Below are 57,372 nucleotides of genomic sequence, written 5' to 3' on the forward strand. Positions count from 1 at the left end.
TATGCAGCTTTTGTAGCTGCATTGGATCAAGCGAAGAAAGAGGGCAAGAGCGTGTATGTTCCGGCCGGGAGCTTTCACTTAAGCCGGATTCTCACACTGGATGGTGTTAGCTTGAAGGGTGCAGGGCCTCAGGTGACTACGTTGATATCAACCAATCCCGAGAACGGGTCCATTGATATGAAAGGCGTCGGGGTTCAGCTAAGAGATCTCAAGCATACGTACAGTACCGTCGTTCCTCGCGGTAATGGTGCCAATGAGAAGAACAGCATTACAGTTCGCGGTGCATCTCAATTTCTAATTGACAATGTTTATGTATACAAAGCAAGCACTGCCGGGATTCTCGTGCAGGGGCAGGCGAAGCAGGGTGTCATCTCGAACAGCAGAGTAGAAGCAACAAATGCGGATGGCATTCATGTCACCGATGGCAGCAGCTATATTACAGTGTCGGGGAATACCGTGAAAGGTGTAGGAGATGATACGATCGCTGTCGTCAGCTATCTGCAGGATGGAGCAGCGGTTCATCATGTGACCATCAAGGACAATGATACAGGATATGGCTCGAAGGCGCGCGGAATTGCAGTTGTCGGTGGATTCCATGTAGATATTCAAGGCAATAGTGTCAAGGATACGAACATGGCAGGCATCTATATTGCCGTGGAGGGCAGCTACAATACGGCTAACGTAAACCATATCCATATTGATAATAACGTGGTGGACCATACAGGAATCAGTGCACCGCAGAAGCATCCCAATGCGTTGGTATATGCTTCCCAAGGCAGCATCGACAACGTTACCTTCAGTAACAATATGTTCCGGAATGCCGCCCATCGGGGCCTTGGCGTATGGGGCGACGGAAACATCAAGAACATTTACTTTACCAACAATACGCTCATCAACAGCGTAGGTGCCAATACAACATTCAGCAATGGAATCATCCATCTGATGCAAAATATCGGGTTTTAAACCAGGCTGCCAAGGCCGATGTAAAGCTTCTCTTGAAAAATAAAACAGAAAATGTCGGGATCAGGTAGCGCTGATGCCGGCATTTTTTATTTTTCAAGAAAACGTCGTAACGTTATTAACCGAGAGTACTCATTGTGAAACAGAAAATGACGATAATTGTCGAATTGATTTAAATTCGTTTACAGTGCTCCAGAGTCAGGTAAAAGTATAGGGACTAAAGTCATCATCGACAAAGGAGGCGCTGCATGCGTATTAGTAAACCCCAAAGAAGACTCTGGCTCACGGGCCTGGGGGTCGTTGTGCTGATCTCGGTGATTCTGGTGAGCGTCAGGATATTGGGCAGCCACACCCTGTCCATTGAGGACTGTGGTGCGGTCGCGGATGACGGCCAAGATGATGTCGAGGCGATTCAGGCATGTATTGATCAGGCTCAAGACCAAAGAAAGCCGCTGCTCATCCCCGAAGGACAGTATGAAATGAGCAGGAGCATCACGTTAACCGGAATGATCATGAAGGGAGAAGGAGCCGGGTCGATCCTGGTTTCCACAAATCCTGCTCAAGGCTCAATCATCCTGAGGGGCGAGGGCGTCGAGCTGCGTGATCTGACACACCGCTACGCATCGGTCGTGGCGCGGGGGGATGGTGCGAATGAGAAGAACAGTATTACGGTGACGCAAGCGGAGAAGTTCGGGATCCATCAGGTTACGGTACATAAAGCGAGTACAGCTGGAATTTTGGTGACAGGAGGGTCCCGGAATGGTCAAGTTATGAACAATGTGATCCAGGATACCGGGGCAGATGGAATTCACATTACAGGCGAGAGCAGCAACATTACCGTGGAAGGCAACAAGGTCTCCGGAACAGGCGATGATGCCATTGCTGTCGTTAGCTACAAAGAGGACAAGGAGGCCGTACGCGACATTCAGATCCGCAAGAACAATGTCGGTTACGGCTCCAGTGCCCGGGGAATTTCTGTTGTCGGCGGTAAGCAGGTGCTCATTGATTCCAACACAGTACAGGATACAAGTATGGCTGGAATCTATCTCGCTTCGGAGAAAAACTGGAACACAGCAGATACGCTTGATATTACAGTGACTCACAATGAAATTCACCACACGGGCACTCGAGCAGGAAGTGGACACCCCAATCTGTTGATTTATGCTTCACATGGGAAGGTGGACCGGATCAGGGTAGAGGACAATATCTTGAGAGGTGCGGAGCATGACGGCATCGGAATCTGGGGCGAGGGGGAGATCGGAGAGATTCAATTCAGCCGTAATCAGGTGGAGGGCTCCCGGCTTTCTCCAACAAAATTCATGAAAGGAACGGTATCCAGCGATCATAACCTGGGCTTTTAAAAAAAAAAATGCGTGCTGATGACCTTCCTCTGCTGAAAAAGAGGGGGGTCTTTTTATTTGTATTTGCTTGTCTGCTTGCTTATAAAAAACCTTCTATATATATCGTGCTCAATAAATAGCCATATTGTTAATTTAAAGCGCTTACATCAATTTTCCATATCCTTCACCACATCCACTTAATAGTTCTTAAGTTGTTAAATATTTGAATGTTTCAGGGACTTAAGAGGGGGTTAAACCTAAAACTATCGCAGGATAATAAGAGGTAAAAAGTCCTTACAAATTCTAGAAATATAGGATTAGAGGTATACGCTCCGGCATCCTCATGTACGACCGCTCCCGGTCGTAGATGTGACCATACATAGATGCATTTTGAGAACAGCAACACCAAATTCAGATGACGGAGGGAAAGCGATGGAGTTAAAGGAGTATTTCAGGGTGATCACCCGGAAATGGTGGATTCCTGTGATTACCGTATTCTGCTGTCTGGCGCTGGTGTATGTGTACACCACGTTTTATGACAAGCCTGTGTATGAGGCTTCAGCAGATCTGATTGTGAACCAGCCTGCAGGTGCCGATGCAGGGGAGTCGCTGGTAAATCCGAATTCGATCAACACCAACCTGATGCTGATCAATACGTACAGGCAGATCATGACCTCAGAAGCGATTACGAAATACGTATCACAGCAGCATCCGGAGCTGGGATTAAGTCCTCAGGAGCTCAGCAGCAAGGTCACCATCAATACGATGAAGGATACCCAGGTCATTAATCTTTCGGCCAGGGATGCATCGTACGAACGTGCGGCTGTCATCGTCAACGCGGTATCGCAGGTGTTCATTGAGCGAGTGTCCACCATCATGAACGTGGATAATGTCAGCATTTTAAACGAAGCGAATCTTAACGCTTCTCCAGACCCGGTAAATAACCGGGCAGTCATTCTTTATCTGTTCGCAGCGATGCTGGGACTTGTGCTTGGTTACGGCATTCTATTCCTGATCAGCTATCTGGACGACTCCATTACTTCCGAGCAGGAAATTGAGCAGGTGCTGGGATTGACCGTGCTGGCTAAGACACGGAAAGCCAAAAAGCGCGATTGGGTGCAGCAGAACAAGCAGGATGCCAAGCCGGCAGCCTCCCCAGCCGCCGCCAAAACCATGAACAAAGCGAACGCAAGGCATCTATAACCAGAGCGGAGGGAATGGAGCGTTGGAAGCCAGAAGAAGCATTCTGATCTATCGAGATCATCTGTTGCCCCCTTCAGAAACGTTCATTCGGGCACAGGCTGAAGGTCTTGTAACCTATCGTCCCTACTACATGGGCTCCCGGCTGGTCCAAGGGATTGAGATTGAGGAGGAGGCGCGTTTTGTTGTCAATCGCGGCGGCGCTCTCGGGCGGTTCAAAGAAATCGGCTTCAAGCTGACTGGCTTGAACTGGGGGCTTGCCAGAGAGCTAAGGAAGCTGCAGCCGCAGCTCATTCATGCCCATTTCGGAACGGATGCCGCACTTGCACTGCCGCTGGCCGACCAATTGAGGGTTCCGCTGATTTCAACCTTCCACGGGTATGATGCCACAATGAGGGATGAGTACGCCAAGAAATCTTACTATACCCATCGAAATTATCTGAAAAAAAGATCCCGCCTTCAGCAGGAAGGAGCTCTGTTTATCGCCGTTTCTGACTTTATCAGGCGCAAGCTGATGGATCAGGGGTATCCTGCCCACAAAATTGTAAAGCATTACACCGGCATTGATCCTGCCCGTTTCTGTCCCGATCCGGCTATCCAGAGAAAGCCCATTGTGCTCTTCGTAGGGAGACTGGTAGAGGTAAAGGGCTGTGCCTACCTGCTTCAGGCGATGAAGACCGTGCAGGAGCAGCTGCCGCATGTGCAGCTGGTAGTGATCGGGGATGGCCCGCTGCGCTCAGAGCTGGAGCAGACTGCGAAGCAATCGCTTAGAGATTATCAATTTCTCGGCTTGCAAAGCCCGGCTGAAATCAAGCGCTGGATGAATCAAGCGCAGGTGTTCTGTGCCCCGAGTGTGTCTGTAGAGAGCGGTGCAGAAGAGGGGCTGGGTACCGTCTTTCTGGAAGCAAGCGCAATGGGGCTGCCTGTAGCCAGCTTTGCAACAGGAGGCATTCCTGAAGCGGTGAAGCATGGTGAAACAGGACTGCTGGCGCCAGAGAAAGATATCAAAGCGCTGAGTGAGAACATTCTTTCGATGCTGACCAATGAACTGCAGCGCAAGCGGTTCAGTGAGCAGGGACGTCAATGGGTCAGCGAGCAATTTGATTTATTGCGGCAGAACCGAAAGCTGGAGGAAATTTATCAGTCTGTGTTTCTGTAATTGTCCGCTCTATCATGCTATGAAACGATCAAATATGGGAGGCGAACATCTATGGCCACAGCTGCCGTGGAGCAGGGCCTGATTACAAGCGTGAATCCGAATTCTTCGCTGTCTGAGGCTTACAAAATGCTCCGAACCAACATTCGATACTCTTCCGCGGAGAAAGCCTATAAGGTGCTGCTGATCACCTCCGCTGTAAGCGGAGAAGGGAAGACGACAACGGCGGCCAATCTGGCCGTGACCTATGCCCAGGAAGGACATAAGGTGCTGCTGCTGGAGGGAGATCTGAGGCAGCCTTCGCTGCAGCAGTTCTTTCGGAAGCCACTGGGTCGTCAAGGGCTGACCGATCTGCTGACCGGGCACCACCCCCTGAGCGAATGTATCTCAGAATCCGAGATTCCTGATCTGGATGTGCTTCCCTCAGGAACTGCTACGCCCAAGCCCTCTGAGCTCTTGGGATCGGAACGATTGAAGAGAATCCTCAGTGAGCTGTCGCAGACCTATGACCTGATCATCATGGACTCTCCGCCGTCGATTGCCTATGCCGATGCCCAGATTCTCGCAACCTTATCGGATGGGGTCGTCCTTGTCATTGGAGACGGGATGGCTTCCAAAGCCCAGGTGAAACGGGTCAAGCACAGCATGGAGCATGTGCATGCAGAAATTATCGGAGCTGTATTCAACCAAACCTGACATTTCAAGACACAAGATCGGAGGCTATGACGCAATGAACATGATCAACAATGAAGCCAAGTCGATGGAGTACACCCGCACAGCGTCTTCTAAGCTGGCCTGGGATAAAGGCATTCTGTTTCACTTCACCAAACGAAGCATGGATCTGATCCTCGCGCTTGTAGGCTTGATAGTGCTTCTGCCTGTATTCATCCTGCTGGCCATTATTATCAAGGCGAAGGAGCCTTCCGGCCCTGTTTTTTTCAAGCAGCCCCGTGTCAGTAAGGATTTCAAGCTGTTTCATATTTACAAATTTCGTTCCATGGTGACCGATGCAGAAGTCAAATTAAAGCAAAACCCGGCGCTGTATGAGAAGTATCTTGCCAACAATTACAAGCTGGAGCCTGAAGAAGATCCGCGGATCACGAAGCTGGGACGGTTCTTGCGAAAGAGCAGTCTGGACGAGCTGCCGCAGCTGATCAATGTAATCAAAGGCGAGATGAGTCTTGTCGGACCGCGCCCGGTCGTCGCGAACGAGCTGGTTGAATACAAGGAGAAGAAAGCGGATCTTCTCTCTGTCAAGCCCGGGATTACCGGTTACTGGCAGGTGAGCGGACGCAGCAGTGTCGGTTATCCGGAGCGGGTTCATCTGGAGCTGTATTACGTCTATAACAAATCAATTCTGCTGGACATCAAGATTTTATTTGCAACCGTATGGAATGTGCTGCTGAAAAAGGGAGCTTACTGAGGTGCAGATAAAACAAGGGAAAGGAGACACAGCATGAAGGTTGCAATTGTACATGATTGGCTGACCACTTATGCAGGCTCGGAAAAGGTGCTGGAGCAGATGCTGGAGCTTTTTCCGGAAGCAGATCTCTTCAGTACCGTTGATTTCCTGAGCGGCTCAGAGCGGCAGTTTCTGCGGGGCAAGGAAGTGCATACCTCTTTTATTCAGAAGCTGCCGCTTGCCAAAAAGAAATATCGGCAATATCTTCCGCTTATGCCCATGGCTGTTGAGCAGTTTGACTTATCTCCGTACGACCTGATTCTGTCGAGCTCTCACGCGGTGTCGAAGGGGGTCATCACCGGGCCGAATCAGCTTCATATCTCTTACGTGCATTCACCAATCCGCTATGCCTGGGACCTGCAGCACCAATACCTGAAGGAATCCGGACTTCAAAAGGGCCTGAAGGGAATGGCTGCAAAATGGATGCTTAGCAAAATAAGAATGTGGGATTACCGCACCTCCAATGGAGTGGATTATTTCATCGCGAACTCCGGATTCATCTCCAGCCGGATCTGGAAGGTCTATCGCCGTGAATCCCAGGTGATCTATCCGCCGGCTAACGTCTCAGCCTTCGCCTATCAGGAAGAGAAGGACGATTTCTATCTGACCGCCTCGCGAATGGTTCCATATAAGAAGATGGATCTCATCGTGGAAGCATTCTCGAAGATGCCGGATAAACAGCTGGTCGTGATCGGAGACGGACCGGAGATGGAAAAGGTTCGGCAGCGGGCTGGCAGCAACGTTCAGATCTTGGGCTACCAGGAGGATGAGGTGCTCATTGAGCGGATGCAGCGGGCGAAGGCGTTTGTGTTCGCTGCCGAAGAGGATTTCGGTATTACGGTCGTGGAGGCCCAGGCTTGCGGAACCCCAGTCATTGCTTATGGAAAAGGCGGCTCTCTGGAAACGATCCAGGGGCTGGATTCGCCGAATCCAACCGGCGTGTTCTTCGAGGAGCAAAGTGTTGGCTCTATCATTGCAGGCGTACAGCGGTTTGAAGCAGAAGGCCGCAGAATCTCACCGGAGCAATGCCGGAGAAACGCAATGTCCTTCACTCCGGATGCCTTCAAGCGGAATTTGAAGGATTTCATTGACGCCAAGCTGGCTGTAAAGAGTGCGTCCCGCTTGCGGAGCACAGACCTTGAAATACCTCAAGTACTATAAAGAAAAGGAGAAGATCAGATGAACTTGACGTTTATTGGAACGGGTTATGTAGGGCTGGTATCCGGCGTGTGCTTCTCCGAGATTGGCAATCAGGTGACCTGTGTGGACAGTAATCAGGACAAAATAAAGCAGCTGAACCGGGGGCATGTCCCGATCTATGAGCCGGGACTGAAGGAGTTAATCCAGAAGAATCAATCCCGGGGCCGACTGAAATTTACAAGCCGGCTGTCAGAGGCGGTGCAGGAAGCAGACATCATATTTATCTGCGTAGGAACCCCGCCCCTTGCAAGCGGTGAGGCTGACCTGACCTATATCAAGCAGGCGGCTCAGGACATTGCACTGGAGATGAATGGCTATAAAATCATTGTCACCAAGAGCACCGTTCCAGTCGGCACGAATGATTTGATCTCATCCATCATGCAGCAGCTGTCCCAGCATCCCTTCGATGTCGTATCTACACCGGAATTTCTGCGGGAAGGGACGGCCGTGCAGGACACTCTTCATCCTGATCGGGTCATTATCGGGACGGAGGACGAGCGCGTCGCCGCGAAGATGGCGGAGCTGCACCGGCCCTTGAGCAGCAATATTATGATCACGGATATCCGCAGTGCAGAGATGATCAAGTATGCGTCCAATGCTTTTTTGGCCACGAAAATCTCATTCATTAATGAAATTGCGAACATCTGTGAAAAGGTGGGGGCCGATGTGACCGAGGTCGCGGCAGGCATGGGACAGGACCGGCGGATTGGCTCTTCCTTCCTGCAAGCCGGCATCGGCTATGGCGGCTCTTGCTTCCCTAAGGACACAGATGCATTGATTCAAATTGCCGGAAACGTAGACTATGAGTTCAAGCTGTTGAAATCAGTCGTTGAGGTCAATAAGGATCAGCGCTTCAATGTCATTGCGAAGCTCAAGCACTGCCTTGGTGATTTGAAGGACAAGCAGATCGGAATCTGGGGGCTGGCTTTTAAGCCGAATACGGACGATGTGCGAGAGACGCCAGCCATGGAGATTATGGAGGAGCTGCTGCAGGAAGGCGCCATCGTGAAAGCCTATGATCCCATCGCGGCAGACAATTTCCGCAAAAGCTTCCGTCATGAGGATCTAGTAAAATGGAGCCCTGATGCGAAGGCGGCTGCTGCCGAATGTGATGCCCTGTGTCTCCTGACCGATTGGGCGGAGTTTCAGGATCAGGATCTGAAGGAGCTGCAGCAGCTCATGAAGCAGCCTATCCTGATTGACGGCCGGAATGTCTATTCCCGCGAGCAGGTCAGCCAGACAGACTTTCAATACTATTCGATCGGCCGGCCAGACATCGGAGGATTATATCCTTACAAGGAAGAGAGCATGATGCTCAGCTAATCTAGCCGCTGTGCACCAAGGGAGCGATGTCATGAAAGCAAGAAGCTTATCCATCTGGTGGATGAACCCGACGTACTTGTTCCTGCTGCTGATAAGCATCGTCGTGGCAGGAGCCTACCTGATTCCAGGAGACAGCTATATTACCTTTTATCGGGTAGACAAATATATCCATGATGGCAACCTAGAGTTCCTGATTCTGCCGGCAGTCTGCTTTATCGCGGGAAGCGTAATTGCTTCCCTGACTGCTGGAGCAAGAAGGCCTGCGCGGGAGCAAGTGTTCTCGAGCATGCTGAAGCATCAGGAAGGATACATAAAGGCCTGGATCAAGCTGTTATTCGCCTTGACCCTGTTCGGATACGCAGCCTGGTTCCTGATTATGCTGCAGAACGGCTTCACGCTGTCCCTTTTTCTCAATGTAGTGAAGGGTGAGCCGGGCGCAATTTATGATATTACCGAGAACTTCAAGAGCATCACCGGCGTGACCTCTTTTACGAATTTCGGAATTCCGTTTGTCATCCTGGCCGTGTATTACCAGGTCTCGAACGGCAAGAGAACTTTTAACGGAATGCTGGCCATTGTTGTGCTGCTGACGCTGGTCCGGGCCATCTTCTTCTCCGAGCGTCTTGCGCTCATGGAGATTCTGCTTCCGGCGATTATCATTATGCTGGCGGTAAAGCAGAAACAAGGCAAAAAGCTGCGGCTGGTGCATTACTATCCCTTGATCGGTCTGGCTGCACTGATCGGATTTTTTGGAATTAGCGAGTATTTCAGATCCTGGCTCAGCTTCTATGTGAATGTGTATCCCTCCTTCTGGGAGTTCATTGTCACTCGCTTCTTCGGCTATTACGTAACGGCGCTGAACACAGGGACACTGTATCTGGAGCAGCTTGGATTCCAATCCGTTCCCTTTCCGTATTTCACGCTGGAGTGGATCTGGAAATTTCCCGGAATGAGCGGAGATGCCTACTTCTCTGCATTTGGCATTAATCCTGAGGCGGGAATCAATACCACGCTGGAGAGCTGGGGCAACCCCGAATTTAACAATCCGTCCGGCTTGATGCTTCCTTATCAGGATTACAGTCTGGGCGAGGCGCTGCTGTTCTGGGGTCTGATCGGCTATGTCAGCGGCATGCTGTATGCAGGATTTAAACATGGAGGGACCCTGGGCATGGTCCTGTATCCGATCTGGATGGTCGGAATCCTGGAAATTCCACGATATTTGTATTTCAGCAGCGGCCGGTTTTTCCCATGTTGGATTGTCCTTCTGACGTTTACATTCATGCTTCACTATAATGCCAAAAAGCTGGTCAGCTGGCAGCCAGCCGGAAGGAGAGCATAGCCTGTGACTCAAACCATCTACATCAACGGCCGTTTTCTAACTCACCCCGTGACGGGAGTTCAGCGTTACGGACTGGAGCTCATTCAAGCCCTGGATGATCTGTCCTCTCGCAAGGCAAAAGGCTTTGAGAATTATGAGTTTATTGTTTTGACTCCTAAAGTGGAGCTGCCGGCATTAAACCTGTCCGTCATTCGGATCAAGCAGGTGGGGGCGCTCAAAGGGCATCTGTGGGAGCAGCTGGAGCTGCCCGTGCATGCCTTCCGTCATCTGCTGCTTAATCCGTGCAACACCGCACCTTTGTTCAAAAGAAAGCAGGCGGTCACCTTGCATGACGCTGCTGTGTATGCCGTACCGGACACGTATTCCCGCTTGTTCCGTCTTTGGTACAAGATCATGTTTCCGGCTTTAGGGCTTCTGTCCCAGCAGATCTTAACCTGTTCCACCTTCTCCAAGGATCAGCTGATTCGCTATTGCGGGATCCCTTCGAGCAAGATGAGGGTCATTCCGCACGGCCGGGAGCATGTGCTGCGAGCCGCTGCTGATCACGAGGTACTGAAGAAGCATGGGCTGGACAAGCCCTTTGTGCTAGCTGTCAGCAGCATGAGCCCAAACAAAAATTTCGGCTCTATTGTCAAAGCCATTCAGCATTTGAATGTGGAGAATGTGGATTTCGTCATCGCCGGCGGGAGTAACCCGAAGCTGTTTCAGGAGCAAGGAGAGCTGCCCGACAGCGTGAAATACCTCGGCTATGTCGAAGAGGAGGAGCTCAGGGCGCTTTATGAGCATGCCGCCTGCTTCGTATTTCCTTCCTTCTACGAAGGCTTTGGCTTTCCGCCACTGGAAGCCATGACCTGCGGCTGTCCGGTCATCGCATCACACACGGCCTCGATTCCGGAAGTGTGCGGAGAGGCTGCGATTTACTGTGATCCTTATGACTGGAGGGATATAGCGAGCAAGATTCAAAGGGTGCTGGAGGATCCCGATTTGCAGGATCAGATGAGAGCCAGAGGGTTCGAGCAGTCCAGCAAGTTCTCTTGGGAACGCTGTGCCACAGAAACGTTCGCGGCCATCACGGCCGATCCCCGGACCCATGAAATCCCTATCAACAATGCCAGCCGAAGTGAAACCGGATAGGAAAGGAGGAGTGTCACGTGAATATCATGTTCGCTAGTCATACTTATATGGGCGGAGACTTCGTGGTTGGCTCCCATCATCTCGCCCGGGAAATGAACAAATTAGGACATCGCGTCATGCATGTCAGCACACCGCTCAGTCCCTTCCATGCCCTGAAATGGAACAATCGTGATATACAGAACCGCTTCAGGCTGTGGAGAGGACGTGCCCGGAGCTTGGAGGAAGGGCCTGTGAACGCGGTGCCGATGTCCTTGCTTCCTTGGGAGATCGCAGGTCCTTTTTACAAAAAAACAAAACGGAACTGGATGCTTCCCTCCCTGCGCGGCTTGATGAAGCAGCACGGGATGGAAAATATTGATCTGCTGCTTATGGATCAGCCGCGATTCGTCGGGCTGGACCAGCTGCTGCAGCCGAAAAGAACGGTATACCGGCCAACGGATATTTACAGCAAAATGACTGGCGATCCCGTTGTGGCCCAAGCAGAGGCGGAGCTGTTAGGCCGCGTATCTGCGCTGGTATCCACTTCCGCGCCAGTCCATCACGAGCTGATTGCCTATAATCCCCAGCTTCCTTCCATGATTCTGGAGAATGGCGTGGAGTATGAGCATTTCTCCACCCCGGCGGACGAACCGGAGGAGCTGAAGTCTATTGCGGGTCCACGCGCGATTTATGTGGGAGCGATTGATGAACGATTGGATGTGGAAGGTCTTGCAAGACTGGCACAGAATAAGCCGCACATCAGCTTCGTCATTGTCGGCCCCTGTCCGGAAGCAGCGGCCCGTACATTTCAAGGATTAACTAATGTGCATCTCCTCGGGGCCAAGCCTTACTCGCGAATCCCGGCCTTCCTGCAGCACTCAGATGTGGCGCTGCTGCCGCTCAGTCACCATCCGGCGAACGCCGGCCGAAGTCCGATGAAGCTGTACGAGTATATGGCAGCAGGTCTCCCGGCAGTCGTGACGAAGACGCCAGAGCTGTCGCGCAGAGATGAACAGCATCTGTATTTCTATCATGACTTGGATGATATGGCTGCCCAGCTTGAGAGGGCGTTAAGTGAGAGAAGCTCCAGGGAAGAGGTTCAGCGACGTGCGGCTTCTCAGGCCTGGCATTCCAAAGCAGCGCAGCTGCTTGCTTTTATCGACAACCTATAACAGTAACGAGGAGTAGTGACTTGCATGTCTTTAAAGGCTAAAGGGATTCATGCCATGAAATGGTCCAGCCTCGGTACGGTGGTGTCGATTATCGTGCAGCTGCTGCAGCTGATCATGGTGTCCCATTTGCTCTCGCCGAAGGATTATGGACTCATGGGAATGATTATGGTGATTGTCGCTGCCGCCGTAAATTTAACGGACATGGGCATCTCCAATGCCATTATTCACCGGCAGGATGTCACCCGGAATCATCTGTCCAGCCTGTATCTTTTGAATCTGGGCATGAGTGCTCTTATTTCCTTGCTCATCTGGTTATCTGCCCCTTATGTGGCTGCCTTCTACGAGGAACCGGCGCTCATCAATCCGATAAGGTGGATGTCGCTGCTCTGCCTCATTCCGGCCTTTGGCCAGCAGTTTGAGGTGCTGTGCCGCAAGGAGCTGGAGTTTGACAACATTTCAAAAATTCAGATCGCGGCTTACGTAGGCGGGTTTATCATTGCCCTGGCCGGTGCCTATTTCGGATTTGGCGTATATGCGCTGGTCGGCTCCTATTTAGGCAATGCATTGATTAAATCGGTTGGACTTCTGTTACTGGGCTGGCGCCGATGGACGCCAAGACTGCATTTTGCGAGAAAAGATTTGAAGGGCTATCTCCGGTTTGGTGTCTATCAAATGTTCTCCAATCTGCTGCAGTCCCTGATCTACAATCTGGATTATATGATCATCGGACGGATGTTCGGAGCCCAGACCCTGGGATATTACAGCTTTGCGTTTCAACTATGCAATATGCCCATTCAGAAGCTGTCGCCGCTAATTAACACCGTCAGCCTGCCGATCTTTGCCAAGATGCAGATGCAGCAGGAGCTGCTTCGAAACGGATATGTGAAGGTCATGAGCTATGTCAGCTACTTGAATGCGCCGATCTATATGGGGATTCTGGTCACCGCTCCCGCTCTCGTTCCTTTCGTGTTCGGAGAGCAATGGATTCCAAGTGTCCTTATTATTCAGATTCTGTCGGCGACACTCCTGGTACGCACATTGACGCTGCCGGTGCAGCCGCTCCTTCAGTCTAAGGGCCGCACCGATGTCTATTTTCAGTTCACCCTGATCAGCATGGTCATTCAGGCACCGGGCCTGTTCATCGGAGCGTATCTGGGCGGTGTAATTGGCGTGGCTGTCGCTTATTTACTCGTTCAAACCGCCCTGGTCGTGGTGCAGTACCTGTTCGCTGTCAAGCGAATGCTGGGACCGTGCGGAGCCGACTATGTCAAAAGCATGCTGCCCGGATTAAGCTTTGGAGCCGTTATGGTGGCCGGGGTACTGCTGCTCAACCGACTAGCAGATTGGCTTTTTGCAAGTGAGGTTCATTTCATCATCCAGGTGGCTTGTGGAGTGCTCTTCTACGGTGCCTCCATTCTCCTATTTAATCCCGGCCTGATCGCCAGTGCGCGGCAAATCATTCATCGCAAGAGTATTCCATAACCCCAGAGGAGGGCTTTTCAATGACAAAGGTAACGAAAGCAATCATTCCCGCTGCAGGACTAGGAACCCGTTTTTTACCGGCCACCAAAGCAATGCCCAAGGAAATGCTGCCGATCGTGGACAAGCCAACGATTCAGTATATCGTCGAGGAAGCCATCTCTTCAGGGATTGAGGATATTATTATCGTGACAGGACGGAGTAAGCGGGCGATTGAGGATCATTTTGACAAAAATATCGAGCTGGAGGCTGATCTGGAGGAGAAGAACAAGGATGAGCTTCTGGAAATTGTCCGCAGCGTCTCCAATCTGGTAGAAATCCATTGTGTTCGTCAGAAAGAGCCGCTCGGTCTGGGACATGCCATCTGGTGTGCGCGTAAATTTATTAACTACGAGCCCTTTGCTGTACTGCTAGGGGATATGATTATCGACCATGAGGTGCCTTGCCTGAAGCAGATGATCGATGTCTATGACCAGCACGAGTCCAGCATCGTCGCGGTAGAGAGTGTGCCCTGGAAGGATGTGAGCAGCTATGGCGTCATTGAAGGGGAAGCTGTGAATGGTAAAATGCAGCGGATCACAAACCTGGTCGAAAAACCAAAGGTGAACCCTCCCTCCAACCTGGCCATGATCGGCAGATATATTCTCCATCCGGAAATTATGGATCTCCTGGAGCATCAGGAGGCCGGTGTAGGCGGCGAAATTCAGCTGACAGACGCATTGAAGGCGCTGGCGCAGCAGCAGGAGATGTATAGCTTCTGTTACGAAGGCAAGCTGTATGATGTTGGCAGCAAGCTCGGATATTTGAAGGCCAATATTGACTTCGCGCTGAAGCGGGACGGAATCGGACTGCCGCTCAAAAATTACTTGCTGGAAACCATTGTTGAATCAGAGCAGTCCAAGGTAGAGGCGCAGAGCAGTCTGAAGATCGTATGATGGATCATACTTACACGATGGAGGGATGGAAATGAAATTAGTATTGCTGTCCGGAGGCTCCGGTAAACGGCTGTGGCCATTGTCGAACGATGCCAGATCCAAGCAATTCCTGAAGGTGCTGGAGAATGAAGACCTGGAAATGGAGTCCATGGTCCAGCGAGTCTGGGGACAAATCAAGGCGGCCGGCCTGGATCAATCGACGCTGATTGCTACCAGCAGCAAGCAGGTGGAAATTTTGCAGAATCAGCTTGGTCCGGTGCCCATTATCGCTGAGCCGGAACGCCGAGATACGTTTCCGGCGATTGCCCTGGCAGCCTCTTATCTGTATTCCTTGAAAGGGGTATCGCTGGACGAAACGGTATGCATATTGCCGGTGGACCCTTATGTGGAGGACCATTTTTTCGAGAAAATCAAAGAGCTGGAACAGGTGCTGGAGAATACTGATGCCGGGATTGCCCTCATGGGCGTGACTCCGACCTATCCGTCCTCGAAATACGGCTATATTATTCCTGAGAAGACCTCCACGGCCAATGGTGTCATGCGCGCAGCAGGCTTTACAGAGAAGCCGACAGAGGAGAGAGCGGAGGAGCTGATGGCGGAGCAGGCGCTCTGGAATTGCGGCGTGTTTGCTTTCAAGCTCGGCTATATGATTGACAAGCTGTTTCAATCCAAGATTCCGGTTCAATATGAGGAGCTGAATAAGAAATACAGCCAGCTGCCGAAGATCAGCTTCGATTATGAGGTGGTGGAGAAAGAGAAGCATATTGCTGTGCTGCCTTATGAAGGCTGCTGGAAGGATCTTGGCACCTGGAACACGCTGACGGAAAATATGGGCGTCCAGCAGATCGGAGAAGGAAGAATCAGTGAGGACTGCGACAACACGCATCTAATCAATGAGCTGGATATTCCGGTGACTGTTATTGGCCTCTCCAATGCTGTGGTTGCGGTAAGCCCGGACGGCATTCTAGTGTCTGACAAAAGCGCAAGCCCGCGCGTCAAGGATATGGTAGCGCCGGATCAGCAGCCGATGTATGAAGAGCGAAGCTGGGGCTGGTACCGGGTGCTGGATTATACGAAATATGAGCAGGAGGAGGAGGTCCTCACCCGGCGCATTTGTCTCTGGGAAGGGAAGTGCCTGAGCTATCAGAAGCACTGCCAGCGGAGCACCACACTGAACATTGTTAGCGGAGAAGGTGTGCTGGTCTTCAATGATGAGGTGTTTGACATCAAGAGCGGCGATGTCTTTACGATCCCTTCTCACGTCTATTATGGAATTAAGGCGGATAGTGATGTGGAGTTTATCGAGGTCCAGAAGGGCTCCGTGCTGCAGGAGGATGATATTATCGAGATGTATAGCACCTGGGAGGAAGTTGAAGCGCACTGCTCTGCCAGGAAGATTCCCTCATGAAGCGCTGGAAGAAGCTGATTCTCATAATCAGTGCAATTATATTGATAGGAGGCTGTGTATACAGCCTCTATTTATATCAAGCTGTAAAGGGCACCATGAGTGCGATCTATGAGCCGCTGGATTTGGAAACGCCGGTAACCTCCAGTCCCTCTGTAATGGAATCGGTGACGACAGTGCCGCCATCCCAGCCTTCCATGCCTGCTGCGCAGAACAACAGGACTGCTGCAGAGGTGCAGCCTGCTGCTGAAGCCGCCGGATCTGTCCGGCAGGGCCCGCCAGAGCTCAGCAAGAGAGACCCCTTTACGCTGGCCATTCTCGGCGTGGATGAGCGGGAGAATGATGTGGGACGATCAGATGTGATCGTGGTGCTGGCCGTGAATCCGGATAAGCACTCCGTGAAGATGATTCATATTCCCAGGGATACTCGTACCGAGATCGTGGGCCGTGGCACCGTGGATAAAATCAATCATGCCTACGCCTTTGGCGGTGTCTCTATGTCAATCCGAAGCATTGAGCAGTTTCTGGATGTTCCTATGGATTACTATGTGAAAGTGAATATGGAGGGCTTTGCACAAATCATTGATCTTCTGGGCGGCATTGTGGTGGACAATCCCTTTGCCTTCTCCATAGATGGTGTGGATTATCCGGCAGGCACGCTGTCTTTAAACGGTGAGGAGGCGCTGCTATTCTCAAGAATGCGTTACGGTGATCCCCGCGGTGATCTCGGTCGGAATGCCAGACAGCAACAGGTTCTCGCCGCCATTATGGATCAGGCCAAGCGGCTGTCGAGCGTGACTAAAGTGACAGACATTTTGGAAGAAGTGAAGGTCAGCACCAAAACGAATGTAACCCTGGAGGATATAAAGTGGTTGTTTACTGAATACAGGCCTGATCTCGACACCATTGAGAGGGACGAAATCCAGGGGGATGGAGCCATCATAAACAATATCTACTATTATATAGTGAGTCCGGGAGAACGACAGCGAATAACGACTTCAATTTTGCAGCAGCTGGAATCTTCAAGCTGAAGTCTTGGCATGAGAGGAAGGAGAAGCATATGGCCGTAAATTTATTTTTTGTCCCCCATCAGGATGATGAAGCCCTGACGTTTGGTGCGGGCATCCGCAATCATCTGGATCAGCATGATGAATGTCACGTCATTTTATATACAGATGGAGCGTCCTCCGGCGTTAGAAGGCAGCTGAACGGGGAAGAGAAGAGCTCGCTGCTCAAGAAAAAGCTTGACCCCCATAACGAAGGCTATGCGATACTCGATGAAGCTGCCTTTTCCGTCTGCCGAAATGTCGAATTTGAGCGCTCCTGCAAAGCGCTGGGTCTTCCGCTGGAGTGGATTCACTATTCCTCCTATCTGATGCAGGACGGGACTACCACCGTGGAAGGCTGCAAGCAGGTCATCATGGAGTTTCTGGATCGTTATCCGCAGGCCAGAGTAAAGACCTTCACGTATGCCGGTGGAAATCACCGGGATCACGCCAATATGGGCTTGGCGGCTCAAGGCCTGTATGAGCAGGGCGTGATTCAGGATCTGAGGTTCTATGTGGAGCCTTACAATCTAAGAAAAGCTTTAAAGGAAAAGGGCAGGCGTCACATTTTGAAAGAAACGACGGTGAAGAGCAGTCACCTGGTTGTAGCTTCCCTGAAGGAATATACGATATGGGAGCCTACTGAGGGACGCTTTGCCATTGGCTATCATTCGGTCAAGAAGTGTATTGACACCGTTATGAAAAAACCGGTCTCCTATTATCACAAGCCCTGAGCACAAGCTCGGGGCTATTTGCAATTACCAATAACTACACAGTGCGTCCTCTTTCATTTCTTTGATATGGTAGTAGGATCAGAGTGATGAACATAGAAGAGAGGCGTTTCTATTTGAAAAAGATCATGATGCTTCTGCTGGCAGGGATGCTTCTATTTACGAGTGTGGTCCACGAAGCTGCTGCATCTGTAAAATTTACAGATCTGGAAGGGAGCTATGCCCAAGCTGATATACACAGCCTGGCTGCAAGGGGCATAGTGTCGGGGGATGGCCACGGCCATTTTTTTCCGAAAAAGCCGGTTACAAGGGCTGAGTTTACGGCCATGCTGGTCCGGCTGTTAGCATTGGAGCCGGTCTACAGCAGCATCCGTGCCTTTGATGATGTAACCCCTCAGTCCTGGTCATATGGATGGATTCATGCTGCTGTTAACCTGTCCATGGTGAAGGGCAAGGAAGAGCGGAGATTTGATCCTACCAGCTGGATTACACGGGAAGAGGCTGCCGCACTTGCGGCAAGAGCGATGAAGCAGCCCTCAGATCCGGCAGCCGGGCAAGGCAATCTGACTCGCCGCTATAAGGATATGGACGACATCTCCGGCTGGGCCCGGGAAGAGGTGAACACCGTTACGTCCTTGGGCTGGATGCAGGGCAGTCAAGGCTATTTCCGGCCAGGGGCTGCAATCACACGGCAAGAGGCTGTCATGCTGCTGAGCAATATCCTTCAATCCGGGAGCGTGAAGAGAGCACTGGATTCATATGGTCAGACTGCAGCTTCCGGCATCTCCATGGGCTGGTTTTATCAGGGTACGGCTGCACAATATATGGCCTACGCAGAGCGGGCAGGGCTGAATACGGTGTCCCCGAGATGGTACTTTCTCAATGAGGACGGATCGGTTTCCAATCATACGAATGATCAGATTCTGCAGTGGAGCCGCCAAAACCGTGTGGCCGTGTGGGCAATGCTGGGGAATCGGTTTAACAAAGAGTCCACCCACCGAATGCTTCAAGATGCTGCTCAGCGCAAAAGTGTCATTCAATCTGTTGCCGGATATGTGTCGCGGTACCAGCTCGCCGGCATTAATCTGGATTTTGAGAATGTATCTCCGCAGGATCGGGAGCTGATGACCCTGTTCGTGTCGGAGCTGTCGGCTGCGCTGCATCCAATAGGAGCCGTCTTGTCGGTGGATGTCTCTCCCGATCTCGGCACGGACTGGACAGCAGCCTTTGATATGGAGGCTATTGGCTATGCCGCCGATTATACCGTCCTTATGGCTTATGAAGAGCACTGGAGCGGTTCTCAGAAGGCGGGATCCGTTGCCTCTCTTCCCTGGGTTACCTCTGCGGTAGATCAGTTATTAACGCAGATGCCAGCTTCTAAGATTATTCTTGCGCTGCCGCTATATACAAGGGCCTGGAATAGAAGTGACCCGGCTTTATCACGGGATATTACGTTAACCGAGCAGCAGCAGCTGTCGGCGCTCCCTTCTGCACGTCTGCGCTGGGACGCCCTTGCCGGGCAGTATATCGCTGACTACACCCAGAAGGGTACCGCCTACAGCATATGGACGGAAGAAGAAAGATCTCTTACGCTCAAGCATCTTCTTGCAGCAGATCGAGGACTCGCGGGAATCGCTTATTGGTACTCCGGTGCTGAAAATAAAGAGCTATGGAGCGCCGTCCGAAATGCGCGGAAATATCAGAGCTATGATTTCAAGTTCTAATGTAACAACTGTTTATTAGCAGGAAAATATTACAACTTGCCAAGCAGATAGTAATCATGATACATTAATGTCTCAGGTTCATTACATCTGTTATGGCGGTCGTGGCGAAGGGGTTAACGCACCGGTCTGTGGCTCCGGCATTCGTGGGTTCAAGTCCCATCGATCGCCCTTTAAAGTGGAAATGGAGAGCGGAAGCTCTCCATTTTGCTATACTCATTTCCTGATGATAAGGGGATAACCATCATGGTTTCAGCATTAATTGGAAGCTTTATCTCGGCGATGGCTACGGTTCTAGGAGCCATTCCGCTTCTGTTTGTCCGGACACTTTCGGAGAAATGGAAGGATGTGCTGGTCGCCTTTACAGCGGGAATTATGGTTTCGGCGTCCACGTTTGGCCTGATGCCTCAGGCATTGGATGAAGGCGGGATGATCTCCCTGACCCTGGGCCTGCTGGCAGGTATTTTTGTGCTGGATCTGATCAGTGAGAAAATACCGAATCCGGAGACTGCCAGTTCAAAGCGCTGGGCAGAATTTGATCCCTCATCGTTACTGGTCATCATTGCATTATTTATTCATAACATTCCGGAAGGGCTGAGCACAGGCTTCAGCTATGCCAGTGAGAATGAAGGCCTGGGGTTAATGGTAGCCATTTCCATTGGGGCTCAGAATATGCCGGAGGGCCTGATTCTCGCCGTGTTCCTGATTAACAGTCAGGTGAGCCGTATGCGGGCGCTTCTGATCGTATTTATGACCGGGATTATGGAGCTGATCTCTGCGGTTGCCGGCTACTTTGCTGCGAGCTATATCGACTGGATGATCGGGTATGGTCTGGCCTTTGCTGCCGGAGCCATGATGTTTATTGTGTATAAAGAGCTGATTCCAGAGAGTCACGGACACGGCTATGAGCGGCCCTCGACGTACTCTTTTATCGCGGGCCTGCTGGTAATGGTGTACATCAGCTTCTTTTTTGGCTAAGGACAACGGTTCTTAAGAAATGGAGAGGATTGACATGGCTGCAAAGCATAACAGAAGGCGGACAGAAGCCGCCCCGAATAGAAATGAAGATAAGCCCGCAACCTTGAAGGATTTACTGAATCCGGAACTGCTGGAGCAATTAAAGAAGACCTCCGCCGAGCTCAAGGCGTCGGAAGCGCAGCAGCGGGAGCAGGAGCGTCTGGAGCGCGAAGCGGCAAAGAAGGCGGAGCAGAAGCGCCTGGACAATGATTTTGAGCATTTGCTCAATAACAGCAAGATGGATTGGCATAAATATAAATAGGCGGGCGGCTCTTTAGAGCCGTCCTTTTTCATGCTCATATGTTTGTTATCATATATAAAGCATGTTACAATTAGTAAGTTATAAATGCAGAAACAGTTATGGAGGGGTGCAATATGAAAATTGAAGTATGGTCGGACGTGGTATGTCCTTTTTGTTATATTGGCAAGCGTCATCTGGAGAAGGCACTAGAGAATTTTCCTGGCAGAGAACAGGTGGAGGTTGTATTCCGCAGCTTTGAGCTGAGCCCGGGTGCGTCCTTTGAGCCTGGCGTGTCCATGACCGAGCTGCTGGCAGCGAAATATGGCATGACCCTGCAGCAGGCGGAGGACGCGAATCGGAGTGTGACGGAGCAAGCGGCACGTGCAGGCTTGACTTACCATCTGGACCGCGTTATTCCTGCGAATACGTTTAATGCGCACCGTCTGGCGCAATATGCGGACAAGGAAGGCAAGCTGGACGAGATGACAGAGGTGCTGTTCAAGGCATACTTCACCGATTTGAAGGATCTGAACGATGCAGAGCAGCTTGCAGACCTTGCCGTACAGGCCGGCTTGAATCGGGATCAAGCAGTCTCTGTGCTGGAAAGTGAGGAGTTCTCCTCCGAAGTGCTCGCAGATGAGCAGGCGGCTCGTGAAATCGGCGTCCGCGGAGTTCCGTTCTTCGTACTGGACCATAAGTTCGCTGTATCCGGCGCACAGCCGGTCGAGGTGTTCACTCAGGCACTGCAGAAGGCGGCGGCTGAAGCGTCTCCACTGGTGTTTGTTGAGGATGCCAACGCGGCTCCAGGCGGCAGCTGCAATGATGATGCCTGCTCCTGATTGAATCACGGCTGGCTTCCATAAAAAAATGTTGTGAAAACATCTCTAAAATCCGTTACACTATTCTTATTGAAGATTGGTAAGAAGGTGAACCTGCTTTGAATGAGATGGCTGCGGCAGACGGAATCATGTCACTGCTGAGTGAAGAATCCCTTGCCTTATTTTTAGATACCTTTCGGGAGCTTGGACCACTTCCGGGTGTTCTGCTAACCTTTATGAAGTCCTTTGTACCGCCCTTGCCCACGGCTCTGATTGTAGGCTTGAATGCGGCGGTCTATGGGCTCTGGGCCGGATTCCTGTACTCCTGGATCGGGATTGTCAGCGGCTGTGTGCTTACCTTTTATCTCGTGCAGAAAGCCGGCAGCATCCCGCTGATCCGGAAATGGGCAGCCAAGCCCAAGGTACTCAAGGGTCAGGCCTGGATCCAGCGAAACGGCTTCAGCTACGTATTTCTTCTCAGCATTTTACCGATAGGGCCTTTTGTGGCAATTAACATCGCTGCCGGCCTGGGGGGGATGAAAATGGGCTCCTATCTGACAGCATTGATCCCCGGGAAGGGCTTGATGGTGCTGCTCGTTTCCTTGATCGGCGCCAATGTGGAGAGCTTTATCCAGCAGCCGCTGTGGGTTCTGGTGGTGCTGGCTGCGGTGCTGTTCCTGTTATGGGTGAGCAAGAAGGTGGAGGCCATCGTTCTGGGGAAGCAGAAGAGCATGATCGGCTGAGTGAACAGGGTGCTGAAGAAATTCGTTTCAAAACAACGCAAAAAGGTCGAGGACGGCTCCGGTCGGAGCTGCTCTTCGGCCTTTTTGTGTACCTGGCGTTATGCTAAAGTGCTTGAGCTTTCTTCTCTCTGAACATGAAATAGTACATGAACGATGCAGCAATATATAATACGCCGGTGATGCAGAATGTAATAGCATATCCCCAATAGCTTCCGTAGTGGGTCACGAGCGCCGCCTGTACGGGTCCCATCGTTGCCCAGCCCATCATGAAGGCGGTTTGGGTGAAGGAATTTGCAATGCCCCGCCGGTGATCCGGTACACGTTCCACGAGAATAGATGCCTGAATCGGATTGGCTGCGTTCATAAGAGCCTGACGGAATAGAAACCCGATGGCGGCTACGGCGAATATATTGGTGAAGCCTGTGATCAGCAAAAATGGAAGCGACAGCAGCTGAAAGCACAGTACGGAAGTCACAGCTCCTAGTCTTCGGACGAGCCACGGTCCAATGAGCATCGAGAAAATGGTCATGATCTGTCCCAGTGAGATCAGGATGCCAACGGCGGACAACGAAACCTCGAAACGGTTGGTAAAATACAGATTGAGATAAGGAACCACCAGCCCAGAGCCGAGGCCAATGAGGAGCTGGGCAATCGTAAATTGGCCAATAACCTTGAGATCCTGACGATCGCTTTGACGCCTTTGTGCTTCAGTTTGTACGGGCGCAGGAGCTTCCTGCGGTTCTTTCTCAGCCACAGCCGAGACTTCCTGCGTAAACAGCAATGGAAGGAACGCGGCCAGGGCGCTGACGCCGCCGATCATAAGCACGATGCTGAGGCTCGTCACGCGGCTAATGCCGGTGAATTGAAGCAAATCAGCCAGAAACCCGCCGCCCATTCCCCCGAGCACTTGAGCTCCCAGCATGAGAGAAGCATGGTAGCTGAAAATTCTCATTCGTTCGGACTTCTTTGTGTTCTCAGCCAGAAACGGAATGGCGAGCACCTGAAACACAGAGGAAAAGATGCCGGTTACTACCGCTAATCCAAGCAGCCCGGTAGATTGCTCTGTCCAGGCGCGGACGATCAGGCTGATTCCGCTGAGCATAGCTCCAATCACAAGCAGCTGTTTCCGGCTGCCGCGGTCACCCAGAAAACCAATCGGAATAAACATAAGTGCAGTCGCCAAGGATTGGACACTGACAACCGTGCCGTTCATCGCATCGGAATATCCAATATCCCGGATGTACAGATTATACAACACTCCAAACATTCCGGTTCCAATCTGATAAAGAACATTGGCGAGAAAGAACAAGCGAATATTAATGGGAAGATTCATAAAACGTGATGCCGGCCTCTGAAAAATGCGCAAGATGCAACCTCCTACCTGATTCGACAGCTTTATTATTCTATCAGGTTCTTGGAGTTCAAGAAAGTATGAACTAAAAATTATATCTTTTCCGCACGCAGGCCAGTTCATATAAAAAGGCTTCACCGAGGAGAGTCATCGGTGAAGCCTTGCGTAAATCTATGCAATTGCGGCAATCTGATTTAAGAAGTTGTTGAACGCTGGAGAGAATTTCCGGATGCGCTCGATGTGTTCATCACGGAGCTGCCTTGGCTCACGGATGATTGGCTTGATTCGGCATTAGAGAAATACTTACCCTTCAGATCCTGAAACTGGTTCATGAGCTTCTGACGGCTGTCCTTGTTACGCAGCAAGTATGCTGCTCCTGCACCAACGGCGGTCCACAATGCTGTTTTTCTCATATCGTAATTCCTCCTTCATTTCATTTCAATTTTGTATATGCTGTGATTCAACTGCTGTACAAGAAATTACCCGCTCTTCACATGATTAAACAACCATATTTATGAAATCGTTCCCATTTGCGCGCTGGCTTAGCATCATATATTATTTATTCTAATAGAAGACAGTATCTAACAGATGAAAGCGAGTTGTATCATGCCTATGAGATCATTAGCCTGGGTAACCGACAGCACCAGTACCTTAGATCCCAGCTTTATGGAACAAAACCATATTTATATGGTGCCTCTCCGCCTGATTTTGGGCAATCAGGAATTTCGGGAGCAGGTCGATATTTCAGCAGAGCAATTTTATGAGAAAATGCTGAACGAGCCAAAGGTAGGCAGCTCGCAGCCGCCAATCGGCGAATTTATTGAGCTGTATGAATCCCTGAAGGAGCGCTACGATGATATTATAGCTGTGCATTGCTCCGCCGGTCTGAGCGGAACCTTGAATACCTCGATCCAAGCGGCAGAAATTGCTGAGGCAGACGTGATTGCCATTGATTCCAAATTCGGCGCGTTTCCAGTCCGGGAAATGATCCAATCCGGGGTCCAGTGGCATCAGGACGGATGCTCGGCTGAGGAGATCGCAGAGCGCATCCGCAAAATGAGAGAGATGACGAAATTTTATCTCATCCCGTTTAGCCTCCAGCGACTGCATGCGGGCGGGAGAATGTCAGGCACAAAGCTCGTATTCAGCCAGCTGCTAAAGATTCATCTGCTCTTGCGGTTTGATGACGGAAAAGTCATTGTTGACGAGAAGATCCGTACGTACAAAAAAGCACGGCAGCGTATGCTGGATTACCTATCCAATGATATTGCTTCAACAAGCAAGATATGTATTATGCATGCCGGTAATCTGGAGGAGGCGCTGTCCGTACAGCGGGAGCTGAGTGAGCTCTACCCCGAGGTCCCCAGCGAGATTATGACCTTTATTCCTGTAGCGGGAATTTATGCAGGAGAAGGGACCATTGCGCTGTCCTGGATTTTGAAATCTTAATCACACACATCCTAACCGCCTGGGGCTATTGCTCGGGCGGTTTCCCTATACAGCGCGATCATTTGAAATAACTCAATTTTGTAACATAAGTTTCTAAGTCTCCGCTTTGGTTGTAATAATATTAACGTGTAGAGCCTTAAGGTTTACATCAAGCTTCCATGAGAGACGTATCTTATGTAAAGAAGCTGCCGGATCAAGCTGAACAGGAGGTCGATATTATGAAGATCATCATCACGCAAAAAGAAGCGCTGGATCGACATATTTGGGACAAGCTGATCCTCATGTTTGGTCTGCAGGACAAAGAGGATGACGTGTGGGAGAACGAGCAATTTATTCTCACGGAAGAGCAGGCGAGAGAGCTTGGTCTGATCTAGTCCTGATCCTCTAATTATATTTGAAAGGTAAGAAGTCATGAAGCGTACCTTACATATCTGTTTGTTTATGTTGGTGTTGCTGCTGGGGGTCGCTGGCTGCGATTCCTCCACCGAGGTACAGCCGGCTTCTTCGCCCTCGAAGCAAGCCGGGGACGTCTCGCCACCTGATCATAACGCTGCAGGCGATGAAGCCGGAACGTCCGGTGGAGCCCCGCCAGTTTCTCCTCCGAAGAGCGGTCTCACCGATGAGCCGGGATCAGACACTGCGAACGCTCCTCCAGCGGTGAAGCAGGGTCTAAGCCATGTAGAGCAGTGGATGCAAGAGCTCACCCTGGAAGAAAAGGTAGGCCAGCTCGTTGTAATCGGGCTGGAGGGTACAGTTCCTGATGCAACGGCGCAAAGGCTGATGGAGCAGTATCATGTGGGTGGATTTATTTTTTTCGGGGATAATATTGAATCCGTTGACCAGACGCTGGAGCTGACCGGCAGGCTAAAGCAGCTAAACGGTGATCATCCTGTTCCTTTATGGCTCAGCCTGGATGAAGAAGGCGGAAGAGTGTCCCGGCTGCCTCCAGAGCTGGACAGGCTGCCTTCCAGCGGAAAGCTGGGACAAACGGAGGATCCAAAGCTGGCTGCGGATGCCGGTACTCATATTGCGAGGCTGATGAAGGCGCTGGGGATGAATCTGGTCTATACTCCCGTGCTGGATATAAACAGTAATCCCGATAATCCGGTCATTGGAGACCGCTCTTTCGGCAGTGAAAGCGAGCGGGTGTCGCAGCTTGGGCTGGCACAAATGAAAGCGATTCGGGAAGAGGGCGTCGTTCCTGTCGTCAAGCATTTTCCTGGACATGGAGACACGGGTGTCGATTCTCATTCCGGACTTCCGGTGATCTCTCATCCTTGGGAACGCTTGAAATCTAAAGAGCTGGTCCCGTTTCAAGAAGCGATTGAGCAGGGTTCTGAGGTCGTCATGGTAGCCCATTTATTAATGACAAGTATTGATCCGGATACTCCTGCTTCTCTTTCCAAACGTGTCATTCAGAATCTGCTTCGAGAGGACATGAAGTATGACGGCGTGATTATCACGGACGACTTGACCATGGGGGCTATATCTGAAGCTGGCTATGATATTGGTGATGCCGCTGTTCAATCAATCCTCGCTGGTTGTAATATCGTGCTTGTGGGTCATGATTATAAGCTGGAGGAGGCTGTTCTGAAATCCCTGCTGGAAGCTGTGCAGCAAGGCGAGATTTCAGAGGAAGTTCTGGATGAGCGCGTCAAAGCCGTGCTTCAGCTGAAGCATGCCGCAAATCTTGGAGCCATGGATGAGGAATTACAAGATCTATCTACATTAAATCAAGAAACCAAGCGGATCTGGAATGCAGTGAAGCCATAATACTAATCTTTCCAGATCGGACCGAACGGAGGTGTTGGCCATGTCAAACCTATATATTGAACCACTCTCTTATGTGGAGCACTCCCGTCATGGTGAGTCCTTTAATAGTTCTTCAGATCTGTTTCATTTTCAGCAGTCGGAGCACCCAAATCCGGTTAATCCGGCTTCTCTATTTCCACGAGATGCATCGAGCTTAGGCAGAGAAAGGGAGCAAGTGACAGAGAGCGGGCCGCGTATGCTGAACATTTTGGTAGCTGAGGATAATGTGACCAATCAGCTGGTCATTACCAAGATGCTGGAAAGACTCGGGCATATGGTAACGATCGCAGAAAACGGAAAAGAAGCATTAAGCAAGGCACAGAGTAGCCATTATGATCTCATATTCATGGATATCCAAATGCCCGAAATGGACGGCGTGGAGGCGGTCCGGCAAATGCGGCTGCAGCTGCCCGCCGATCGAATACCTATCATTGTGGCTGTAACAGCTAACGCGCTGATGGGTGACCGAGAGCATTGCCTGACAGCAGGTATGGATGACTATCTTACAAAGCCTTTAAAAACCTCCATGCTATCAGAAGTCATCAAGCGTTATTTCGGTGAAGATGAATAAAGCAATAAGAACGTAAAAAAACCGGCCTATGCATAGGCCGGTTTCAATCAGATCAAAAGTTGATAACTCACTCAAAATATGATAGAATGAAGGATAACTAATTAGTAAAGTTATGTAGTCACACATATCTAGATTAGCATATTCTATCAGAAATGTCAACAGGGGGGCATAGAATGGAAAACCGTAGCAGTGCGGATTTTGCACTGGATCGTGAGACCGTGGAGCCGGACAAGGCGGCCAGTTCTCCAAGTGAGGATTTTTCGGTGCACGATGATCTTTCGCTTCCGCCTGGCATCAAGATTAGCGATCCGGTTCGTATGTATCTTAAGGAAATTGGCAGGGTTCCTCTTCTGTCTGCAGAAGAGGAAGTCGAGCTGGCTAAGAGAATTAACGAGGGGGACGAGGAAGCCAAGCGTCGTTTGGCCGAAGCGAACCTCCGTCTCGTAGTCAGTATCGCACGCCGTTATGCAGGCAGAGGTATGCAATTCCTGGATCTGATTCAGGAGGGGAATATGGGGCTAATCAAGGCTGTTGAGAAATTTGATTACTCTAAAGGCTTCAAGTTTAGTACGTATGCCACCTGGTGGATCCGCCAGGCCATTACGCGTTCCATTGCGGATCAAGCCCGCACAATAAGGATTCCGGTTCATATGGTGGAAACCATTAATAAGCTGGTTCGGATCTCGAGACAGCTGCTGCAGGATTTAGGCCGCGAGCCGACACCGGAGGAGATTGGCAAGGAAATGGACATCAGTCCGGAGAAGGTGCGTGAAATTCTGAAGGTGGCGCAGGAGCCCGTTTCTCTGGAAACGCCGGTCGGAGAAGAGAGCGATTCGAATCTGGGGGATTTTATTGAGGATCAGGATGCTCTTGCTCCGTCGGATGCTGCAGCTTTCGAGCTGCTCAAGGAGCAGCTGGAGGAAGTGCTGGATACGTTGACAGAGCGGGAGGAGAACGTGCTCCGTCTGCGCTTTGGACTGGAGGACGGCAGAACTCGAACCCTGGAGGAGGTTGGCCAGGTGTTCGGTGTGACCCGGGAGCGTATTCGCCAGATTGAAGCTAAAGCGCTCCGCAAGCTTCGTCATCCTAGCCGAAGCAAGCGATTGAAGGATTTTCTGGAATAAAGAGTATGGCTTTGCTTAGTAATTTAAAGGTTCCCTGCCTTGCTCGGTGCAGCATGGCGGGGGCTTTTTCATTTTGGTCATAAATGGTCATGGATAGTCATGGATGTCTTCAAATTGACACCCGCGTCTGCGTTCTATCATAATATTGAAGGAAAGCCTACCAAAGGATGTGACTCTCACCTATGAACCTGCAATCATCCGTTATTGAGCAGCTGTGCAGACGGCAAACTCCTCTTGCACCCTATTCTACCTATGCCATCGGAGGGGAGGCCGGTTTTCTGGCAGAGCCGGAAACGACAGAAGAGCTCATTACCCTGTACAAGGCCGCTTTTGCCAGTGGACTGCCCTGGTACTCCTTTGGCATGGGATCCAATCTATTATTTCCGGATGCTCCTGATCCGGACCTGTTATTTATTTCTCTGAAGCGCCATTGCGAAATCCGGGAGCAGGACGGTAAATGGTATGTATCAGCCGGCACTCCGATGTCTCTGCTCTCTCTGATCGGGCTGCGGGGTGGGGATTCCCGTATGGAGCTCAGCTTTCTTCTTCCGGGCTGTCTGGGAGCAGGAATCTATATGAATGCGAAGTACAATCAGCTTCAAATAAGTGAACTGCTGGACACGGTTTATTACGTGGATACCAGCACTGAAGGATTATCGGTTCAGTCTATTCATGCGTCGGCGTGCGGGTTTGGCTATAAGCAGTCTATTTTTCAGCAGAAGCCGTGGATCATTGTCGGTGCCAAGCTCAATGTAGATATTGCAGCAGAGGAGCAGCTGCTTTATGCCTCGCAATTGGTACATTCGTGGAAGACAAGAGGCTGCCATTCCTCCTCATTGCCTCAATGGTTCTCTTACATATTGGGGGAAGTTCATGCCCTGGCCGGGATCGGAATTCCAACGCCGCCAGCGATGCTGGACATCATTAAATACCGCACCAGCCGGCATCATTTCGATGCTCCTTCCTGCGGATCGGTGTTTAAGAATAATTATGATTATGGCGTTGCTGTCGGCTCTCTCGTAGAACAGTTGCAGCTGAAAGGCTTGAGCCGCGGAGGGGCTGTAATATCACCGTATCATGGCAATATGATTTTGAATCAGAATCACGCCAGTGCCGCCGATATTTTATACTTGATGGATGTTATTTCAGAAGGTATAGAGCGGAAATTCGGCTTTTTGCCCGAGCCAGAAATCGTTATCGTTTAAAGTTTCAAATGAAAATCATGGTAAAGTCATTGGAATAAGGTGAATTTACAGTTATAATCGTTAGAGAATGAACAAGCTTCGCCATTTCGGTGGCACATACACAACACTATATGAACTTTAATTGGAGGGCTTAGAACATGAGTAATATTCTCGTATTTGGTCACAAGAACCCGGACACGGATACCATTTGCTCCGCGATCGCCTATGCAGAGCTGAAGAAGGAGCTGGGTATTGGGGCTGAGGCTGTACGTCTAGGTGAGGTTAACGGAGAAACCAGCTATGCACTGAACACGTTCCATGTCGATGCACCGCGTCTGATTGAGACGGTTGCCGGTGAAGCGAAGGACGTCATTCTGGTCGATCACAATGAACGCCAGCAAAGCGCGGCTGACATCGATCAGGTTCGCGTACTTGAGGTTATTGACCATCACCGTATTGCGAACTTTGAGACAAGTCACCCGCTGTACTACCGTGCTGAGCCGGTCGGCTGCACTGCAACGATCCTGAACAAGCTGTACAAGGAGAACGGTGTGGCGATTCGCAAGGAAATTGCCGGACTGATGCTGTCGGCGATTATTTCCGATTCATTGCTATTTAAATCTCCAACCTGCACCGAAGAAGATATTGCTGCAGCCAAGGAACTGGCGGAGATTGCAGGCGTTGATGCACAGAGCTATGGTCTCGAAATGCTTAAGGCAGGTGCGGATCTGAGCGACAAGACAATTCCTCAGCTGATCTCTCTGGATGCGAAGGAATTCAGTATGGGTAACGCCAAGGTGGAAATCGCCCAGGTAAATGCCGTGGACACGAATGATGTGCTCTCCCGTCAAGCGGAGCTGGAAGAAGCCATTTCTGCCATTATTGCGTATAAGGGACTGGATTTGTTCGTATTTGTAGTGACAGATATTTTGAACAATGATTCCGTTGCACTGGCACTAGGCAAGGAAGCTGCAGCTGTAGAAAGAGCGTATCAAGTACAGCTGGAGAACAATACCGCTCTCCTCAAAGGGGTCGTTTCCCGGAAGTCGCAGATCGTTCCTGTGCTGACCGAAGCCTTCTAGTCTTAATCTCAAGCTGGAGCTAAAGGTGTGGCATTATTGTCATTAAATTCAGAAGCTTTTGAAATTCATTTCACCTCCAATCGACATATACTTAGTGTTGTTGATTATTCTGTTTGAGGCCGATGGCCTTCGGGTAATGAAGCGTATATGTCACTTGCCTCCAATTCTAAAGGTAGGGAGAGGGCTTGAATGAAATCAAGAGCGGTAAAATGGTTCCTGCTGTGCGGGTTAATTCTGATGATGACAACGACAGTCGGAGCTGCGTCTGGCAGCTCGCAATATACACCGGTAGAGCATTCAGAGCATCAACGTGCTGTATTTATGCAGTCATTCACCATGATGAACGGACAGCTATACGCCGTGGTAGATCGAATTGAATGGTATGAGGGAGAAGAAGCAAACGAGATCTTCCGTCAACGGGAAGGTGATGCAGATCTGACTGAAGCGCCAGACGGGTATTACATTGTGAATGATCAAGAGGAACAGATTACTCTTCCTGTCAGCGACTCTGCACAAGTATTCTTGCAGCTGTATGATCATACCGGGTCTTGGGAGGATGCCCAGATTATCTGGAATCAGGAAGTGAGTGTTACCAAATTCCATTCCATTTTCCAAAACGACAAGCTGATTGATATGAGTTGGTTTCCATACCATCTCACTGTTGAGAACGGTGAGGTGACTCAAATCATTCAGCAATATATACCTTAAATTTGAAGTGCCGGGCGGCTGGAATAGCCCGGTGCTTTTTTATGCTGCTTAGAGCGCGGAGAAGGCCAGCCGCCTTGGCGATCCATAAACAGCTCGGCTGCCTGCTCAAAATCTGCTCCCCCGCCTAAAGGAACAGGGACGTGTAGTGACCGTTCTTCCATAAGGGCAATCAATTTCAGCTTTAAGGCTTCTCGCGGAATGCCCTTAGACTGTGCAATTTCAGCAAGGGTGGAGGTCTGTAACGCCTCGCGAAGCTCATACGGCTTCATGTTCAGGTAGGTGGCAAGCTGTTTGAACAGCCCTTCCTTCTGAGATGGCTGGGCAGGAGAGGCAGCTTGAGGGGCTGATGCCGAATCGAAGAGCTCTATAACAGTAAAAGGCGCAGTAGCATTTACCATAGTGGATGTATGCATGATATGCTCCTCAGCAGCTAAGCTAAGAGTACCAGCAAGCACACCGAGCTGGATGCAGAGGAGTAACGGGATGGACATGGAAGCAAAGCACCGCCTTTATAAGTGGAAATCATGCTATTTATTATGGATTGAGATCCATAAAATTATGCTCCTTCCAGCGCAGACTGGAGGAAGGCAAGGTTTGAAATAGGAAGAAGGAAGAAAGGAGCATCGTCATGGAATTAGAGTATTTTGGAGCGCAGGACCCTGCTGATCTATCGGAAGAACAGCTGGAGCAATCGTACGAAGCCCTGTATCAAAATATCGGACACTGGGTAAAGCAGTCCAAGTGTATCACCCGGGTTCCTTGCAGGAGCGAATTCTCAGATGATGAAGATTGTGAAGTTCAACATGATTTCTAATCCGGAGTGAGTATTCTTTGAGATCCTAGAGGACAGCAGCGGATAACGAGGACAGCCCCTTGCGAATACACTGGAATCAATCCAGCAGGGGGAGGTGCAACAAGCATGCAATGTATTAATCCATTGTCACCGGACGGCTGTCGTCCATATATTGGCCAGCAGGTCTGTGCCGTGCTTCATGATGGAACAGAATGGATGGGAACGCTGAAGAGCGTTGATCACAACGGAATTGTATTAGAGCCGCCGGGACAGGCGCATATTCTATCTCATAAGCCCGGTAAATCCGGAAAATCCAACAAGCCGGTAAAAGCCTCCGCATACGGATATTATCCATATTATAATCCTTATGCGGGTTTAGCATGGGCTAGCTTGGCCTTTCTCTTCCTCGTTCCTCTCTTTTTCATCTAATTCAGAGTACTGCGAATGCCTGGGGCTATTCTTAGCTCCGGGCTTTTCGCTGTAGAGGACTTGTGATTTAATGGTTTATGAAAAAGGGTAATAGACAAGGAATCCACTGTAATGCCCAGACATAAACAGATTGTTTTTCAGGAATGACATGAAAGGAGCGTTAATAATGTCCAATCGTATTTTGGTCACTCCGGAGCAGCTGGATGACATCTCTTCCCGGTTCTCACTGGCAAGCCAGCAGGGCGGAGAGCTCGTGCGGCGTCTGGAGTCCAGTATCCATCAGATGGAGAGTCAATGGGAAGGCATGACGAGGGAACGATTCTTCGGAGATTATCAGCAGGCCAGGAGCACGATGAATCAGTTTGTAGCATGCTTACATAATGTTTCAACCGAGCTGAAACAGATCTCTCATCGTTTTCGATCCACAGATCTATCGAGTACGAGTACCGCTGCAGGAATAGGAGCCGTTGGAGTCAGTGCTGCTGCAGGAACGCTGGGAGCGGCTTCTTTGGCGGGATCCGCGGGCCCTTCTGCTGCGTCCCCAGCTATGAGCAGCGAAAAGCTAAGCAAGCTGCTTCTGGATGGCGCTGAGGCTGAGGGCAGTGTGGTGGAGCGACGGGAAGGCGGCTGGTATGGCAAAGGAATTACGGGCTCGGCATCGGCCGGGTTAACGACCGGGGTGAGTGCAGAAGGCGCCATGGTTGAGGCAGGATATGAGAATGACTATGTTCAGGGCTCCGTCAGTCTTGCCAAAGCGGAGGTCGAGGCCCAGGTGAAGAACGGAAATCTGGAGATTGGTGCCGAGGCGACTCTGAACAAGTATGAAGGCGGATTTAATATTCCGCTGCCGTTTACAGATAAGGAGCTCAATATCGGCGGCTCGGCATCGCTGGGAGTCGTTGGCGGCTCTGCCGAGGTCGGAAAAAGCGGCTTGAAATTTCATATCCCTCTTGGCCCTGGAGTCAGCCTTGTCGGCGTAGGTGGCAACGTGACCGTCGAATAAGGAAGATCCACAGCAAGGGATGGAAGGGAGAGGCCAGGCCGTGCATAGCCGGTTTAAAGTAATTATGATCAGCATCGCTGTCGTCGGCGTACTGGGCACCATCATTCCCAATTTGGCTGATCCAGCGCTGCAGGTTAGAGAAAAGGCCGTAATTTGCATTTCCTTGGGGGTCTTCATTCCCCTTGTGGCTGCCGCGGTATACAAAGTAGGAACAATGCTCATGAAGGAGAAATGAACATGGAAGCTGTACAAGAGAAGCTGCTGCCGATCGGGTCGGTGGTCAAATTTAAGGACTGGGATCAGAATCTCATGATCTACGGGCGAATGCAGAACGACTCCAAGAGCGGAAAACGTTGGGATTATGTCGCCTGCTTTTATCCGCATGGAAATTTAACGGCGGATTCCAATGTATTTTTTAATCATAAGGATATATCTGAGATCGTCTTTCAAGGCTATGTCAATGAAGAGGAGCAGCAGTTCCGGGAGGCTCTGCTGGAGGGCATTGCGAAGGCGGATCAATCCAGCTCGGCGCAATAACTATTGAACATCACTTAGATTATGGTTTCATGAAAAAAGCTTATATTGGTGTTATCTGTGTGAACCAAGCACAGCACCAATATGAGCTTTTTATTTATTTTTAACTCATTCCGTAAAAACTTTAAAACAAACACAAACAAGTATATTCAAAATTATACGGGCGTGTTATGATGAGATAAATTCGAATATTGAGGTGGAGAGGAGATCGTGTCAATGGGTAATACTGATAATTCAAATGTTTTCAAAGATATTCAAAATAACAGCCAGCTTGAAAAGCTGGTAAGGCGCTCTAACCAAATTGGCTCAGACCGTACGGTTTGCAACTGGGGAGGAGGAAATACCTCCAGCAAAATGGTTATTCAAGATTTCCGGGGGCGGGACGTAGAGGTCATGTACGTCAAGGGAAGCGGGTCGGATCTAGCTAGTATGAAGGCTTCCAACTTTACAGGTCTTCGTATGGAGGATATTAAACCGCTCATGGAGCGGGACAGCATGACAGATGAAGAAATGGTGTCTTATCTCGCGCAATGTATGGTAGATGCCAAAGCTCCAAGAGCGTCCATTGAAACGCTGCTGCATGCATTCCTTCCCTTTCAGCATATTGATCATACCCATCCCGATTCCATTATCAGCTTATGCTGTGCAGATCGAGGCAAGGAGCTCGCCAAAGAAATTTTCGGAGATCGATTTGTTTGGGTTCCCTATATTAGACCGGGCTTTACTCTCTCCAAAATGATTGCAGAGGGTGTAGCTGGAAACCCGAACGCTGAGCTTGTACTTATGGAAAAGCATGGACTGGTCACTTGGGGAGATACCTCGGAAGAATGCTATGCCCAGACGATCAAGGTGATTAAAGAGGCAGAGGCTTTTATTGAAGCTCATGTGGAGCAGGAGCAGTTGTTTGGAGGCGAGAAATATAAGGCACTGCCTGCCGAAGAGCGGAAGCGAGTTGCTGCAGCTATTATGCCTGTAATTCGCGGTGCAGTATGCGATAGCAAAAAAATGATTCTTACATTTGACGATGCAGAGGATGTGCTGACATTCGTCAGTGGGAAAAATTCTGCAGAGCTGTCTCAGGTCGGCGCAGCCTGTCCAGATCATCTCGTTCATACCAAGGTCGTTCCTCTGTTTGTGGACTGGACACCTGACACTGAAGATGTAGAAGGACTGAAGTCCAGGCTAATTGAAGAAATAGAAGCCTACAAGCAGAACTATGCTGACTATTTTGAGCGTAATCATAACGATGGGGATGTCATGTTCGAGGCCGCACCGCGCGTAATTCTAATCCCAGGCGTCGGCATGATTAACACAGGAAAAAGCTGGGCAAATTCACGGGTAAGTGGTGCATTATATCATCGTGCAATTGCAGTTATGCGCGGTGCTACCACGCTTGGGAATTTTGTATCCTTGACTGAGAATGAGTCCTATAACGTGGAATATTGGCCACTCGAGCTTTACAAGCTTTCTTTAGCTCCTGCGGAAGCGGAATTTTCTCGAAAGGTTGCTTTTATAACGGGGGGAGCTGGCGGGATCGGCAGTGAGACAGCTAGACGTCTGGTACAAGAAGGGGCACATGTGGTGCTGGCGGATCTGAATGCAGAAGGTGCCAAGCAGGTTGCTGAAGAAATTAATGCAGTGTATGGAGAGAACATGGCTTATGCTGTGAAGATGGATGTGACGGATGAAGAAGCGGTTCGCCAGGCTTACACGGAGGCTGCGATACAATACGGCGGCGTGGATATCCTTGTCAACAATGCGGGCTTGGCGACATCCAATGCATTTGAGGAAACCTCGCTCAAGGAATGGAACCTGAATATGAACGTACTCGGAACCGGTTATTTCCTGGTCGCACGGGAAGGTTTCAAAATGATGAAGGCTCAAAATACTGGGGGCAGCATGGTATTTGTCGGCTCTAAAAACTCTATATATGCCGGCAAGAATGCCAGTGCATACAGCTCTGCGAAAGCGCTTGAAGCGCATCTGGCTCGCTGCATTGCTGCCGAAGGGGGACCCTACGGTATACGAGTGAACACCGTTCTCCCGGATGCGATCCTGCAAGGTTCTGCCATCTGGAATTCCAGCTGGCGAAATGAACGTGCAGCGGCGTATGGTATTGAACCGCATGAGCTCGAAGAATATTACCGGAAGCGCACCACGTTATTGGTCAATATTTACCCCCGGGACATTGCAGAGGGCATTGCATTTTTCGCCTCCTCCAAAGCCGAGAAGACGACGGGCTGCATGCTGACCATCGACGGCGGTGTACCCGCTGCGTTCACTCGGTAAATACCGTTATTGGGAGGGACTAAAGTTGAGGAAAGAAACTGCTCAAAGCTATGATTATGCCAAGCAATTGTATGCAGCCCATGGAATTGATACGGAGAAGGTGCTCCAGGAGCTTGAAAAGGTCAAAATCTCGATCCATTGCTGGCAGGGCGATGATGTGCGTGGATTTTTATTCCGAGATAAAGAACTCACCGGAGGCATATCCGTTACTGGACAATATCCTGGAGCAGCCCAGACGGCAGTGCAGCTTCGTCAGGATTTGGAGAAAGCGTTATCTTTAATTCCCGGAAAGCATAAAATCAATCTTCATGCGATTTATGCCGACACAGAGGAAGAGGTTGATCTGGATTCCTTGAAGCCTAAGCATTTTCAAAATTGGGTGAACTGGGCAAAAGAACAGGGGCTGGGCCTGGATTTCAATCCAACCTGCTTCTCCCACAAAAATTCCAGTGATGGATTTACCCTTAGCCACAGCGATCCGAGGATTCGCAGATTCTGGATTGAGCATTGTCAGGCTGCGCGTAGAATTGGTGCCCATTTTGGAGAGCAGCTGGGGCAGACCTGTGTGACAAATATATGGATTCCAGACGGCTATAAGGATGTTCCCGCAGATCGTCTGGCTCCTCGCCAGCGGCTGAAAGCATCGTTGGATGAAATATTCAAGGAGGAGCTTGACCCGCAATACAATCTTGACGCGGTAGAGAGTAAGCTGTTTGGAATTGGCTCAGAGGCCTATGTTGTCGGGTCCCATGAATTTTATATGGGCTATGGAATACTGAACAAGAAGCTGATTTGTCTGGATTCCGGTCATTTTCACCCTACAGAAGGCATTGCCGGTAAGCTTTCTTCGCTTTCATTGTTTACAGAGGGGATTCTGCTGCATGTCAGCCGTCCGATGCGTTGGGACAGCGACCATGTCGTGATGATGGATGACGAGCTTGTGGAGATCGGAAGAGAGCTGGTTCGTGGGAACCTTCTGGATAAGACGCATGTGGGTCTGGATTTTTTCGATGCCAGTATTAACCGGATTGCAGCCTGGGTGATCGGGACACGCAATACATTGAAAGGCATACTTAGAGCCATGCTGGAGCCTATCGAGTTACTGAAGGCTGCAGAGCATGAGGGAGATTATACGACACGCTTGACACTTCTGGAAGAGTTCAAGGCCTACCCTTTTGGTGCCGTGTGGGATTATTATTGTGAATCGCATGGAGTGCCTGTCCGGGAAGAGTGGCTGACAGAAGTAAAGACTTATGAGAAAAATGTTCTGCTGCCACGGAATTCGTGATGTAGCTCATTCTATGGAAGCGTTAGAGAGGGATGACAAGCATGAGTACGGCATTGGCATTTGATCTGGGCGCGAGCAGTGGCAGAGCACTGCTGGGTCGATTGGACAACGGTAGATTGTTCGTTGAAGAGCTGCATCGTTTTCCCAACGATCCAGTTCATGTTTCCGGAAGGCTGCACTGGGATATTCTCAGGCTGTACCATGAAATAAAGCAAGGCCTGCTGGCGGCTAAGGAGCACCTAAGCGTACCGAGCTCGGTTGCCATCGATTCTTGGGCTGTCGATTTCGGATTCATCGGAACAGACGGAGAACTACTGCGCAATCCATACCATTACCGCAATTTTCATAGCCCAGAAATAATGGAAGAAGTTCTAAGCATGGTCTCCAAATCAGAGATTTACAGCAAGACCGGCATTCAGTTTCTGCCCTTTAATACGATCTATCAGCTGTACTCTATAAGAAAACATCAGCCCGAGCTGCTTGCCGGTGCAAAAAAGCTGCTTATGATTCCTGATTTGTTACGTTATTTCTTGACGGGTGAAATGTACAGTGAGTTTAGTAACGCCTCGACGACACAAATGTATAACCCGCTTCTGGGAAACTGGGATCAGGAGCTGATCAGCAAGATTCAGCTTCCATTGAATATTTATCCTCCGGTACTTCAATCCGGAGAGAACGCGGGGAATATTCGGGCTTCAGTTATTCAGGAGCTTGGCCTCAACGGCATGACACTTTATACTGCAGCGGAGCATGATACAGGCTCTGCTGTAGTATCTGTACCTGCTCTGCAGAACCAATTCGCTTATCTAAGCTGCGGAACCTGGTCCCTAATCGGAACAGAAATTGACCATCCTATGATGACTCCCGAGGCGCTGGAGCTAAACTTCACCAATGAAGGAGGGGCTTGTGGAACATACCGTCTCCTCAAAAATATTATGGGCTTGTGGATCCTGCAAGAAAGCAGACGTGTCTGGGCGAACAAAGGGGCTTTGTATTCCTTTCCGGAATTGGTTAAGATGGCAGAAGAAGCGGAGCCTTTTGTTACCGTTATCGACCCCGATCATGATCTTTTTCTAACCCCGGGAGATATGCCGTCACGCATTCAAGAATTAGCTAAGCGAACGGCACAGCCGGTACCAATAACGCCGGGCGAAATCACACGCTGCATTTTAGAGAGCCTGGCCCTGAAATACCGCTTGACACTGGACGAAACGGAGCGGGTGTCTGGACGTGTGTTTGATGGACTCCATATGGTAGGCGGAGGCATTTACAATGAGCTGCTGTGTCAATGGACAGCGAATGCCATCGGCCGACCCGTATGGGCAGGCCCCGCTGAAGGCAGCGCGATCGGGAATCTTGCGGTCCAGTTTATTGCACGAGGCGAGTTCTCCGGTATGATGGAAGCGAGAAGAGTGATCCGTAATTCTGTTGAAGTCAAGGAATATGAGCCTCAGCAAATACAGAGGTGGGAGGAAGCTTACCAAGCATTTCGACAGAACGCTGGAATTTCTAAATAAATTTATTGATAAAGGGATGGAACGGGATGTTGGTTGTAGAGCGATACGAAAAAATAGTGCAGCTTGTCAATGAGCGGGGCAGCATTCGAGTGAGCGAATTAAGTGAGATTTGTGGAGTGACAGAGGAGACGATCCGGCGTGATCTGGACCGACTTGAAAGATCCGGTCAGCTGCGCCGTTCTCATGGAGGCGCGGTCAGCGTTCATAGTCATTCTGCTCCCGGACGATCCCAGCCAGAGACGCCATTTTTCGAAAGGGAAGTCGCGAATGCAGCGGAGAAACAGCGGATCGCTAAAGCGGCAGTCAAGCTGATACAGCCACATCAGAAAATTCTGTTAGATGCCAGCTCTACTGCGTGGTACGTTGCTCAACTTATCCCGGATATTCCGCTTACAGTGTTGACCAATTCAATGAAGGCCGCAGCTGAATTAGGAGGCAAGGAAAAGATTGAAGTCATATCCGTTGGAGGGATTATGGCACATCATTCTCTTTCTTTTGTGGGGCCTCTAGCTGAGCGGGCGCTCGATTCCTATTACGTAGATTTGGCGTTTATGTCTTTCAAAGGAGTGCATTTAGAGCGTGGGTTAAGCGAATCCAATGAGCTTCAAGCCAGAGTCAAGCACAAGATGATCGGAATTGCCGAGAAGGTTGTATTGCTGGCTGATTCAAGCAAGTTTGGCATTCTTGCATTTAAGCAGGTGGCAGATCTGAAAAGCGTGGATACGATCATTACAGATGAGCGGGTGCAGCCCGAGAGCCTGCAAGCCTGCAAAGAGCTTGGGATTACAGTGATTCCGGTATAAATTAAAGTGGAGGTGCTCCGCATGAAAATATCGATTTTTGCGACCTGCTTGAGCGACACTCTTTTTCCACATGTCACGACGTCCATGGTGCGCCTGCTCGCGCGCTATGGGCTTGATTTGAATTTCCCGGAGAGTCAAACCTGCTGCGGACAGCCGGCGTACAACAGCGGTTATTGGGATGACGCGAAGAAAAGCGCGCGTTCCATTTTGGATGCGTTTACAGACAGTGATTTTGTGATTTCTCCCTCCGGCTCGTGCACGTATATGATCCATCATTACAGCAGTCTGTTCAAGGATGAACCGGAATATCTTCACAAAGCCAAGCTCCTTCAAGACAAAACGTATGAATTTACGCAATTTTTAGTCAACGTTCTCGGTATTACAGATGTAGGTGCGATCTTTCCTCATAAGGTAACGTATCATCCATCCTGTCATGGCAGCCGCCTGCTTGGCGTAAAAGAAGAGCCTATGCAGCTCATGAGCCAGGTCGCGGGTCTTGAGCTGGTGCCTCTGCCGTTCGCGGAGGACTGCTGCGGGTTCGGCGGCACATTTGCGGTCAAGATGGCCGATATTTCCGGAGCCATGGTCACGGAAAAAGGAGATCATGTCATTGAAACCGAGGCCGAGGTGCTGGTCGGTCTGGACATGGCCTGTCTGATGAACATCGCTGGACACCTTCGCTTCAGAGGGGAAAAGATTCGGGTGATGCACCTCGTTGAGCTGCTATACGAGGGGCTTGAGAAGCAGGAGGTGAAGCAGGCAATAGTTCAGCGCCTAAGGGTAGTGTGAAAAAGCGCTCGCGACTTGCCCTGGATAACGATTTCCTCCGCAGTGCCGTAAGGTTTACGACAGAGCGGCTGCGCAGCGGCAAGATTAAAGCCTCTGAAGAGCATGGCAATTGGGAGGCATGGCGGGAGCGCGGCAGGCAGATCCGGCTGCACACCATTGCTCACCTGGATTATTACTTGACCCAGTTCGCAGACAATGCCCGAGCGAACGGGGTGCATGTGCATTTTGCAGACAATGCGCAAGAGGCGGTGGAGCTCTCGCTTAGCATTGCGAAGCAAACCGCTGCGAGGTCAGTGGTTAAATCGAAATCGATGGTGTCTGAGGAGCTGCATTTGAATCGGGAACTGGAGTCCATCGGTGTAGAAGCGATCGAGACAGATCTCGGAGAGTACATTATCCAGCTGGCTAACGAAGCTCCATCTCACATTATTATTCCTGCCATTCATAAGAACCGATATCAGATCGCAGAGCTTCTATCCAAAGAAGCAGGTGAGACTCTTCCCCCTGAAACCTCCATTCTGGCCGGATTTGTCCGGAGCAAGCTGCGGGAAAGGTTTCTTGAGGCTGATATTGGCATGACAGGATGTAATTTTGCCATCGCCGAGACCGGTTCCATTGTGCTGTTTGAGAATGAAGGCAATGCGCGTATGGTAACTACGGTTCCGAAGACTCAGATCACCCTCATGGGAATGGAGCGGATCATTCCTTCCTGGAATGATCTTGAAGTCATGGCTACGCTGCTGCCCAGATCCGCGACCGGGCAGAAGCTGACGGTTTACATGTCAGGAATTACAGGTCCTAGACGCGCAGAAGATGGAGATGGACCGGATGAAATGCATATTATTATTCTGGATAATGGCCGCTCTCTGCAGCTCGGAGATCCGGAATTTCAGGAGCTGCTGAATTGTATCCGCTGCGGCGCCTGCCTGAATGCATGTCCGGTGTATCGCCAGATTGGTGGTCATGCTTATGGAGGCACTTACAGCGGCCCCATCGGAGCGGTTCTGACCCCTGCACTGAAAAAAAACGTCGCAGAGTGGGATGATATTGCGAATGCGTCCAGTCTCTGCGGTGCCTGCTACGAGGCTTGTCCTGTCAAGATTCCATTGCATGACATGCTTGTCTATTTACGAAGGCGCAAGGTAGAGGCGGGACGTGGCAGCAAGCTGGAGGCGATCGGAATGAAGGGCTTTGCCGCCGTCATGAACAATTCCAGGCGCTACCGTGCTGCAGTCCGGCTGGGACGGGTCGGGCAGAAGCTGGTGGTACGCTCAGGTGAGATAACTATTCAAGCGGGGCCATTGAAAGGGTGGAACACATACCGTGTCACGCCGGCGATTCCGGACCAATCGTTCAGGCAGCAGTGGCCCAATCTGAAGCAGGAGCTAGAGTCAGAGCATCAGAACATGCCGCAAGAGCTGGAGCAAAGACTTGCTTCAGAGCTGAAGAAGCGGCAGCGCGGAGGTGATGAGTCTTGAAGCAGAATCGATCCAGCTCGCACAATGTGAATGCCGATCAATCTGGTGCCGGGAGTCCGAATTCCCGAGAAGCTTGGCTAGCCGAGCTTCAGGCTGCCTCTCTTCTGAAACAGAAGTCATTTATGGAAGGCATTGCAGCCAGACTGAACAGACCGCGTATTCAATCCAAGCCGGAGCAGCCCTTTCGCGGAGCACCTGAATTCTGGAACTCCTTTCAATGGACCACGGAAGAACAGCTGCAGCAATTTACAGCCAATTTTCAGGCTGCAGGCGGACAGGCTGTACATCTAGCAACCTCGGCGGAAGCTGCGAATTTCATCGTAGGCCTTGCAGAAGAAATGAAGGCTACCCGCATATTAATGCATCATCAGCCTGGTCTTGATCGGTTAAGGCTCGCACAGCAGCTGCAGCATGCACAGGTTACAGTCTGGAATGACGAAGGGGACATCAATGGGATCGAGCATGCGGCGCGGGCTGAGATTGGGGTAATCGAAGCCGATCATGCCGTAGCCTATACAGGCTCGCTCGTTACTAAATCCTCGGCGCACCAGGGTCGATCCGTCAGTTTGCTGCCCGCAGTGTTAATTGCGATTATCCCTGTAAGCCGGCTCGTGACCAGGCTGGGCGAAGTTCTTGCGGAGCTGGACCGTGCGGGACGAGAGAAACTTCCGGCAGGTATTCATTTCATATCCGGGCCAAGCCGGTCGGCAGACATTGAGAACGATCTCACTATTGGTGTTCATGGTCCAGGCATTGTGTATGCCCTGCTCGTTGATCTGTGGTAAACAGTTGCTTCAATTATACCGATATATTCATCGTGCCGCATTTTTAGGTGCAAAGAGCGATTTTTTGGGTAATGACCAGATATGCTCTTTTCTTGTTGTGAACCTGCAGGCCGGCTGCCGGGTATAGGCAGGTCCGAAATAGGGTAAACATACAAAGACCATCATCCTAGTTCCTAGTGAGGTTACGCCATGAAATTATCACGTATGATTGATCAGCTGAAGCTAAAGCGCATAACTGGGGACCTTGAGATGGATATCAGCCAGATTGAGATCGATTCACGAAAAATAGAGCCGGGCGGCATGTTTATTTGCATTACCGGTTTTCAGCAGGACGGACATCAGTACGCGGAGGAGGCCATCCGCAACGGAGCGGCAGCCATTATGGCGGAGCGCTTCATTCCCGGTGTACCACCGGAAGTGAGTCTCGTCATCGTGCCTGACACCCGGCGTGCGCTGCCGATCATCGCCAATGCTTTTTATGACAATCCATCCTGTGGACTTCGCCTGATCGGCATTACCGGGACGAACGGCAAAACAACCACCGCCCATATGGTGGAGCATCTCCTCAATGCATCCGGTCGCAATGCGGGTAGTGTTGGCACCTTGAGTATGACCTATAAAGACATTCAGGAAGAAGCCGTGAACACAACGCCGGATCCATTGCGACTTCAGAAATTCTTAAGAACGATTGCGAATGCCGGTGCCGAGTACGCGGTCGTAGAGGTATCCTCTCATGGTCTGGATATGGGGAGAGTGCTGGGCTGTGGTTTTCAAACCGCTGCATTTACAAATCTCGCCCACGATCATCTGGACTATCATCATCATATGGACGAGTATCGAGGCTCTAAGGAGCTGCTGTTCTCAAGACTTGGCAATAGCGTAGACGATATGCAGAAAACCGCGGTGCTGAACGGAGACGATGCTGCATCCGCATACTATGCCAAAAGAACGGCCGCACAGGTGGTTACTTATGGCCTCGGTGAAGACTGTCATCTCCGCGGCATTCAGGTCGAAAGAGCCGAGCAAGGCACCAGGTTCACAATTCAGACCTACACGGGGGATCAGTACCCTGTAGTATTGAAGGTTCCAGGACTTCATAATGTGTACAATGCTCTTGCAGCGGCTGCGATCTGTTCATGCGAAGGGCTGTCCTGGGATGAGATTACCCGAGGGCTGCAATCCTTTACAGGGATATCCGGAAGATTTGAGGATGTATCGACGGGCCAAGACTTTAATATCACCATAGATTATGCCCACAATCCGGAAGGGCTGAAGGCTGCGCTGCTAACGGCTCGAGAGTGCACTTCAGGCAAAATTATTTGCGTCATGGGCTGTCGAGGTGAAAGAGACCGATTAAAGCGTCCCATCATGGCCGGTATTGCGGCTGATTTGGCAGATGGTGTTGTATTTACGTCAGACAATGTATACTCAGAGCAGATTGAAGATATCTTTCTCGATATGAGGCAGGGGCTGTCGGAGCAGCATTTGTCTAAGAGTGAATTTGTCGCGAACCGTCAGGATGCGATTCTTCAAGCCATTCATTCGGCGAATGCAGGCGATCGGATTCTGATTACCGGGCGTGGACACGAGAAATTCCTCTACACTTCTGACGGGTTGCAGCAGATGAGTGATGCCGACATTGTCCAGTCTCATATGGTGCGGGTGTAAATGTTAAATACTGCCGGAAATCCGGCAGTATTTTTATTTATCGAAACAGAGGAGGTTCAGCACATGAAAAAATCCTGGATATGGTTACTGTCCGCGGCGTTATTGTTCTCGTGCTCATCCAGTCCAGTACAGGATGAGTCATCCGGGGACCAGGAAGCCCCTGTGGATCAGCATTCTTCCGGCAGCCAAGCGCCGAAGCAGAATAGTGAGCAGGAAAGCTCCGACGGGTCGTACACGTACAGCGTAGTCGCAGAAGAATTGCAGATTCCATGGTCCATTGCGATCTCCGGGAAGGATATTTACATCAGTGAACGGGAAGGACAGATTGTATCGCTGAAGGATGGTCATCGGGAGCGTCTTCCGGTGGATACGAAGCAGCCTGTTAAGGCGCAGGGTGAAGGAGGGCTATTGGGCCTTGTGCTGGCCCCGGACTTTGCTAGCAGCCGATTAGCTTACGCTTATCACACGTACGAGGAAGGCGGCGAAATGAAGAATCGCGTCATACTCATTCGACAGGAGGAAGAGGCTTGGCAGGAGGTCGAGGCGTTCATTGAGGACATCCCGGGCTCTAATGTGCATAATGGCGGACGCATGAAATGGGGGCCCGATAAGAAGCTGTATTTGACTACCGGGGATGCAGGTGAAGGAGAGATGGCACAGAATGTCGAGAGCCTGGGCGGCAAAATATTACGTATGAACCCGGATGGCTCGATTCCGGAAGACAATCCTTTTCCGAACTCCTATGTGTATTCCTACGGACACCGCAATTCTCAAGGTCTTGCCTGGGATGCGGCAGGGCGCATGTTCAATTCCGAGCATGGTCCCAGCGGCCGTGTTGGCGGGCATGATGAGATAAACAGCATTGAGCCGGGCAGTAATTATGGCTGGCCGGATAACATCGGGGATGAGCAGCAGGAAGGGATGGTGCCTCCTTTGCTTCATACCGGCGAGGAAGCCATTGCCCCTTCGGGAACTCTTTATGAACAAGAGGATATGCTTCTGATTGCGGGTCTGAGGGGAGAAGCATTATACCGCTTTGATCTTGAAAAGAAGAAGCTGAACACTGTGCTGGACGGTGTCGGCAGAATTCGCGATGTACAGATGAGTGAGGATGGAGTCTACCTCATTACGAACAATACTGACGGACGCGGGACACCATCTCCAGGAGATGACCGCCTGCTGCTGCTTCAGCCAAAGCAAGAGCAGAAATGATTAAATATGCAGGAGCTGTTTAATGATAAAGGAGACCTGTCCAGGGCAGAATAAATCTTTTACAGGAAAGGAGCACATCTTATGTCAACCATATCACCTGAAAAGCTTCAGCAATGTATTGACGAGTGCCTGCGCTGCATGCAGGCATGCAATCGCTGCTACAGTGCCTGCCTGGAGGAAGAAGACCTGCAAATGATGAAGGAATGTATCCGAATGGATCGCGAATGTGCAGAGCTCTGCGCTTTTGCAGCTCAAGCAATGTCGATGAATAGCAGCTATATGAAGCAAATTTGTGAGGCCTGTGCTGAAATGTGCGAGGCTTGCGGAAACGAGTGCAGCAAGCACGAGCATGAGCACTGCCGTCAATGTGCGGAGGCCTGCTTCTCATGTGCCAAGGCCTGCCGGGAGATGGCGGCCTAACTAATACGCTATTATGAAGTCCTATAAACAGCCCTGAACACTTCCTAATGAATGTGTTTGGGGCTGTTTTTGTCATGCTCCAAGCCCTCACTGCAACCCATGACAAATTAGTTACAAAAATGATTGACAGCTTGTCCTGTGATGTACTACATTAAGGGAGAGAGTTACAAAAAATTCATTAATATGCCGAATTTCGATATAGAAAACGGGGGAACCACTGCCGGGTGAATTATTCTTGTTTGAGAGGGAATATAGGGGACCCTTAACCGAACCCTTAGCTAACTCCGTAGGCACCGAAGGGAGCACTATCTTTTGAAGAAGCTGCTATTGTCTGTATTAGGTTCTGCTTTAATCTTTTCATCGGGTGCGGTTACGGCATTCGCAGATCAGGGGCCGAAGCTTCAAGCTGAAGTGACTAAGCTTGTCGGAACCCCTTATAAGTGGGGCGGCACGACCGTAAGTGGATTTGACTGCTCCGGATTCATTTTGTACATATTCAGCAAGTATAATGTAGACCTGCCACGTACCTCCGCAGCCCAGGCTACCGTAGGTGTGAAGGTAGAGCGTGATGATTTAAGGCTTGGTGATCTGGTATTCTTCAATACGTCGGGCAGAGGCGTATCTCATGCCGGAGTCTACATTGGTAACGGTCAATTTGCGCATGCTTCCACCAGTAAAGGTGTAAGAATCAGCAAGCTGAGCGAGTCTTACTATGACAGCAAGTACGTGACTGCACGCCGGGTGATCGACCAGAAGGATTACATCCAGATGGTGGGCGAAATCAGCTAAGCAAGAGGTATTATGATTGGAATCAGGGGCCTGCGATGAACTTCGCAGGCTTTTTGTGTATCATGGAGATATGAAGGAGGGGGTGATTCCATGCTCAAGCGACTGAAGTCATATCTGAATCAACGCCGTAAGCCCGTTTCTAACCCTGAGCCGGAGCTCGTGATCACAACGGAGCGGGATGAAGAGCGCACCCTGCTTCTCATTAAATCCGGTGTGCAGAGGTCGGTAGAGCCGATCATCGGGGAGACCGTTCTTCAGATCGCGGAGATGCATCAGGTTGAATGGAGCTCCTTTTGCAAACGTGGAACCTGTGCGCGATGCCGCTGCATCATACTGGAAGGAGAGGAGCTGCTCTCCTCTCCGAACGAGGCTGAGGAGGCTCGGCTCGATCCGGAGGAGCTGGAGGAAGGCTACCGGTTAGGCTGCCAAGCCAAGGTGAAGCAGCCCGGAGATATGACGATTCGGCACACGCCTTATTTCTAGGAATAAGGAGAGCGCCAGATGCCGCATGCTATCTTGTATAACGGTTAGGAGGGAATGTGTATGACTCGAAACCTGCAAAAGGTGCCCTATGGATATGTCCCCCCTGTGGAGACAACCAAAGGCACACTGATCTATTATGATCCTTTTGAAGAAATCGGCAGAGAGCAAGGGCTGTCTCAAGCGGTACAGGTGAAGAGCGAGCAGGCATTTCAGCGGCTCGTGCTTTATCCACTCCATGAACAGACGATGAAACGAATGTATAAACGGGAGGGGACCTCCTTTTATAAAAGAGAAAACGCATTACAGGACTGGATTCAGGAGCAAAGCGTAGGTGATATCGAGCTGGACGCCTGGGAAGGCAAACGGAAAAAATACGTCCCGATCGAAGCCGCCCTCCGCCACCTGACCGAGAAGAATCCAGCTCCGTATTTTCTGCTGGTGTCTGGAGAAACAGCCAATGCCTTCGCCTCTTATCATGTGTTTCAGGAGTGGATTGTCAAGATTCGCTTGCTGCTTCTGGAGGAGCCCGCTTCACTTCATCCTCGGCTGCAGCAGTATGACAGCCGATGGAGCAGGATCACTTTATAATATCTACTGCCAAAAGTGATCGTTAGGCCGATTTCCGCGGAATTAGCCGGGTAGAAAGCATGATCGTTTCCACCGGTGCCCCCGGGCGATGCAGGCGCCGTTCCAGCGCTTCAATGGCCCGGGCACCCAGCTCTTCCTTGCTCAGCTGAATCGTTGTAAGTGGCGGAGCGGAGAGTGAAGCCCCCCACACATTATCTATGCCGATGACCCGGCAGTCCTCCGGAATGGAGTAGCCGTGTTTTTGCAAAGTCTCCATCCACTCCAGCGCGATATCATCGTTCGCCCCAATCCATCCGTCAGGACGCTCGTCCTCCGGGATCTGCTCCAGAGATTTCAGCACTTCATCTCCCCAATGACCTCTTTCGTAGGGCACCTGCCATTCCAGCAGAGTCGTGCCTTGCTGCAAAAAGTCACCACCCACACCTAATTGAACACCGATCCTTCGCTGCAAAAAGCTCGCCGAGCGTCCATCGTCGGTAATGAAGCCAATACGCCGACAATGCTGTGACTGGAGAAACGTAGAAGCTGTGGATCCGGCATTCACATCGTCATGGCGAACCGTATCACACTGCAGCAGCGGCTCCTGATGATCCACAAGGACTAAGGGAAGCTGGATATCTGCCATTCGCTGCAGCAGCGGATATGGAAAAGCCCCCATAACAATGATGCCAATGCATTGATCCCAATGGACATGAGGGGCAATGAGCTGCTCTGCCGGAACGTCTGCAGGCGACAGCTCCTGCGGCGGAGATACGATTGCATGCAGCCATCCTCGCTCCTCACAGGCTGCAAGCATGCCTGACAGAACCCGCTCCCAGTAATTCGGCTCGCCGCGGTTCTGCTGCTTCATGCAGATCAGCACGAAGGAAGCCTCCCGGTTGTCATCCGGCGATTCCTGGTTGTCAGGCTTAGCCATAGCTATTGAAGTGCGATAGCCTGATGCTCTGGCTAGCTCCAGCACCCGGCTGCGTGTCGCTTCACTGACGCCTGACTTACCGCTCAATGCTCTGGAAACGGCATATTTGGACAGGCCAAGCTGGTCGGCCAAGGTTTGAATCGATACTTTTCGTGACATATTCAATTCTCCTCTACGTTGATTCCTTGATTCCAATACTTCATGAAATCGCATTGACGTATAATACGCTCCGAAGTACACTAAAGGCTAATAACGTTATGATAGTTGATGATAACAAAAATAACAATATATAAAGAAGGCATTATATGCTTTATGCTCACTTCTTCAAGTCACGAAAGGACGGCAGCCTATGATTTACATCCAGCGGTTTATTCAGTTTTTGTCAGACAAGCAGTGGAGAGAAGGCATTGAGATTACGGAATGGAATATGCAAAAGGCTAAATACATCACGCCCGGGGTGTATGAAAGGTTGACGGAGCAGCCGGAGCTGACCTCCGTAAATCCGTTGAACAGCCAGCATGGGATTACGTATTTTCTAAGCAAGCAGGTGGAAATTCCGTCTCACTGGCAAGGTGCAGAGGCTGCTCTTGTATTTGAGGCGGGTGGAGAAGGTTTGTTAAAGGTGAATGGAGAGCCGTATCATGGTCTGGATCGTAACCATTGGTTTGTACCGCTGCCTGCGGCGAGGGTAGGGACTGCACCACAGCTGGACATCGAGCTGTATGATCCCATACCGGAGCCCGTAGATCCTTTAAATAAGCAGGCGGTGATTCAGCCTGTCATTTCAGGCATTACGAGCCGGCTGGTCTGGGTTAATGAACCGGTTCAGAACCTCCTGCATTCCGTGAAAGTTGCGTATGAAGCCTGCCGCTATCTCCCAGAGGAGGATTTGCGGCGTCTTCGCATTCACAAGCAGTTGACGCAGGTGATGGATGAATTGTATGGCGCTGCAGATGCAGTGCTGGCTGACGGGCAGCGCATCTCGGCGATTGAGTCCAAGCTCTTGGACAAGGTACGTCAAGAGAAGCCGGATGAGGGCTTGAATGGCGTCATGCATATGGTAGGACAATCCCATATTGATATTGCCTGGCTATGGCCGGTCCGGGAAACGGTACGCAAGGTCAGCCGGACCTTTTCCACGGTTACCACGCTGATGGAGAAATATCCGGACTTTAAATACAGTCAGAGCCAGCCTATTTTATACGCTTTTGTCAAAGAGCATTACCCGGAGCTGTATAGCAAAATCAAGTCGCTCATCGCGGAAGGCCGATGGGAGCTCGTCGGCGGAATGTGGGTTGAGCCGGATCTCAATATTCCAAACGGCGAGTCATTGGTGCGTCAAATGCTGCACGGCCAGCTATTTTATGAACAAGAGTTCGGGAAGCGTTCCGATATTGAGTGGCTGCCGGATACTTTCGGGTATTGTGCTTCACTTCCACAGCTGCTGAAGCAGGCGGGAGTACGCTACTTCATGACGACGAAGCTGGGCTGGAATGATACGAACAAATTTCCGTATGACTTGTTTTATTGGGTCGGTATCGATGGAACAGAGCTGCTTTCCTATCAGAATCATGGCGTGAATGAGCATACACTGCCCAAGGACATTCACGAGCACTGGCAGTCCTTTGGTCACAAGGATCAGCAGGATGAGCTGATGCTTCTGTATGGACATGGTGATGGCGGCGGCGGTGTGACTCATGAGATGGTAGAGTATGTGCGGCGCGGTGATCTGATGCCGGGGCAGCCGAAGGTACGCTTTGCGACGGCGGCAGATTTCTTCCAGAGTATCGAACAGAAGCAGCCTCAGCTGCCGAAGTGGCATGGCGATCTGTATTTGGAGCTGCACCGGGGCACATATACTACTCATGCCAAGAACAAGCGCTATAACCGTTATGCTGAGCGGCTGTATCGGGATGCCGAGCTCTGGGGAACCATGGCTTCACTGGATGTGGCTTCAGCCCTTCCCGCCCAGAACCTGGAGGAAGGATGGAAGCTGATTCTGCTGAATCAATTCCATGATATTATTCCGGGAACAGCCATACCGGAGGCATATGAAACGTCAACGGCGGAGTACGGGCGTATTTTTGAAATTGGAGAAGGGTCTTTGAAAAACTCGCTTGCGGCGATTACCGCTCAGGTAGATGTCTCTTCACGGGATGGAGGGGCATATGTCATCTATAACAGCCTGGGCTGGAGCCGTAACGAGACGATCGAAATTCAAGGCGGCGAAGAGCTGCGCCATGCTGCCGTTTATGATGCGCAGGGTCCCCTTATGTTTGATGTGAGCCAGGGTACGGGAGCGGGCGTAACCTTAACGATCCAGGTCAAAGAAATTCCGGGATTTGGATATAAGACAATCTGGGTCCAGCCGGCCGCTGTATCGGGCTCTGACCCGGCAATCGAAGCTGCTGCAATCCATGAGGATTTGGGAGAGGGGATAGATACCCCGTTTTACAAGCTGATCTTTAATGAACTAGGTGAAATTACCAGCTGGTATGATAAGCTCAGTAACCGGGAGCTTATCTCTGCAGGCTGCGTTGCAAATGAGCTGCAGCTATTCCATGACCGTCCAACCTACTGGGACGCGTGGGACATCGATCCCCGTTATGAAACGAAGCGGGCAGATCAAGTGACGCTGATTCAGAAAAAGGTATTGCTGAGAGGACGGGTCAAGCAAGTGCTCAGCTTCACCTGGAAATTGGGACAATCAGTCATCACCCAAGAAATGACCTTCTATGAAGATCGCAGACGGGTGGATTTTAAGACGCATGTGGATTGGAAAGAGGATCATAAGCTGCTGAAGGTCGCTTTTCCCGTAGATCTGGTGGCGTCCAAAGCAAGCTATGAGATTCCGTTTGGCGCACTGGAGCGCCCGACCCATCGCAACACCAGCTGGGAGCAGGCGCAATTCGAGGTGTGCGGCTACCGCTGGGCAGATGTGTCGGAGAACGGATTTGGAGTCAGCCTGCTGAACGACTGCAAATACGGCTATGACATCAAGGATGGGGTGATGCGCCTGTCCTTGCTGCGCGCGCCATCCTGGCCGGATGTTGCGGCTGACCGCGGAGAGCACGAGTTCACATACGCGCTGTACCCGCATGAAGGAAGCTGGAGTCAGGCTCATACAGTCCGAGAGGCTGCTGAGCTGAACACGCCGGTTCACATCGTTGAAGCCCTAAAAGAAGCCGCGGCTTCGACACCTGCACGGCCTGCTGAGCTATCCTGGCTGAAGCTGAGCAGCCGCCATGTGATCCTCGATACCGTAAAGCCGGCCGAGAAGGGCGAAGGCACCATCGTGCGGCTGTACGAATCCTCAGGAGGCCGGGAAACCGTGACCTTGAGCTGGCCTTACCCAGGCATCAGAGTCACTTCTGTCAATTTGCTGGAGGATGAGCTGGATCAACAGGCGCTGAAGGTGGAGGATGGCAGCATTACTCTGGATTGCAAGCCTTTTGAAGTAAAATCGATCAAAATACAATAAGATGCTCAAAAGACCCATGAAGATGTGCTTCATGGGTCTTTTGCTGTACTTGCCAGCTCATCCGCGGACCATCAATGCCTTTCATTTCGCTTGTCGTACGTGATTCGCGCTATCGCATCATGAAGGTGGATCGATTCCTCGTTCCTACACTCAACGGTAAAGGCTTGTACCTCTTCAATCTCATATAAATCGGCAGCCACAAGGCGAACCATATCTTCTACGAAGCGGGGATTCTCATAGGCGTGCTCCGTTACTTTTTTCTCATCCGGACGCTTTAAAATGGGGTGCAGGGCACTGCTGGCATTAGATTCCGCAGCATGCAGAAGCACGGTTTTCCAGTCAAAGCTAGGAGCCATCAAGGGGTCCACGACCACCGATAGGGTGACAACACCGCGCTGATTATGGGCGCTGTATTCACTAATTTCTTTGGAGCACGGACACAGTGTTGTAACAGCAACGCTCAAGCCCATGTTAGCGGTGAAAGGCTTTCCTTCCTCATAAATCACCTTCATGCTCACATCAGCATGACTTAATCCGCTCAAACCCGACACAGGTGCAGTCCGCTCGAAAAACCACGGGAAAGACACCGTGATCTCGGCATGATGGGCCTCCATATATTGGGACAGCTCCTCTAAAAACGTACATAGCAGCGAGAGTTCAGCCGTCAGACCTTTATGGCGATAGGCCTCCAAATGCTCTGTCAAACGGCTCATATTAATTCCTTTGGATTCCAGCTTGAGGCTTGTTGTTAGTTCAAGAGTCGCTATGCTTGTCTGTACAAAGGGAGCCAGGCTTGACTGGATTTGTATGGGATGGCGCACTCGACTGATGCCTACCTGATCGAGAGGAAACAAGTAATTATCTTTTTGATTCTGTAAATCAATCATATCCTCTTTAGTAGTAGGCTTATGACCTGGAGTAGGGTCTACCGAACCGAAAATAGTATGCCTCCGGCTCTTGTCCGGTAAAACAAAAGGGTGATTTGAGTTCATGGGCTTCTCCTTAGTATGATCTGTAGTAATCGTAATACTTACGAATTATTTTTTATTATAAATGAGAGTAGAAATAGATGTCAAAGCACCTTGCCATTGACGCGGAGGAGTGGAGTTGTTAAAATATTATTCGTAATTGTTACTATTAATAATCGTAATGTTTACGTATGAAATATAGCTGCCAGGATGTAGTTCGTAAGGCTCGTAAGGGGAAAGGTGGTTTCAAAGAGATGGCAACGATCATATCGATGAATAATGTGGAGTTTGGCTACGACGATGTTCCTTGTCTGGAGGAAGTCAGTGTACATATTGATGAGGGTGAATTTATAGCTGTTACCGGACAGAATGGAGCTGCCAAATCGACTTTACTCAAGCTGATGCTGGGCTTGCTGAGGCCTTGGAACGGAAAGGTACAGCTGGCGAAACGTAAAGAGGATGGGACCAAGCTTAGAATCGGCTATGTTTCCCAGCAGGTGGCTGCCTTTAATTCGGCCTTCCCCAGCACTGTGGCTGAATTTGTGCGCTCCGGCCGGCATGTGCACGGTTCCTGGATCCGCAGATTGAACACCAAGGATCATGAGATGGTGGAAGACGCGCTCAAGCAGATGGGGATGTGGGAGCTTCGACAAAAGAGAATCGGGGAGCTGTCCGGAGGACAGAAGCAAAAGATTTGTATTGCCCGCGCGCTCGCTTTGGAGCCCGACTTGCTTCTGCTGGATGAGCCGACGACTGGAATGGATTCCGAGAGCCGGGAAGATCTTTATCGGTGCTTGCAGAATCAGGTCGTAGGACAGGGAAGAACAGTCGTAATGGTCACCCACGCATTGCAGGAGATGGAGCAGTATGTACATCGTATTGTGAAGCTGGAGCGAAAGGAGGACCGGGGATGGAAATGCTGCACTACGACTTCATGCAGCGGGCATTTTGTGCCGGCGGCATCATTGCAATAGTAGCATCTGTACTCGGCGTTTATCTGATGCTTCGGAGACAAGCGCTGATGGCGGATATGCTGGCACATGTGTCTCTTGCCGGTGTAGCGGGCGGAGTGTACCTGGGGCTTAACCCGACAATAACAGGAATCGTCATCGTTGTGATCGGGGCCGTCGTTGTGGAATATGTCCGCAAAGCCTATAACACGTACAGCGAAATCTCGATCGCCATTATTATGATCGGAGGTCTTTCGTCCGCTGTGATCTTGATGAGCCTGAGCAAAAATGTAAGTACAGGATTTACGTCCTACTTGTTTGGGTCTGTCGTTGCCATTAATCAGATGGAGCTGTTTATTATGAGTGCGGCCGCCGTCATCGGCGGGATCTTTTTCTTCCTGATGCGAAGGCCGCTGTATCAAATTATCGTCGATGAAGAAGCAGCTACGGCGAATGGATTACCTGTTCAATGGATCTCGCTCGGTTTTAGTATCGTCACCGGAATGATCGTTGCGGCTGCCATGCCAATTGTTGGAGTTCTTCTCGTTTCCTCGCTCATTGTGCTGCCGGCATCCCTTGCGATACGGATTGCGTCTAGCTTTGCGGCTGCCCTGGTCATTTCCATGCTGGTAGGTGTATCCGGCGTTTTCCTGGGTTTGACTGCATCATACGAGCTGAGCACGCCGCCGGGAGGCACCATTGCTTTTGTATTGCTGCTGATGCTTATTCTCGGCACGGGAATGAAGCGGCTGGTATCGGCGTGGAAGAAAGGAACTCAACGGAAAGAAAGAGGAATGGAGAACGAGAAGGAGAAGCCGGCGCGGCATACGGACCGTGCTGCAGTAACGGATCAATAAATAAGGATTAAATTTTGAATTGTAATTGGGTAGAACAAAGGAGAGTTTATGATGAATAGATGGAACAAATGGTTGAGCAAAACAGCATTCGTCTCGTTAGGACTTGTTGTGACGCTGACAGGGTGTGGGAATGAAGAGAAGGAAACGGTCACCGGTGAAAACGGCGAAGCTGAGAGATTAAATGTGGTGACGACCTTTTATCCGATGTATGAATTCAGCAAGCAGATCGCAGGTGAACATGCAGACGTTGTTGCGCTCGTGCCTGCAGGAGTGGAGCCCCATGACTGGGAGCCTAGCCCGCAGGATATGGCCAAAATTAAGGAAGCGGATATTTTTGTATATAACGGCGGCGTAGAAGGCTGGGTAGAAGATGCATTATCCAGTGCATCGAGCGAAAAGCGGATTGTTGTCAAAGCCAGTGAAGGCATCGAGCTGATGGAAGGGGAAGATGACGGTCACAATCACGGGCATCATCATGGTCATGAGGAAGGGCATGAAGGCCATGAGGAAGGTCACGGCGAAGGCCATGAAGAAGGCCATGAAGAAGGCCACGAGGGTCATGATGAAGGTCATGATCACGAAGGTGAGTCCGCGGGTGAGCATGAAGAGGGACACGACCATGCAGCCGAGGATAAGCACGAGCATGAAGAGGGTGATACCATCTTAGATCCCCATGTATGGCTAGATCCATCACTTGCCCAGAAGCAGGTTGCCACCATTCTGGAGGCCTACGAGCAAGCCGATCCCGCTCATGCTGCAAGCTACGCAAGCAACGCAGAAGCTTACATCGCCAAGCTGCAAGAGCTGGATCAATCTTTTGAGGAAGCCTTGAAAGCTGCCAAGCGAACCGAGTTTATTACGCAGCACGCAGCGTTTGGATATCTCGCGAAAAGGTATGGCTTGACACAGATTGCGATTGCCGGTCTTTCTCCAGATCAGGAGCCTTCTCCGGATCGAATGGCGGAAATTATTACGTTTTCGAAGGAGCATGACGTAAAAACGATCTTTTTCGAGAAGCTGGTTCAGCCCAAGGTGGCCCAGACCATTGCCAATGAAATTGGAGCCAGGACCGATGTGCTGAATCCGCTGGAAGGCTTAACAGAAGAGGATTTGAAGCAAAATCTCGATTATATCGGCGCTATGGAAATGAACAGAGATGCTTTAAAGAAAGCTTTAGTGGAATAGAGAGGACAGTATATTCAGAAGTGAGGTAGACAGGGATGGAACCAGCAGATGAAATGAAGGAAATGCTTCAGCTTCTGTCTAACAACGGGTATCGAATCACAGAGCAACGCCAGAAACTGCTAGCCATTTTAATGGAGGAACAGGGTTTCCTGTCACCGAAAGATGTTTACGCTCGCATGCTTGTCGATTTTCCAGGCGTTAGCTTTGATACCGTATATCGCAATTTGCGTATTCTTCACCAGTTAGGAATGGTAGAGCCCTTTAATTTTATGGAGAATGGGGTCAAGTTCAAAATCTGCTTTAGCAAAAACCAGCACCATCATCATCTGGTATGTTTAGCTTGTGATAAAATTGTTCCCTTTGACTACTGTCCTTTAGATCGACCTATACATTTTCCGGAAAAAATGAAAGTGATGTATCATCGCTTCGAGGTTTACGGCTTATGTGAATACTGTCAGTAGATCC

General features: G+C 50.5%; 57 protein-coding genes, 1 tRNA gene and 1 riboswitch (1 of these 59 cut by a window edge). Of the genes, 53 read left to right on the plus strand and 5 right to left on the minus strand.

The window, feature by feature from the left end:
* From JJQ72_RS09630 to JJQ72_RS09735, 22 genes are all read left to right on the plus strand, one after another.
* Positions 1–963: the 3' portion of a right-handed parallel beta-helix repeat-containing protein gene (locus tag JJQ72_RS09630; RefSeq protein WP_243895992.1), read on the plus strand. The gene continues 678 nt to the left of window position 1, outside the view; only the last 963 of its 1,641 coding nucleotides appear in the window; its start codon lies off the left edge, out of view; it ends in the stop codon at positions 961–963.
* A gap of 245 nt (positions 964–1,208) precedes the next feature.
* Positions 1,209–2,321, plus strand: coding sequence for a right-handed parallel beta-helix repeat-containing protein (locus JJQ72_RS09635; protein WP_208203502.1), 1,113 nt, complete (start codon positions 1,209–1,211; stop codon positions 2,319–2,321).
* Between the two features lie 411 nt (positions 2,322–2,732).
* Positions 2,733–3,503, plus strand: a complete 771-nt coding sequence (locus tag JJQ72_RS09640; RefSeq protein ID WP_208203503.1) for a YveK family protein — start codon at positions 2,733–2,735, stop codon at positions 3,501–3,503.
* 22 nt (positions 3,504–3,525) lie between these two features.
* Positions 3,526–4,659 carry a glycosyltransferase gene (locus JJQ72_RS09645; protein WP_243895993.1) on the plus strand — a complete coding sequence of 378 codons (1,134 nt, stop codon included), beginning with the start codon at positions 3,526–3,528 and terminating at the stop codon, positions 4,657–4,659.
* 51 nt (positions 4,660–4,710) lie between these two features.
* Positions 4,711–5,352 carry a CpsD/CapB family tyrosine-protein kinase gene (locus tag JJQ72_RS09650; RefSeq protein ID WP_138225989.1) on the plus strand — a complete coding sequence of 214 codons (642 nt, stop codon included), beginning with the start codon at positions 4,711–4,713 and terminating at the stop codon, positions 5,350–5,352.
* Between the two features lie 64 nt (positions 5,353–5,416).
* Positions 5,417–6,079 carry a sugar transferase gene (locus JJQ72_RS09655; RefSeq protein ID WP_233281238.1) on the plus strand — a complete coding sequence of 221 codons (663 nt, stop codon included), beginning with the start codon at positions 5,417–5,419 and terminating at the stop codon, positions 6,077–6,079.
* A 33-nt stretch (positions 6,080–6,112) separates the two neighbouring features.
* Positions 6,113–7,279, plus strand: coding sequence for a glycosyltransferase family 4 protein (locus tag JJQ72_RS09660; protein WP_138225988.1), 1,167 nt, complete (start codon positions 6,113–6,115; stop codon positions 7,277–7,279).
* A gap of 18 nt (positions 7,280–7,297) precedes the next feature.
* Positions 7,298–8,641 carry a UDP-glucose dehydrogenase family protein gene (locus JJQ72_RS09665; RefSeq protein WP_208203504.1) on the plus strand — a complete coding sequence of 448 codons (1,344 nt, stop codon included), beginning with the start codon at positions 7,298–7,300 and terminating at the stop codon, positions 8,639–8,641.
* Positions 8,642–8,672: 31 nt separating this feature from the next.
* Positions 8,673–9,980, plus strand: a complete 1,308-nt coding sequence (locus JJQ72_RS09670) for an O-antigen polymerase (protein ID WP_208203505.1) — start codon at positions 8,673–8,675, stop codon at positions 9,978–9,980.
* 3 nt (positions 9,981–9,983) lie between these two features.
* A complete protein-coding gene (locus JJQ72_RS20735) occupies positions 9,984–11,114 on the plus strand; it encodes a glycosyltransferase family 4 protein (protein WP_208203506.1) in 1,131 nt (376 codons plus the stop codon).
* A gap of 26 nt (positions 11,115–11,140) precedes the next feature.
* Positions 11,141–12,265: a glycosyltransferase gene (locus tag JJQ72_RS09680; RefSeq protein ID WP_243896007.1), complete on the plus strand. Its 1,125-nt coding sequence runs from the start codon at positions 11,141–11,143 to the stop codon at positions 12,263–12,265.
* Between the two features lie 24 nt (positions 12,266–12,289).
* Positions 12,290–13,747: an MOP flippase family protein gene (locus tag JJQ72_RS09685; protein WP_208203508.1), complete on the plus strand. Its 1,458-nt coding sequence runs from the start codon at positions 12,290–12,292 to the stop codon at positions 13,745–13,747.
* A gap of 20 nt (positions 13,748–13,767) precedes the next feature.
* On the plus strand, positions 13,768–14,679 hold the full coding sequence (gene galU / locus JJQ72_RS09690) for a UTP--glucose-1-phosphate uridylyltransferase GalU (RefSeq protein WP_208203509.1): 912 nt from the start codon (positions 13,768–13,770) through the stop codon (positions 14,677–14,679).
* A 31-nt stretch (positions 14,680–14,710) separates the two neighbouring features.
* On the plus strand, positions 14,711–16,087 hold the full coding sequence (locus JJQ72_RS09695; RefSeq protein ID WP_138225981.1) for a sugar phosphate nucleotidyltransferase: 1,377 nt from the start codon (positions 14,711–14,713) through the stop codon (positions 16,085–16,087).
* Positions 16,084–17,115 carry an LCP family glycopolymer transferase gene (locus JJQ72_RS09700; RefSeq protein WP_208203510.1) on the plus strand — a complete coding sequence of 344 codons (1,032 nt, stop codon included), beginning with the start codon at positions 16,084–16,086 and terminating at the stop codon, positions 17,113–17,115. Before JJQ72_RS09695 ends, JJQ72_RS09700 begins: the two co-directional genes overlap by 4 nt.
* 29 nt (positions 17,116–17,144) lie before the next feature.
* A complete protein-coding gene (locus JJQ72_RS09705) occupies positions 17,145–17,864 on the plus strand; it encodes a PIG-L family deacetylase (RefSeq protein ID WP_208203511.1) in 720 nt (239 codons plus the stop codon).
* A gap of 113 nt (positions 17,865–17,977) precedes the next feature.
* Complete coding sequence (locus tag JJQ72_RS09710; RefSeq protein WP_243895994.1) at positions 17,978–19,585, plus strand: S-layer homology domain-containing protein; 1,608 nt, start codon at positions 17,978–17,980, stop codon at positions 19,583–19,585.
* 95 nt (positions 19,586–19,680) lie between these two features.
* Positions 19,681–19,753, plus strand: a tRNA-His gene (locus JJQ72_RS09715).
* Between the two features lie 75 nt (positions 19,754–19,828).
* A complete protein-coding gene (locus tag JJQ72_RS09720) occupies positions 19,829–20,560 on the plus strand; it encodes a ZIP family metal transporter (RefSeq protein ID WP_138225977.1) in 732 nt (243 codons plus the stop codon).
* Positions 20,561–20,594: 34 nt separating this feature from the next.
* Entirely contained in the window at positions 20,595–20,861 is a 267-nt protein-coding gene (locus tag JJQ72_RS09725) for a YqkE family protein (RefSeq protein WP_138225976.1), read from the plus strand.
* Between the two features lie 113 nt (positions 20,862–20,974).
* On the plus strand, positions 20,975–21,679 hold the full coding sequence (locus tag JJQ72_RS09730) for a DsbA family oxidoreductase (protein WP_138225975.1): 705 nt from the start codon (positions 20,975–20,977) through the stop codon (positions 21,677–21,679).
* A 107-nt stretch (positions 21,680–21,786) separates the two neighbouring features.
* Positions 21,787–22,401 (plus strand): TVP38/TMEM64 family protein, encoded by a 615-nt coding sequence (locus JJQ72_RS09735; protein WP_138227768.1) that lies wholly within the window; start codon positions 21,787–21,789, stop codon positions 22,399–22,401.
* A 103-nt stretch (positions 22,402–22,504) separates the two neighbouring features.
* On the opposite strand, the gene JJQ72_RS09740 is transcribed toward JJQ72_RS09735, so the two are convergent.
* Positions 22,505–23,767 carry an MFS transporter gene (locus tag JJQ72_RS09740; RefSeq protein WP_407669118.1) on the minus strand — a complete coding sequence of 421 codons (1,263 nt, stop codon included), beginning with the start codon at positions 23,765–23,767 and terminating at the stop codon, positions 22,505–22,507.
* 179 nt (positions 23,768–23,946) lie between these two features.
* Positions 23,947–24,165, minus strand: a complete 219-nt coding sequence (locus tag JJQ72_RS09745; RefSeq protein WP_138225974.1) for a hypothetical protein — start codon at positions 24,163–24,165, stop codon at positions 23,947–23,949.
* 193 nt (positions 24,166–24,358) lie between these two features.
* Here JJQ72_RS09745 and JJQ72_RS09750 point away from each other — a divergent pair, with 193 nt between their 5' ends.
* From JJQ72_RS09750 to JJQ72_RS09785, 8 genes are all read left to right on the plus strand, one after another.
* Entirely contained in the window at positions 24,359–25,201 is an 843-nt protein-coding gene (locus JJQ72_RS09750) for a DegV family protein (protein ID WP_347880735.1), read from the plus strand.
* A 218-nt stretch (positions 25,202–25,419) separates the two neighbouring features.
* Positions 25,420–25,575 carry a hypothetical protein gene (locus tag JJQ72_RS09755; protein WP_175415279.1) on the plus strand — a complete coding sequence of 52 codons (156 nt, stop codon included), beginning with the start codon at positions 25,420–25,422 and terminating at the stop codon, positions 25,573–25,575.
* A 37-nt stretch (positions 25,576–25,612) separates the two neighbouring features.
* Positions 25,613–26,974: a beta-N-acetylhexosaminidase gene (nagZ, locus tag JJQ72_RS09760; RefSeq protein ID WP_208203513.1), complete on the plus strand. Its 1,362-nt coding sequence runs from the start codon at positions 25,613–25,615 to the stop codon at positions 26,972–26,974.
* Between the two features lie 40 nt (positions 26,975–27,014).
* Complete coding sequence (locus JJQ72_RS09765) at positions 27,015–27,584, plus strand: response regulator (protein WP_208203514.1); 570 nt, start codon at positions 27,015–27,017, stop codon at positions 27,582–27,584.
* 173 nt (positions 27,585–27,757) lie between these two features.
* Entirely contained in the window at positions 27,758–28,708 is a 951-nt protein-coding gene (gene rpoD / locus JJQ72_RS09770; RefSeq protein WP_138225971.1) for an RNA polymerase sigma factor RpoD, read from the plus strand.
* A 182-nt stretch (positions 28,709–28,890) separates the two neighbouring features.
* Positions 28,891–29,913 carry a UDP-N-acetylmuramate dehydrogenase gene (locus tag JJQ72_RS09775; protein ID WP_208203515.1) on the plus strand — a complete coding sequence of 341 codons (1,023 nt, stop codon included), beginning with the start codon at positions 28,891–28,893 and terminating at the stop codon, positions 29,911–29,913.
* 137 nt (positions 29,914–30,050) lie between these two features.
* Positions 30,051–30,974 carry a manganese-dependent inorganic pyrophosphatase gene (locus JJQ72_RS09780; protein WP_208203516.1) on the plus strand — a complete coding sequence of 308 codons (924 nt, stop codon included), beginning with the start codon at positions 30,051–30,053 and terminating at the stop codon, positions 30,972–30,974.
* Positions 30,975–31,163: 189 nt separating this feature from the next.
* Positions 31,164–31,682 carry a hypothetical protein gene (locus tag JJQ72_RS09785; RefSeq protein WP_208203517.1) on the plus strand — a complete coding sequence of 173 codons (519 nt, stop codon included), beginning with the start codon at positions 31,164–31,166 and terminating at the stop codon, positions 31,680–31,682.
* On the opposite strand, the gene JJQ72_RS09790 is transcribed toward JJQ72_RS09785, so the two are convergent.
* Positions 31,679–32,095 (minus strand): hypothetical protein, encoded by a 417-nt coding sequence (locus JJQ72_RS09790; RefSeq protein WP_208203518.1) that lies wholly within the window; start codon positions 32,093–32,095, stop codon positions 31,679–31,681. The two genes, JJQ72_RS09785 and JJQ72_RS09790, sit on opposite strands and share 4 nt — an antisense overlap.
* 215 nt (positions 32,096–32,310) lie before the next feature.
* On the opposite strand from JJQ72_RS09790, the gene JJQ72_RS09795 reads away from it, so the two are divergent.
* From JJQ72_RS09795 to JJQ72_RS09880, 18 genes are all read left to right on the plus strand, one after another.
* Positions 32,311–32,496, plus strand: a complete 186-nt coding sequence (locus JJQ72_RS09795) for a hypothetical protein (RefSeq protein ID WP_138225966.1) — start codon at positions 32,311–32,313, stop codon at positions 32,494–32,496.
* A gap of 105 nt (positions 32,497–32,601) precedes the next feature.
* Positions 32,602–32,904: a hypothetical protein gene (locus tag JJQ72_RS09800; protein WP_138225965.1), complete on the plus strand. Its 303-nt coding sequence runs from the start codon at positions 32,602–32,604 to the stop codon at positions 32,902–32,904.
* A 166-nt stretch (positions 32,905–33,070) separates the two neighbouring features.
* Positions 33,071–33,907 carry a WXG100 family type VII secretion target gene (locus JJQ72_RS09805; protein ID WP_208203519.1) on the plus strand — a complete coding sequence of 279 codons (837 nt, stop codon included), beginning with the start codon at positions 33,071–33,073 and terminating at the stop codon, positions 33,905–33,907.
* 19 nt (positions 33,908–33,926) lie between these two features.
* A complete protein-coding gene (locus tag JJQ72_RS09810) occupies positions 33,927–34,142 on the plus strand; it encodes a hypothetical protein (RefSeq protein WP_138225963.1) in 216 nt (71 codons plus the stop codon).
* Between the two features lie 2 nt (positions 34,143–34,144).
* Positions 34,145–34,444 (plus strand): DUF4176 domain-containing protein, encoded by a 300-nt coding sequence (locus tag JJQ72_RS09815; protein ID WP_208203520.1) that lies wholly within the window; start codon positions 34,145–34,147, stop codon positions 34,442–34,444.
* Positions 34,445–34,657: 213 nt separating this feature from the next.
* Positions 34,658–36,730 carry a bifunctional aldolase/short-chain dehydrogenase gene (locus JJQ72_RS09820; protein ID WP_208203521.1) on the plus strand — a complete coding sequence of 691 codons (2,073 nt, stop codon included), beginning with the start codon at positions 34,658–34,660 and terminating at the stop codon, positions 36,728–36,730.
* 25 nt (positions 36,731–36,755) lie between these two features.
* On the plus strand, positions 36,756–38,018 hold the full coding sequence (gene rhaA / locus JJQ72_RS09825) for an L-rhamnose isomerase (protein ID WP_208203522.1): 1,263 nt from the start codon (positions 36,756–36,758) through the stop codon (positions 38,016–38,018).
* 41 nt (positions 38,019–38,059) lie between these two features.
* On the plus strand, positions 38,060–39,535 hold the full coding sequence (locus JJQ72_RS09830; RefSeq protein WP_208203523.1) for a rhamnulokinase: 1,476 nt from the start codon (positions 38,060–38,062) through the stop codon (positions 39,533–39,535).
* Positions 39,536–39,561: 26 nt separating this feature from the next.
* A complete protein-coding gene (locus tag JJQ72_RS09835) occupies positions 39,562–40,338 on the plus strand; it encodes a DeoR/GlpR family DNA-binding transcription regulator (RefSeq protein WP_208203524.1) in 777 nt (258 codons plus the stop codon).
* 21 nt (positions 40,339–40,359) lie between these two features.
* Positions 40,360–41,127: a (Fe-S)-binding protein gene (locus JJQ72_RS09840; protein ID WP_208203525.1), complete on the plus strand. Its 768-nt coding sequence runs from the start codon at positions 40,360–40,362 to the stop codon at positions 41,125–41,127.
* Complete coding sequence (locus JJQ72_RS09845) at positions 41,124–42,605, plus strand: LutB/LldF family L-lactate oxidation iron-sulfur protein (RefSeq protein WP_208203526.1); 1,482 nt, start codon at positions 41,124–41,126, stop codon at positions 42,603–42,605. The genes JJQ72_RS09840 and JJQ72_RS09845 overlap by 4 nt, the downstream gene beginning before the upstream one ends.
* Before the next feature lie 26 nt (positions 42,606–42,631).
* Positions 42,632–43,390, plus strand: a complete 759-nt coding sequence (locus JJQ72_RS09850; RefSeq protein ID WP_481856835.1) for a LutC/YkgG family protein — start codon at positions 42,632–42,634, stop codon at positions 43,388–43,390.
* Between the two features lie 189 nt (positions 43,391–43,579).
* Positions 43,580–45,058, plus strand: coding sequence for a UDP-N-acetylmuramoyl-L-alanyl-D-glutamate--2,6-diaminopimelate ligase (locus tag JJQ72_RS09855; RefSeq protein WP_208203527.1), 1,479 nt, complete (start codon positions 43,580–43,582; stop codon positions 45,056–45,058).
* A gap of 63 nt (positions 45,059–45,121) precedes the next feature.
* A complete protein-coding gene (locus JJQ72_RS09860; protein WP_208203528.1) occupies positions 45,122–46,270 on the plus strand; it encodes a PQQ-dependent sugar dehydrogenase in 1,149 nt (382 codons plus the stop codon).
* 81 nt (positions 46,271–46,351) lie between these two features.
* The gene (locus JJQ72_RS09865; protein ID WP_175415278.1) at positions 46,352–46,690 is read left to right on the plus strand and encodes a four-helix bundle copper-binding protein; all 339 of its coding nucleotides are present in this window, start codon (positions 46,352–46,354) and stop codon (positions 46,688–46,690) included.
* 174 nt (positions 46,691–46,864) lie between these two features.
* Positions 46,865–46,998, plus strand: a riboswitch (cyclic di-AMP (ydaO/yuaA leader).
* 4 nt (positions 46,999–47,002) lie between these two features.
* Positions 47,003–47,479: a C40 family peptidase gene (locus JJQ72_RS09870; protein WP_138225953.1), complete on the plus strand. Its 477-nt coding sequence runs from the start codon at positions 47,003–47,005 to the stop codon at positions 47,477–47,479.
* A 90-nt stretch (positions 47,480–47,569) separates the two neighbouring features.
* The gene (locus tag JJQ72_RS09875) at positions 47,570–47,962 is read left to right on the plus strand and encodes a 2Fe-2S iron-sulfur cluster-binding protein (RefSeq protein WP_208203529.1); all 393 of its coding nucleotides are present in this window, start codon (positions 47,570–47,572) and stop codon (positions 47,960–47,962) included.
* A 60-nt stretch (positions 47,963–48,022) separates the two neighbouring features.
* Positions 48,023–48,550: a hypothetical protein gene (locus JJQ72_RS09880; RefSeq protein ID WP_208203530.1), complete on the plus strand. Its 528-nt coding sequence runs from the start codon at positions 48,023–48,025 to the stop codon at positions 48,548–48,550.
* Between the two features lie 22 nt (positions 48,551–48,572).
* Here JJQ72_RS09880 and JJQ72_RS09885 read toward each other — a convergent pair whose 3' ends face one another.
* A complete protein-coding gene (locus tag JJQ72_RS09885) occupies positions 48,573–49,625 on the minus strand; it encodes a LacI family DNA-binding transcriptional regulator (protein ID WP_208203531.1) in 1,053 nt (350 codons plus the stop codon).
* Positions 49,626–49,815: 190 nt separating this feature from the next.
* On the opposite strand from JJQ72_RS09885, the gene JJQ72_RS09890 reads away from it, so the two are divergent.
* Positions 49,816–52,947: an alpha-mannosidase gene (locus tag JJQ72_RS09890; protein ID WP_208203532.1), complete on the plus strand. Its 3,132-nt coding sequence runs from the start codon at positions 49,816–49,818 to the stop codon at positions 52,945–52,947.
* A gap of 71 nt (positions 52,948–53,018) precedes the next feature.
* Here the strand turns inward: JJQ72_RS09890 and folE2 are convergent, their stop codons facing one another.
* Entirely contained in the window at positions 53,019–53,939 is a 921-nt protein-coding gene (folE2, locus tag JJQ72_RS09895) for a GTP cyclohydrolase FolE2 (RefSeq protein ID WP_208203533.1), read from the minus strand.
* Positions 53,940–54,169: 230 nt separating this feature from the next.
* Here folE2 and JJQ72_RS09900 point away from each other — a divergent pair, with 230 nt between their 5' ends.
* From JJQ72_RS09900 to JJQ72_RS09915, 4 genes are read left to right on the plus strand one after another with little or no spacing between them, the layout of a single operon-like run.
* Entirely contained in the window at positions 54,170–54,889 is a 720-nt protein-coding gene (locus JJQ72_RS09900) for a metal ABC transporter ATP-binding protein (protein ID WP_208203534.1), read from the plus strand.
* Positions 54,826–55,722: a metal ABC transporter permease gene (locus tag JJQ72_RS09905; RefSeq protein ID WP_208203535.1), complete on the plus strand. Its 897-nt coding sequence runs from the start codon at positions 54,826–54,828 to the stop codon at positions 55,720–55,722. The genes JJQ72_RS09900 and JJQ72_RS09905 overlap by 64 nt, the downstream gene beginning before the upstream one ends.
* 51 nt (positions 55,723–55,773) lie before the next feature.
* The gene (locus tag JJQ72_RS09910) at positions 55,774–56,907 is read left to right on the plus strand and encodes a metal ABC transporter substrate-binding protein (protein WP_208203568.1); all 1,134 of its coding nucleotides are present in this window, start codon (positions 55,774–55,776) and stop codon (positions 56,905–56,907) included.
* Between the two features lie 35 nt (positions 56,908–56,942).
* Complete coding sequence (locus JJQ72_RS09915) at positions 56,943–57,368, plus strand: Fur family transcriptional regulator (protein WP_208203536.1); 426 nt, start codon at positions 56,943–56,945, stop codon at positions 57,366–57,368.
* Positions 57,369–57,372 lie beyond the last annotated feature (4 nt).

This window comes from Paenibacillus sp. F411 (genome assembly GCF_017582705.1).
Lineage (GTDB): Bacteria > Bacillota > Bacilli > Paenibacillales > Paenibacillaceae > Paenibacillus_AQ > Paenibacillus_AQ algicola.

Excerpts from the sequence above, each read along its gene's own strand:
- JJQ72_RS09635 (WP_208203502.1), top strand. The coding sequence starts at position 1,209 with ATGCGTATTAGTAAACCCCAAAGAAGACTCTGGCTCACGGGCCTGGGG.
- JJQ72_RS09640 (WP_208203503.1), top strand. The coding sequence starts at position 2,733 with ATGGAGTTAAAGGAGTATTTCAGGGTGATCACCCGGAAATGGTGGATT.
- JJQ72_RS09650 (WP_138225989.1), top strand. The coding sequence starts at position 4,711 with ATGGCCACAGCTGCCGTGGAGCAGGGCCTGATTACAAGCGTGAATCCG.
- JJQ72_RS09655 (WP_233281238.1), top strand. The coding sequence starts at position 5,417 with ATGGAGTACACCCGCACAGCGTCTTCTAAGCTGGCCTGGGATAAAGGC.
- JJQ72_RS09660 (WP_138225988.1), top strand. The coding sequence starts at position 6,113 with ATGAAGGTTGCAATTGTACATGATTGGCTGACCACTTATGCAGGCTCG.
- JJQ72_RS09665 (WP_208203504.1), top strand. The coding sequence starts at position 7,298 with ATGAACTTGACGTTTATTGGAACGGGTTATGTAGGGCTGGTATCCGGC.
- JJQ72_RS09670 (WP_208203505.1), top strand. The coding sequence starts at position 8,673 with ATGAAAGCAAGAAGCTTATCCATCTGGTGGATGAACCCGACGTACTTG.
- JJQ72_RS09680 (WP_243896007.1), top strand. The coding sequence starts at position 11,141 with ATGTTCGCTAGTCATACTTATATGGGCGGAGACTTCGTGGTTGGCTCC.
- JJQ72_RS09685 (WP_208203508.1), top strand. The coding sequence starts at position 12,290 with ATGTCTTTAAAGGCTAAAGGGATTCATGCCATGAAATGGTCCAGCCTC.
- galU (WP_208203509.1), top strand. The coding sequence starts at position 13,768 with ATGACAAAGGTAACGAAAGCAATCATTCCCGCTGCAGGACTAGGAACC.
- JJQ72_RS09695 (WP_138225981.1), top strand. The coding sequence starts at position 14,711 with ATGAAATTAGTATTGCTGTCCGGAGGCTCCGGTAAACGGCTGTGGCCA.
- JJQ72_RS09700 (WP_208203510.1), top strand. The coding sequence starts at position 16,084 with ATGAAGCGCTGGAAGAAGCTGATTCTCATAATCAGTGCAATTATATTG.
- JJQ72_RS09705 (WP_208203511.1), top strand. The coding sequence starts at position 17,145 with ATGGCCGTAAATTTATTTTTTGTCCCCCATCAGGATGATGAAGCCCTG.
- JJQ72_RS09720 (WP_138225977.1), top strand. The coding sequence starts at position 19,829 with ATGGTTTCAGCATTAATTGGAAGCTTTATCTCGGCGATGGCTACGGTT.
- JJQ72_RS09725 (WP_138225976.1), top strand. The coding sequence starts at position 20,595 with ATGGCTGCAAAGCATAACAGAAGGCGGACAGAAGCCGCCCCGAATAGA.
- JJQ72_RS09730 (WP_138225975.1), top strand. The coding sequence starts at position 20,975 with ATGAAAATTGAAGTATGGTCGGACGTGGTATGTCCTTTTTGTTATATT.
- JJQ72_RS09735 (WP_138227768.1), top strand. The coding sequence starts at position 21,787 with ATGGCTGCGGCAGACGGAATCATGTCACTGCTGAGTGAAGAATCCCTT.
- JJQ72_RS09745 (WP_138225974.1), bottom strand. The coding sequence starts at position 24,165 with ATGAGAAAAACAGCATTGTGGACCGCCGTTGGTGCAGGAGCAGCATAC.
- JJQ72_RS09750 (WP_347880735.1), top strand. The coding sequence starts at position 24,359 with ATGCCTATGAGATCATTAGCCTGGGTAACCGACAGCACCAGTACCTTA.
- JJQ72_RS09755 (WP_175415279.1), top strand. The coding sequence starts at position 25,420 with ATGAAGATCATCATCACGCAAAAAGAAGCGCTGGATCGACATATTTGG.
- nagZ (WP_208203513.1), top strand. The coding sequence starts at position 25,613 with ATGAAGCGTACCTTACATATCTGTTTGTTTATGTTGGTGTTGCTGCTG.
- JJQ72_RS09765 (WP_208203514.1), top strand. The coding sequence starts at position 27,015 with ATGTCAAACCTATATATTGAACCACTCTCTTATGTGGAGCACTCCCGT.
- rpoD (WP_138225971.1), top strand. The coding sequence starts at position 27,758 with ATGGAAAACCGTAGCAGTGCGGATTTTGCACTGGATCGTGAGACCGTG.
- JJQ72_RS09775 (WP_208203515.1), top strand. The coding sequence starts at position 28,891 with ATGAACCTGCAATCATCCGTTATTGAGCAGCTGTGCAGACGGCAAACT.
- JJQ72_RS09780 (WP_208203516.1), top strand. The coding sequence starts at position 30,051 with ATGAGTAATATTCTCGTATTTGGTCACAAGAACCCGGACACGGATACC.
- JJQ72_RS09785 (WP_208203517.1), top strand. The coding sequence starts at position 31,164 with ATGAAATCAAGAGCGGTAAAATGGTTCCTGCTGTGCGGGTTAATTCTG.
- JJQ72_RS09790 (WP_208203518.1), bottom strand. The coding sequence starts at position 32,095 with ATGCATACATCCACTATGGTAAATGCTACTGCGCCTTTTACTGTTATA.
- JJQ72_RS09795 (WP_138225966.1), top strand. The coding sequence starts at position 32,311 with ATGGAATTAGAGTATTTTGGAGCGCAGGACCCTGCTGATCTATCGGAA.
- JJQ72_RS09800 (WP_138225965.1), top strand. The coding sequence starts at position 32,602 with ATGCAATGTATTAATCCATTGTCACCGGACGGCTGTCGTCCATATATT.
- JJQ72_RS09805 (WP_208203519.1), top strand. The coding sequence starts at position 33,071 with ATGTCCAATCGTATTTTGGTCACTCCGGAGCAGCTGGATGACATCTCT.
- JJQ72_RS09810 (WP_138225963.1), top strand. The coding sequence starts at position 33,927 with ATGGAAGGGAGAGGCCAGGCCGTGCATAGCCGGTTTAAAGTAATTATG.
- JJQ72_RS09815 (WP_208203520.1), top strand. The coding sequence starts at position 34,145 with ATGGAAGCTGTACAAGAGAAGCTGCTGCCGATCGGGTCGGTGGTCAAA.
- JJQ72_RS09820 (WP_208203521.1), top strand. The coding sequence starts at position 34,658 with ATGGGTAATACTGATAATTCAAATGTTTTCAAAGATATTCAAAATAAC.
- JJQ72_RS09830 (WP_208203523.1), top strand. The coding sequence starts at position 38,060 with ATGAGTACGGCATTGGCATTTGATCTGGGCGCGAGCAGTGGCAGAGCA.
- JJQ72_RS09835 (WP_208203524.1), top strand. The coding sequence starts at position 39,562 with ATGTTGGTTGTAGAGCGATACGAAAAAATAGTGCAGCTTGTCAATGAG.
- JJQ72_RS09840 (WP_208203525.1), top strand. The coding sequence starts at position 40,360 with ATGAAAATATCGATTTTTGCGACCTGCTTGAGCGACACTCTTTTTCCA.
- JJQ72_RS09855 (WP_208203527.1), top strand. The coding sequence starts at position 43,580 with ATGAAATTATCACGTATGATTGATCAGCTGAAGCTAAAGCGCATAACT.
- JJQ72_RS09860 (WP_208203528.1), top strand. The coding sequence starts at position 45,122 with ATGAAAAAATCCTGGATATGGTTACTGTCCGCGGCGTTATTGTTCTCG.
- JJQ72_RS09865 (WP_175415278.1), top strand. The coding sequence starts at position 46,352 with ATGTCAACCATATCACCTGAAAAGCTTCAGCAATGTATTGACGAGTGC.
- JJQ72_RS09875 (WP_208203529.1), top strand. The coding sequence starts at position 47,570 with ATGCTCAAGCGACTGAAGTCATATCTGAATCAACGCCGTAAGCCCGTT.
- JJQ72_RS09880 (WP_208203530.1), top strand. The coding sequence starts at position 48,023 with ATGACTCGAAACCTGCAAAAGGTGCCCTATGGATATGTCCCCCCTGTG.
- JJQ72_RS09885 (WP_208203531.1), bottom strand. The coding sequence starts at position 49,625 with ATGTCACGAAAAGTATCGATTCAAACCTTGGCCGACCAGCTTGGCCTG.
- JJQ72_RS09890 (WP_208203532.1), top strand. The coding sequence starts at position 49,816 with ATGATTTACATCCAGCGGTTTATTCAGTTTTTGTCAGACAAGCAGTGG.
- folE2 (WP_208203533.1), bottom strand. The coding sequence starts at position 53,939 with ATGAACTCAAATCACCCTTTTGTTTTACCGGACAAGAGCCGGAGGCAT.
- JJQ72_RS09900 (WP_208203534.1), top strand. The coding sequence starts at position 54,170 with ATGGCAACGATCATATCGATGAATAATGTGGAGTTTGGCTACGACGAT.
- JJQ72_RS09905 (WP_208203535.1), top strand. The coding sequence starts at position 54,826 with ATGGAAATGCTGCACTACGACTTCATGCAGCGGGCATTTTGTGCCGGC.
- JJQ72_RS09910 (WP_208203568.1), top strand. The coding sequence starts at position 55,774 with ATGAATAGATGGAACAAATGGTTGAGCAAAACAGCATTCGTCTCGTTA.
- JJQ72_RS09915 (WP_208203536.1), top strand. The coding sequence starts at position 56,943 with ATGGAACCAGCAGATGAAATGAAGGAAATGCTTCAGCTTCTGTCTAAC.